At 61.2% G+C, this 56,793-nt stretch carries 49 protein-coding genes, 1 tRNA gene and 4 pseudogenes (2 of these 54 only partly in view); 19 read left to right on the top strand and 35 right to left on the bottom strand.

Annotated features, from left to right (window positions below):
- Together AB4N92_RS27315 and AB4N92_RS27310 are read right to left on the bottom strand one after the other, a co-directional pair.
- Window positions 1-355, bottom strand: partial view of a methyl-accepting chemotaxis protein gene (locus AB4N92_RS27315; RefSeq protein ID WP_412177532.1) — the 5' portion only. 710 nt of this gene lie to the left of the window's left edge; 355 of the gene's 1,065 nt are visible here — the first part of the coding sequence; its start codon is at window positions 353-355; its stop codon lies off the left edge, out of view.
- 228 nt (window positions 356-583) lie between these two features.
- Window positions 584-856 (bottom strand): annotated as a pseudogene (locus AB4N92_RS27310) (PAS domain-containing protein); the annotation flags it as partial.
- Window positions 857-1,018: 162 nt separating this feature from the next.
- Between AB4N92_RS27310 and AB4N92_RS27305 the strand changes: the two are divergent.
- The gene (locus AB4N92_RS27305; RefSeq protein WP_021493020.1) at window positions 1,019-3,217 is read left to right on the top strand and encodes an OsmC domain/YcaO domain-containing protein; all 2,199 of its coding nucleotides are present in this window, start codon (window positions 1,019-1,021) and stop codon (window positions 3,215-3,217) included.
- Window positions 3,218-3,399: 182 nt separating this feature from the next.
- On the opposite strand, the pseudogene dapA reads toward AB4N92_RS27305, so the two are convergent.
- A pseudogene (gene dapA, locus AB4N92_RS27300) lies at window positions 3,400-4,262 on the bottom strand (4-hydroxy-tetrahydrodipicolinate synthase).
- Window positions 4,263-4,647: 385 nt separating this feature from the next.
- Here dapA and AB4N92_RS27295 point away from each other — a divergent pair.
- Window positions 4,648-5,544, top strand: a complete 897-nt coding sequence (locus tag AB4N92_RS27295) for an SGNH/GDSL hydrolase family protein (RefSeq protein ID WP_010210175.1) — start codon at window positions 4,648-4,650, stop codon at window positions 5,542-5,544.
- Here AB4N92_RS27295 and AB4N92_RS27290 read toward each other — a convergent pair.
- Window positions 5,541-6,023, bottom strand: a complete 483-nt coding sequence (locus AB4N92_RS27290; protein WP_106119172.1) for a VOC family protein — start codon at window positions 6,021-6,023, stop codon at window positions 5,541-5,543. The two genes, AB4N92_RS27295 and AB4N92_RS27290, sit on opposite strands and share 4 nt — an antisense overlap.
- A gap of 77 nt (window positions 6,024-6,100) precedes the next feature.
- A pseudogene (locus tag AB4N92_RS27285) lies at window positions 6,101-6,235 on the bottom strand (SDR family NAD(P)-dependent oxidoreductase); the annotation flags it as partial.
- 297 nt (window positions 6,236-6,532) lie between these two features.
- Here AB4N92_RS27285 and AB4N92_RS27280 point away from each other — a divergent pair.
- A complete protein-coding gene (locus tag AB4N92_RS27280) occupies window positions 6,533-6,775 on the top strand; it encodes a hypothetical protein (RefSeq protein WP_205517771.1) in 243 nt (80 codons plus the stop codon).
- A 651-nt stretch (window positions 6,776-7,426) separates the two neighbouring features.
- Here the strand turns inward: AB4N92_RS27280 and AB4N92_RS27275 are convergent.
- From AB4N92_RS27275 to AB4N92_RS27265, 3 genes are all read right to left on the bottom strand, one after another.
- Window positions 7,427-8,047 carry a LysE family translocator gene (locus AB4N92_RS27275; protein WP_010210180.1) on the bottom strand — a complete coding sequence of 207 codons (621 nt, stop codon included), beginning with the start codon at window positions 8,045-8,047 and terminating at the stop codon, window positions 7,427-7,429.
- 86 nt (window positions 8,048-8,133) lie between these two features.
- On the bottom strand, window positions 8,134-8,676 hold the full coding sequence (locus AB4N92_RS27270; protein ID WP_047541765.1) for an ATP-binding protein: 543 nt from the start codon (window positions 8,674-8,676) through the stop codon (window positions 8,134-8,136).
- A 147-nt stretch (window positions 8,677-8,823) separates the two neighbouring features.
- Window positions 8,824-9,180, bottom strand: coding sequence for a VOC family protein (locus AB4N92_RS27265; RefSeq protein WP_010210182.1), 357 nt, complete (start codon window positions 9,178-9,180; stop codon window positions 8,824-8,826).
- 116 nt (window positions 9,181-9,296) lie between these two features.
- On the opposite strand from AB4N92_RS27265, the gene AB4N92_RS27260 reads away from it, so the two are divergent.
- Entirely contained in the window at window positions 9,297-10,070 is a 774-nt protein-coding gene (locus AB4N92_RS27260) for a pyrroline-5-carboxylate reductase family protein (RefSeq protein ID WP_031291300.1), read from the top strand.
- Here the strand turns inward: AB4N92_RS27260 and AB4N92_RS27255 are convergent.
- Window positions 10,065-10,958 (bottom strand): LysR family transcriptional regulator, encoded by an 894-nt coding sequence (locus tag AB4N92_RS27255; RefSeq protein ID WP_031291303.1) that lies wholly within the window; start codon window positions 10,956-10,958, stop codon window positions 10,065-10,067. The two genes, AB4N92_RS27260 and AB4N92_RS27255, sit on opposite strands and share 6 nt — an antisense overlap.
- A 94-nt stretch (window positions 10,959-11,052) precedes the next feature.
- Between AB4N92_RS27255 and AB4N92_RS27250 the strand changes: the two genes are divergently transcribed.
- Together AB4N92_RS27250 and AB4N92_RS27245 are read left to right on the top strand one after the other, a co-directional pair.
- On the top strand, window positions 11,053-12,219 hold the full coding sequence (locus AB4N92_RS27250; protein ID WP_460128777.1) for an MFS transporter: 1,167 nt from the start codon (window positions 11,053-11,055) through the stop codon (window positions 12,217-12,219).
- A gap of 80 nt (window positions 12,220-12,299) precedes the next feature.
- Window positions 12,300-13,430, top strand: coding sequence for a saccharopine dehydrogenase family protein (locus AB4N92_RS27245; protein WP_106119269.1), 1,131 nt, complete (start codon window positions 12,300-12,302; stop codon window positions 13,428-13,430).
- Here the strand turns inward: AB4N92_RS27245 and AB4N92_RS27240 are convergent.
- A complete protein-coding gene (locus AB4N92_RS27240) occupies window positions 13,427-14,764 on the bottom strand; it encodes an MFS transporter (RefSeq protein ID WP_047541772.1) in 1,338 nt (445 codons plus the stop codon). The genes AB4N92_RS27245 and AB4N92_RS27240 overlap by 4 nt on opposite strands.
- A 234-nt stretch (window positions 14,765-14,998) precedes the next feature.
- Between AB4N92_RS27240 and AB4N92_RS27235 the strand changes: the two are divergent.
- A pseudogene (locus AB4N92_RS27235) lies at window positions 14,999-15,187 on the top strand (putative 2OG-Fe(II) oxygenase); the annotation flags it as partial.
- 13 nt (window positions 15,188-15,200) lie between these two features.
- Here AB4N92_RS27235 and AB4N92_RS27230 read toward each other — a convergent pair.
- The 3 genes from AB4N92_RS27230 to AB4N92_RS27220 form a co-directional block, all read right to left on the bottom strand.
- Complete coding sequence (locus AB4N92_RS27230) at window positions 15,201-16,694, bottom strand: methyl-accepting chemotaxis protein (protein WP_329605904.1); 1,494 nt, start codon at window positions 16,692-16,694, stop codon at window positions 15,201-15,203.
- 169 nt (window positions 16,695-16,863) lie between these two features.
- Complete coding sequence (locus AB4N92_RS27225; protein ID WP_045792058.1) at window positions 16,864-19,017, bottom strand: TonB-dependent siderophore receptor; 2,154 nt, start codon at window positions 19,015-19,017, stop codon at window positions 16,864-16,866.
- Window positions 19,018-19,201: 184 nt separating this feature from the next.
- Window positions 19,202-19,693: an Lrp/AsnC family transcriptional regulator gene (locus tag AB4N92_RS27220; protein WP_021493034.1), complete on the bottom strand. Its 492-nt coding sequence runs from the start codon at window positions 19,691-19,693 to the stop codon at window positions 19,202-19,204.
- 121 nt (window positions 19,694-19,814) lie between these two features.
- Between AB4N92_RS27220 and AB4N92_RS27215 the strand changes: the two genes are divergently transcribed.
- Together AB4N92_RS27215 and AB4N92_RS27210 are read left to right on the top strand one after the other, a co-directional pair.
- Window positions 19,815-20,849, top strand: coding sequence for a histone deacetylase family protein (locus AB4N92_RS27215; RefSeq protein ID WP_154973463.1), 1,035 nt, complete (start codon window positions 19,815-19,817; stop codon window positions 20,847-20,849).
- Between the two features lie 58 nt (window positions 20,850-20,907).
- The gene (locus tag AB4N92_RS27210; RefSeq protein WP_236267066.1) at window positions 20,908-22,305 is read left to right on the top strand and encodes an amino acid permease; all 1,398 of its coding nucleotides are present in this window, start codon (window positions 20,908-20,910) and stop codon (window positions 22,303-22,305) included.
- Here the strand turns inward: AB4N92_RS27210 and AB4N92_RS27205 are convergent.
- The 20 genes from AB4N92_RS27205 to AB4N92_RS27110 form a co-directional block, all read right to left on the bottom strand.
- The gene (locus tag AB4N92_RS27205) at window positions 22,278-22,757 is read right to left on the bottom strand and encodes a cytochrome P460 family protein (RefSeq protein ID WP_010210198.1); all 480 of its coding nucleotides are present in this window, start codon (window positions 22,755-22,757) and stop codon (window positions 22,278-22,280) included. The two genes, AB4N92_RS27210 and AB4N92_RS27205, sit on opposite strands and share 28 nt — an antisense overlap.
- Window positions 22,757-23,791 carry an alpha/beta fold hydrolase gene (locus AB4N92_RS27200; protein WP_069673011.1) on the bottom strand — a complete coding sequence of 345 codons (1,035 nt, stop codon included), beginning with the start codon at window positions 23,789-23,791 and terminating at the stop codon, window positions 22,757-22,759. The genes AB4N92_RS27205 and AB4N92_RS27200 overlap by 1 nt, the downstream gene beginning before the upstream one ends.
- A gap of 138 nt (window positions 23,792-23,929) precedes the next feature.
- Entirely contained in the window at window positions 23,930-24,691 is a 762-nt protein-coding gene (locus AB4N92_RS27195) for a PIG-L deacetylase family protein (RefSeq protein ID WP_010210200.1), read from the bottom strand.
- A 178-nt stretch (window positions 24,692-24,869) separates the two neighbouring features.
- Window positions 24,870-25,529 (bottom strand): glycosyltransferase family 2 protein, encoded by a 660-nt coding sequence (locus AB4N92_RS27190; RefSeq protein ID WP_042572290.1) that lies wholly within the window; start codon window positions 25,527-25,529, stop codon window positions 24,870-24,872.
- Window positions 25,526-26,125, bottom strand: a complete 600-nt coding sequence (locus AB4N92_RS27185; protein WP_010210204.1) for an SAM-dependent methyltransferase — start codon at window positions 26,123-26,125, stop codon at window positions 25,526-25,528. Before AB4N92_RS27185 ends, AB4N92_RS27190 begins: the two co-directional genes overlap by 4 nt.
- Entirely contained in the window at window positions 26,122-26,880 is a 759-nt protein-coding gene (locus tag AB4N92_RS27180) for a PIG-L deacetylase family protein (protein WP_137206010.1), read from the bottom strand. The genes AB4N92_RS27185 and AB4N92_RS27180 overlap by 4 nt, the downstream gene beginning before the upstream one ends.
- Window positions 26,877-27,875 carry an acyl-CoA dehydrogenase family protein gene (locus tag AB4N92_RS27175; RefSeq protein WP_042572292.1) on the bottom strand — a complete coding sequence of 333 codons (999 nt, stop codon included), beginning with the start codon at window positions 27,873-27,875 and terminating at the stop codon, window positions 26,877-26,879. Before AB4N92_RS27175 ends, AB4N92_RS27180 begins: the two co-directional genes overlap by 4 nt.
- A gap of 1 nt (window position 27,876) precedes the next feature.
- Window positions 27,877-30,036, bottom strand: coding sequence for a glycogen debranching protein GlgX (gene glgX, locus AB4N92_RS27170; RefSeq protein WP_010210210.1), 2,160 nt, complete (start codon window positions 30,034-30,036; stop codon window positions 27,877-27,879).
- A gap of 119 nt (window positions 30,037-30,155) precedes the next feature.
- Window positions 30,156-30,428, bottom strand: a complete 273-nt coding sequence (locus tag AB4N92_RS27165; RefSeq protein WP_010210212.1) for a DUF2934 domain-containing protein — start codon at window positions 30,426-30,428, stop codon at window positions 30,156-30,158.
- Between the two features lie 24 nt (window positions 30,429-30,452).
- The gene (locus AB4N92_RS27160; RefSeq protein WP_236267067.1) at window positions 30,453-33,191 is read right to left on the bottom strand and encodes a malto-oligosyltrehalose synthase; all 2,739 of its coding nucleotides are present in this window, start codon (window positions 33,189-33,191) and stop codon (window positions 30,453-30,455) included.
- Window positions 33,188-35,272 (bottom strand): 4-alpha-glucanotransferase, encoded by a 2,085-nt coding sequence (gene malQ / locus AB4N92_RS27155; RefSeq protein WP_010210215.1) that lies wholly within the window; start codon window positions 35,270-35,272, stop codon window positions 33,188-33,190. The genes AB4N92_RS27160 and malQ overlap by 4 nt, the downstream gene beginning before the upstream one ends.
- A complete protein-coding gene (gene treZ, locus AB4N92_RS27150) occupies window positions 35,269-37,014 on the bottom strand; it encodes a malto-oligosyltrehalose trehalohydrolase (RefSeq protein ID WP_460128768.1) in 1,746 nt (581 codons plus the stop codon). The genes malQ and treZ overlap by 4 nt, the downstream gene beginning before the upstream one ends.
- Before the next feature lie 20 nt (window positions 37,015-37,034).
- On the bottom strand, window positions 37,035-38,588 hold the full coding sequence (gene glgA / locus AB4N92_RS27145; RefSeq protein ID WP_010210217.1) for a glycogen synthase GlgA: 1,554 nt from the start codon (window positions 38,586-38,588) through the stop codon (window positions 37,035-37,037).
- Window positions 38,589-39,091: 503 nt separating this feature from the next.
- Window positions 39,092-40,045, bottom strand: a complete 954-nt coding sequence (locus AB4N92_RS27140; RefSeq protein WP_021493041.1) for a D-2-hydroxyacid dehydrogenase family protein — start codon at window positions 40,043-40,045, stop codon at window positions 39,092-39,094.
- A 26-nt stretch (window positions 40,046-40,071) separates the two neighbouring features.
- The gene (locus AB4N92_RS27135; RefSeq protein WP_198729573.1) at window positions 40,072-41,073 is read right to left on the bottom strand and encodes an alpha/beta fold hydrolase; all 1,002 of its coding nucleotides are present in this window, start codon (window positions 41,071-41,073) and stop codon (window positions 40,072-40,074) included.
- Between the two features lie 44 nt (window positions 41,074-41,117).
- A complete protein-coding gene (locus AB4N92_RS27130; protein WP_010210225.1) occupies window positions 41,118-41,561 on the bottom strand; it encodes a YqaA family protein in 444 nt (147 codons plus the stop codon).
- Window positions 41,558-42,004 carry a DUF411 domain-containing protein gene (locus AB4N92_RS27125; protein WP_236267069.1) on the bottom strand — a complete coding sequence of 149 codons (447 nt, stop codon included), beginning with the start codon at window positions 42,002-42,004 and terminating at the stop codon, window positions 41,558-41,560. Before AB4N92_RS27125 ends, AB4N92_RS27130 begins: the two co-directional genes overlap by 4 nt.
- Window positions 42,005-42,101: 97 nt before the next feature.
- Complete coding sequence (locus AB4N92_RS27120; protein ID WP_236267070.1) at window positions 42,102-42,560, bottom strand: SRPBCC family protein; 459 nt, start codon at window positions 42,558-42,560, stop codon at window positions 42,102-42,104.
- A gap of 81 nt (window positions 42,561-42,641) precedes the next feature.
- Complete coding sequence (locus AB4N92_RS27115; RefSeq protein ID WP_236267071.1) at window positions 42,642-44,636, bottom strand: methyl-accepting chemotaxis protein; 1,995 nt, start codon at window positions 44,634-44,636, stop codon at window positions 42,642-42,644.
- A gap of 133 nt (window positions 44,637-44,769) precedes the next feature.
- The gene (locus AB4N92_RS27110) at window positions 44,770-45,765 is read right to left on the bottom strand and encodes an aldo/keto reductase (RefSeq protein WP_044287246.1); all 996 of its coding nucleotides are present in this window, start codon (window positions 45,763-45,765) and stop codon (window positions 44,770-44,772) included.
- 117 nt (window positions 45,766-45,882) lie between these two features.
- Here AB4N92_RS27110 and AB4N92_RS27105 point away from each other — a divergent pair, with 117 nt between their 5' ends.
- Window positions 45,883-46,794, top strand: a complete 912-nt coding sequence (locus AB4N92_RS27105; protein WP_042572296.1) for a LysR family transcriptional regulator — start codon at window positions 45,883-45,885, stop codon at window positions 46,792-46,794.
- On the opposite strand, the gene AB4N92_RS27100 is transcribed toward AB4N92_RS27105, so the two are convergent.
- The gene (locus tag AB4N92_RS27100; RefSeq protein ID WP_021493047.1) at window positions 46,791-47,696 is read right to left on the bottom strand and encodes an AraC family transcriptional regulator; all 906 of its coding nucleotides are present in this window, start codon (window positions 47,694-47,696) and stop codon (window positions 46,791-46,793) included. The two genes, AB4N92_RS27105 and AB4N92_RS27100, sit on opposite strands and share 4 nt — an antisense overlap.
- Window positions 47,697-47,798: 102 nt before the next feature.
- Here AB4N92_RS27100 and AB4N92_RS27095 point away from each other — a divergent pair, with 102 nt between their 5' ends.
- The 6 genes from AB4N92_RS27095 (at window position 47,799) to AB4N92_RS27070 (ending at window position 52,499) form a co-directional block, all read left to right on the top strand.
- Window positions 47,799-48,359: a carboxymuconolactone decarboxylase family protein gene (locus AB4N92_RS27095; RefSeq protein WP_042572298.1), complete on the top strand. Its 561-nt coding sequence runs from the start codon at window positions 47,799-47,801 to the stop codon at window positions 48,357-48,359.
- Between the two features lie 34 nt (window positions 48,360-48,393).
- Window positions 48,394-49,455: an acyl-CoA dehydrogenase family protein gene (locus AB4N92_RS27090; RefSeq protein WP_198832328.1), complete on the top strand. Its 1,062-nt coding sequence runs from the start codon at window positions 48,394-48,396 to the stop codon at window positions 49,453-49,455.
- On the top strand, window positions 49,452-50,255 hold the full coding sequence (locus AB4N92_RS27085) for an ABC transporter ATP-binding protein (protein ID WP_021493048.1): 804 nt from the start codon (window positions 49,452-49,454) through the stop codon (window positions 50,253-50,255). Before AB4N92_RS27090 ends, AB4N92_RS27085 begins: the two co-directional genes overlap by 4 nt.
- Window positions 50,242-51,441 carry an ABC transporter substrate-binding protein gene (locus AB4N92_RS27080; protein ID WP_236267072.1) on the top strand — a complete coding sequence of 400 codons (1,200 nt, stop codon included), beginning with the start codon at window positions 50,242-50,244 and terminating at the stop codon, window positions 51,439-51,441. Before AB4N92_RS27085 ends, AB4N92_RS27080 begins: the two co-directional genes overlap by 14 nt.
- Window positions 51,438-52,199, top strand: coding sequence for an ABC transporter permease (locus AB4N92_RS27075; protein WP_010210249.1), 762 nt, complete (start codon window positions 51,438-51,440; stop codon window positions 52,197-52,199). Before AB4N92_RS27080 ends, AB4N92_RS27075 begins: the two co-directional genes overlap by 4 nt.
- Window positions 52,200-52,310: 111 nt before the next feature.
- A complete protein-coding gene (locus AB4N92_RS27070; RefSeq protein WP_010210250.1) occupies window positions 52,311-52,499 on the top strand; it encodes a hypothetical protein in 189 nt (62 codons plus the stop codon).
- 6 nt (window positions 52,500-52,505) lie between these two features.
- Here AB4N92_RS27070 and AB4N92_RS27065 read toward each other — a convergent pair whose 3' ends face one another.
- Window positions 52,506-52,886 (bottom strand): fe2+ zn2+ uptake regulation protein, encoded by a 381-nt coding sequence (locus AB4N92_RS27065; protein WP_236267073.1) that lies wholly within the window; start codon window positions 52,884-52,886, stop codon window positions 52,506-52,508.
- Window positions 52,887-53,122: 236 nt separating this feature from the next.
- On the opposite strand from AB4N92_RS27065, the gene pvdQ reads away from it, so the two are divergent.
- The 3 genes from pvdQ to AB4N92_RS27050 form a co-directional block, all read left to right on the top strand.
- Window positions 53,123-55,408, top strand: coding sequence for a bifunctional acylase PvdQ (gene pvdQ, locus AB4N92_RS27060; protein ID WP_236267074.1), 2,286 nt, complete (start codon window positions 53,123-53,125; stop codon window positions 55,406-55,408).
- Between the two features lie 212 nt (window positions 55,409-55,620).
- Window positions 55,621-55,694: transfer RNA gene (locus tag AB4N92_RS27055), tRNA-Cys, on the top strand.
- Window positions 55,695-56,160: 466 nt separating this feature from the next.
- Window positions 56,161-56,793, top strand: partial view of an ATP-dependent nuclease gene (locus AB4N92_RS27050; RefSeq protein WP_236267075.1) — the 5' end (the start) only. 1,017 nt of this gene lie beyond the right edge of the window; the window shows 633 of its 1,650 coding nt (coding positions 1-633); it begins with the start codon at window positions 56,161-56,163; the stop codon falls past the right edge of the window.

Raw genomic sequence — 56,793 nt, 5'->3', positions numbered from 1 at the left:
TGACGGCGGCCGAGACCTGTTCGGTTTCAACGCGCTGACGGTCCAGGCCTTTGGAGCTGGCGGAGGCCAACTGATCGGATTGCCCGGCCAGGGCACTCAGTTGCTCGGCGCTGTCCTGCAAGCGGGTGAGGCAGGTCTTCAGGCGCGCGTTCTGGCTGAGGAACGCCGTTTCGAGGCGTGCCTGAGGCCCACGTGCGTCGCTGTACATCTGCGCGATCAAGGCATCCGAGGTCGACGGCTCCACGCCGTGCAACAGCCGCAACGTGCTGCCTTGACGCCAACGCGAACAGAGCACGCCCACCGGTACTGCGACGGCAACGGCCACAGCGATGGCGACGGGCGCACTGAGGAACATGCCGGCGAGGCTGCCGGTAAGCCCAGTTGCCACATACGGGACACAATTGATAGCGGCCGGCAGCCAGGCGTCCTGGCGAGGAACACCCGGTTTGCCCTGGCTTATGCGTCGGTACAGGGCCTGGGCCCGGCGGATCTCATCGGCCGTGGGCTTGACCCGCACGGACTCGAAACCGACGACCTTGCTGCCGTCGAAGATGGGCGTGACGTAGGCATTGACCCAATAATGGTCGCCGTTTTTCGAGCGGTTCTTGACGATACCCATCCAGGGCAGGCCCTGTTTGAGCGCGCCCCACATGTGCGCAAACACGGCGGGGGGCACATCCGGGTGACGGACGATGTTTTGCGGTGCCCCAATCAGATCCGCACGTTCAAAGCCGCTGATATCGACAAAGGCGTCGTTGCAGTAAGTGATGACACCTCGGACATCTGTGGCGGAAATGAGTTTTTGCGAAGGCGCGAGGGAAATCTCACGCTGTGTTACGGGCTGGTTATTGCGCATTCCGACTACTCCATGGTTGCACTCAGTCCATCGGCGCCATCTGCGAAAAGGTTAATTCACATTGGTCAATTCGCCAGCCACTGGTCAAAAGCCTGAAACTTCCCGATGAAACCCCTCATAATGGCGGCCATTTTTGTTTAGCCGTTATTCTGGTGTGCCCCCATGGAAATCAAGGTCAACTTTCTCGACAACCTCCGACTTGAAGCCAAGTTCGACGACTTCACGGTGATTGCCGACCAGCCCATCCGCTATAAAGGCGATGGCTCGGCACCGGGGCCGTTCGATTACTTCCTGGCGTCGTCGGCGTTGTGCGCGGCGTACTTCGTGAAGTTGTACTGCCAGACGCGCAATATCCCCACCGAGAATATTCGCCTGTCGCAGAACAACATTGTCGACCCGGAAAACCGCTATAACCAGATCTTCAAGATCCAGGTCGAGTTGCCCGCGGACCTCTCCGACAAGGACCGCCAAGGCATCCTGCGCTCCATCGACCGTTGCACGGTCAAGAAAGTGGTGCAGGCCGGGCCTGAGTTTGTCATCGAAGAAGTCGAAAACCTGGACGCCGACGCCCAGGCCTTGTTGATGCCCAACTCAACCTCCGAGGGCGGCACCTACATCGCCGGCAAAGACCTGCCGCTGGAGCAGACCATTGCCAACATGTCCGGCATTCTCGCCGGCTTGGGCATGAAGATTGAAATCGCGTCGTGGCGCAATATCGTACCCAACGTGTGGTCGCTGCATATCCGCGATGCGCATTCGCCGATGTGCTTCACCAACGGCAAGGGCGCGACCAAGGAGGGCGCCTTGGCGTCGGCACTGGGCGAGTTCATCGAGCGGCTCAACTGCAACTTCTTCTACAACGATCAGTTCTGGGGTGAAGAACTGGCGAATGCGCCATTCGTGCATTACCCGGATGAGCGCTGGTTCCAGCCGGGGCCCAACGACGAGCTGCCAAGTGAAATCCTCGACACCTATTGCCTGAAGGTCTACAACCGCGAGGGCGAGCTGCGCGGCTCGCACTTGTTCGACACCAACTCCGGCAACGAAGAGCGCGGCATCGTTTCGCTGCCGTTCGTGCGCCAGTCGGACGGCGAGGTGGTGTACTTTCCGTCCAACCTGATCGAAAACCTATACCTGAGCAACGGCATGAGCGCTGGCAACACCCTGGCCGAAGCCCAGGTGCAGTGCCTGTCGGAGATCTTCGAGCGCGCGGTGAAACGTGAAATCATCGAGGGCGAGTTCGCCTTGCCAGACGTGCCGACCGAGGTGCTGGCCAAGTACCCAGGCATTCTCGCCGGTATCCAGGGCCTCGAAGCCCAAGGCTTCCCGGTACTGGTGAAAGACGCGTCCCTGGGTGGTGAGTTCCCGGTGATGTGCGTGACCCTGATGAACCCGCGCACCGGTGGCGTGTTCGCCTCCTTCGGCGCGCATCCGAGCCTGGAAGTGGCGCTGGAACGCAGCCTCACCGAACTGTTGCAAGGTCGCAGTTTCGAAGGCCTGAACGACTTGCCGCAACCGACGTTCGAAGGCCAGGCGGTGACTGAGCCGAACAACTTCGTCGAGCACTTCATCGACTCCAGCGGCGTGGTGTCGTGGCGCTTCTTCAGCGCCCAGTCGGACTACGAATTCGTCGAGTGGGACTTCACGGGCGCAGGCGAAGACTCGAATGCCCAGGAGGCCGCGACCTTGTTCGGCATTCTGGAAGGCATGGGTAAAGAGTCCTATATGGCGGTGTACGAACACCTCGGCGCCACCGCGTGCCGCATCCTGGTGCCGGATTACTCGGAAATCTACCCGGTGGACGATCTGATCTGGGACAACACCAATAAAGCGCTGTTTTTCCGCGAAGACATTCTCAACCTGCATCGCCTCAACGAGGAAGAGCTGCAAGCGTTGGTCGAGCGCCTGATCGAGAGCGAACTGGACGACTACACCGATATCACCACGCTGATCGGCATTGAGTTCGATGACAACACCGCCTGGGGCCAACTGACCATCCTGGAGCTGAAGCTGCTGATCTTCCTGGCCTTGCAGCAGTATGAAGAGGCCAAGGAGTGCGTGGAGATGTTCCTGCAGTACAACGACAACACGGCTGAACGTGGCCTGTTCTATCAGGCGATGAATGCGGTGCTGGAGATGGAGCTGGACGATGACCTGGAACTGGCGGATTACGAAGCCAACTTCCGTCGCATGTTTGGCAATGAGCGGATGGATGCGGTGATTGGCTCGGTGCAGGGCGACGTGCGCTTCTATGGTTTGACGCCGACCAGCATGAAGCTGGAAGGGCTGGACCGGCACCAACGCCTGATTGAGAGTTACAAGAAGCTGCACTCGGCTCGCGCCAACATCACCTCAGCCTGACGCTGATCCCTGTGGGAGCTGGCTTGCCTGCGATGCAGCCACCTCGGTGTTTCAGATGTATCGCGGTGATGCTATCGCAGGCAAGCCAGCTCCCACATTTGGTCGGTTTCGGCTGTTAGATTTTTGCCAGGGCTTGGACTAGGTCCACCCGTACGGGCCGTTGCGTACATCCGCCAGGCACGTTAGCGGGTCGGGTCCAGTACCTGCTGCAAGCGCGCGACAACGGCGGTACTGGCGGCTTGCATCGGCGCACGCAATTCGCTGCCGATCAAGCCTTGCAGGGCCAGCGCGGCTTTTACCGGTGCGGGGTTGGGCTCCATGAACATGGTGTTGATCAATGGCAGCAACTCGAAAAAGTCGCTCGCGCCTCTGCCAGCTGATTGTCCCGCACCAACTGGCACAGCGCCACGAACTGCTCGGTCTGCAGGTGAGCCGAAGCCGCAATGGCACCGGTCGCACCCAGACACAAGGCGTTGAAGATCTGCACGTCTTCACCACACAACACCTCCACATCACCGCTGGCCAGCAGTGCAAGGGTGTTGCCGAGGTTGCCACCACAATCCTTGATCGCCACGATGCGTTCATGGGCGACGATGTTCAGCAAGGTGGCTTGCTCGAAGGTAGCGCCGGTGCGGTAAGGAATGTCGTAGAGAATGATTGGCACGCTGGAGGCATCGGCCACGGTGCGGAAGAACGCCTCCAAACCCGCTTGGGACGGGCGGATGTAACTCGGTGCCGGCACCAAAAGCCCCGCCACCGGGCGTTGCAGGATTTCGCGCTGGAACTGCAGCAGCTCAATCTGGTTATAGCTCGCCAGACCCATAACCACGCGGTGCGCCGGTACCCATTGCAACACCGCATCGAGCACCGCCAGTTGTTCCTGGCGACTCAGCGCCGCCGCTTCCCCAGTGGTGGTGCACACCATGATCCCGGCCACGTGTTTCTCCAGCAAGTGGCTAACCAGACGGTGCAGGCCGGTGAAGTCGATGGCGCCGTCATGGAACGGCGTGACCACGGGAACCCAGATACCTTGAAACGATGACATGCACTTTCTCCTGATGATTGACCGCTGGAGTCACCGTCAGAAGGGCAGAGGGGAATTGTGCGAATCGGGCTCAATGTCCTGTCAGCTCATCTGACGGGACAGCGCGCCCCGGTCACATGAGCGACTGTTTCTTCGATTTGAGGGCGTGCGCAACGCAACCTTGCGCCTTGGCAAGAGAGCCAATGGCGAAAAGGTTGACGGAAGACGTTGCAGACATGGGATGGCACACCCTGAATAAGGCCCCCATCTTCATGGAATATTACGAAGCGTGTCAACGGGGCGCGTTTGAGTTTATGCAGCCGTCGCCGGATATGTGCGGGTCGCAATTATGCGGCCGTGCTTTCAACCAGCCGGTAGTCTATCCACACACTCCGGGAGAACCTCGATGATCCGACGCGCGTGTTTGGCCGCTTTGCTGACCCTGTCTGTCTCGACCGCCTTTGGCGCCTCGACCTATGATCATCTGTATGCCTTTGGCGACAGCTACTCCGACAATGGCGCGGGCGAAGCGCTCACCACCCGGCTTACCGCGCAAAAGGTCAAAGACGCCCAGGCACTGCCCGGCCCACTGTACTGGAAAGGACGCTGGAGCAATGGCCCGACCGCCGTTGAAGGTTTGGCCCAGGCATTGACAACACCGTTGACCGACTACGCGGTGGGCGGCGCCAAAAGCGGCCACGGCAATTACTACACGTGGATGATGCCAACCCAGGACACAGGCTTGCTCGGCCAAGTCGCCGAGCATTTGCAGGCCGCCAAGTCCCACAAGGCCGACCCCAAGGCGCTGTATTTCATCTTTATCTCGGCCAACGATTTTTTCGAATGGGCCGACTTCTCCCATCCTGAAAGCATTGAAGCCCTGAGCGAATCGAGCCTGGCCAACATCCGCAGTGCCACCGAGCAACTGGTGGCGGCGGGGGCCAGGCATGTGATGGTGGTGGGTACTACGGACCTCAGCCACGTGCCCGCCGTGGTGCAGGGCAACCACGTCGACAACGCGAAGAAGTACCAGCAATTGCTCGCGCAGAAATTACCGTCCGTGTTGGCGCAGATCGGCGTGGCGAAGGTCACTTACTTCGACCACTTGGCGTTCAGCGACGCGCTACGTGCCAATCCGCAAGCCAATGGGTTCACGGACCTGGACGCGCCGTGTCAGCCCACCTACCCGGAAGTAAAACCGGTGTGTGCCAATGCCGATGCGCATTACTATTGGGACGAATGGCACCCGACCCGCGAGGTCCACGCCCTGGCGGCCAAGGCCATGCTCAAGGCGTTGCCTTAGCCCGCGGCCACCGCCGCTTCAATCGCGGCGATGTCGATCTTCTTCATGGTCATCATCGCATCGAATGCGCGCTTGGCCGTTGCACGATCCGGGTGGGTCACGGCGTCCGTCAACACGCGCGGTGAGATCTGCCACGACAAGCCCCACTTGTCCTTGCACCAGCCACAGGCGCTTTCCTGGCCGCCGTTGCCGACGATGGCGTTCCAGTAACGGTCGGTCTCGGCCTGGTCATCGGTGGCAATCTGAAATGAAAACGCCTCGGTATGGGGAAAGATCGGGCCGCCGTTAAGGCCGATGCACGGGATGCCCAGCACCGTAAAATCCACGGTCAATACGTCGCCCTGTTTACCCGACGGGTAATCGCCGGGGGCCAGGTGCACGGCGTTGACCCTGCTGTCTGGGAAGGTCTCGGCGTAGAAGGTTGCCGCCTCCAGGGCGTTGCCGTTGTACCAGAGGCAGAGGGTATTTTTGCGGGCCATGGTCGGTCTCCATGAAGAATCGGTGTGTGAAGTTTAGACGACGCGTTCGTCTCTGCTCACACCGTGATCCGCCGGGCGGCCACGCCGTCCTTGTAATCCAACTGCTCGGGGCGGCTGCGGGACACGCCGATCAGCGTGTCCCCAGGCTCGCCGCGACCTTCGATCAGGGCTTTGCCCAGTCCTTTGCTGGTGCCTACTACCAGGGTTTTCATCGAATCTCTCCTTGATCTGGCTGATTGTTATGGGGGGCAGTCATGCGAGCAGACGATGCTTTGGTCGGCAATCGAGAGGCTGTTTCCAGATGTTATTAAAGGGGGGCAACTCAGTCTTGGCGTTGGCCGGTTGGCAGGTCTAGCCTGCGTAGATGAAGCGGACTTTATTGCGTTTTTGAGGTGGTTATTTATGCCGACTCGGTATAAGAAACTGTCAGTTCTTACAGGTTACACCGTGTGTATTTGGTCCCAATGTTCAGTAAACCTTCGCGCTAACAACTAAGGACGATACGGGTCATGAGCACATCGAACGGTAAAACCTCGTTTATCTATGCCGCTATCGTCATCAGTGCCTTCATCTCTACACTCGCCCCTGCAGACGAGGTTTACAACAAGGCGGGTCAGTATAAATATACCGCTCCCAAGTGGGGAGATATTAGAAGCATTCGGGTCACTTTGATTGGGGGGGAGGTGGTGGTGCTGGCGGTGGTTCCAATACTGGTAATTTTGTGGAGACGTATGTGTCTAATTTGGGCATAAATGGAATCTCCGGTGGTGGTGGCGGAAGTGGTGCAACTACAGTCTGCAACTTTTATCCTCCTTCAAAGGACCTTAATGTCCAGGCCATCACTATTAATGTTGGCGCTGGAGGTAAGGGGGGCATGGGAGGTGCTACCGACGATTCTGGAGGACATAAAGGGGGGGATGGAGGATCTAGCAGTATTACGACGGTTAATACAAACGTAGCGGCGTATACCCCGGTATATGGGAGTCAGAGTGGTGTGATCGCTGCTGGAGGCTCAGGTGCTACTGGTGCTTTTGAACGTTCAAGCGTCACTGACAACGGTGCGGGTGGTGCGGGAGGGGGGCTGAGTGTGGAGTGTCGCAAGCCCGACGCTGTTCCTGAGTCAGCCACGCCAGGCCGTGCCGGTGAAAGCGGAAAAAGGGATGTACCAGGTGCTGGAGCATCGGGAAGCTCCTTGGAGGCTTGTAAAGGGGCTGGCGCAGGAGGCAAAGGAGGTCTAAATGGTAGCGTCGCTGCTGCTTCAACGCCCGGACTTCCTGGGGAGAGCGGCTCAGATGGTTGCGTCATTCTAGAGCTCGTAAAATTTTGAAGGTGTTTGATTAAAACCAAATGGCCAGAAGGTAGCTGACCTCAAGAGCGGTCGGGCTTTGCAAACAATGCATTGCTCAAGCCCGGCGCGCCATCAACAACACCGTCGCCGCCGCCGACAGCAACCCCGCGCAGCACCGATTGAAGATCCGCTTGCCCCGAGGCTCGGCAAACCAACGCCGCATGTGCAGGCCCATATAGGCGTAGGCGCTGATGGCGATCCACTCCAGCACCAGGAACATCGCGCCGAGCAGCGCGAATTGTGGGGTGACTGGCTCGCCGGGGACCACGAATTGAGGCAGGAAGGCGGTGAAGATCAAAATCGCCTTCGGATTGCCCGCCGCCACTAAGAACTCCTGCCGCGCCAACGCCCACAGTCCCACCCTGGCCGTGGCCGATTGCGCCTCTGCTTCCGGATTGGCGCGCCACAACTGAAGCGCCAGATAAAACAGGTACGCCGCGCCGAGTATCTTGATCCCATAGAACAACAACTCCGACGTTTGCAACACCACGGCCAAGCCGGCCGAAGCGAGGGCGATCATCCCGGCAAAGGCGAGCAAGCGACCGATGCCGGCCAGGCATGACGTGCGGTAGCCGTAGCGCGTGGAATTGCTCACCGACAGCAGGTTGTTCGGGCCGGGCGCCATGTTCAGGGCAAAGCAGGCGGGGAGGAAAAGGGCGAGGGTGGCGAGGTCCATGGCGGCTCCGGGTTCGCGTGGGCGGGGAGCTGTGAGGATAAGGGCAGTGGACGTCGTTGGACAGCCTCAGCCGTTCATGTTTCCAGCTATTGCGCAATGTTCGACACCGTATGAACGACCGCCGTCACCATTGTTTCAACACTGTTAGCCCCGTCGACCCGTAAGATCGGGGCCGTCAGTTGTGATAGCCACGCCTCGTGCAACGCCCGGTTGCGCCCCGAGAAATTCGGGTCGTCATACTGCGAAGCCCATTCCCGAAAGGCCAAGTGGATCTGATGCATATCACCTTCGGGTGCGATTCGATCTCCATAGCGCGCCTTTTCGCGGGCAGCCAGTCGTTCCAGGCGTAGGGGCGTTGGCGTGACGACGAACACAATCACGTCTGCATCAGCAATCAACGCGTCTCCCCAGACCATGCAAGAGCCGGTCAGCACCCAACCGTCGTCACCGAGTGCCTGTTGCATCAGTGACACGCGTTCGCTGGGTGGCCGCTTGGTCGTGAACGGAGGGTCGGTGGGCATCCAGTAGAAATCATCGACATCGACCTGGCGCAGACCGAGCCGAGTGGCGAGGTGTTGTCCCAGTGTGGTCACGCCGGCGCATGAAGCACCTGTAATGTAGATCCGCATGTGTCCTCCATTCATGCACGACAAGCTGTTCCAGCCCCGTTTATGTAGATGAGGGCTTGTCAGATGACCATTGGCTACAGTGTAAAGAGTAGGGCCATGGGCATCCGTTCACTCTGCTGTTGGGTGTCGCGCTCGTATCCCAGGCGCCTAGGTTTGCGCAGTCCAGACTGCTAGTTCGTACCCATCCGGATCCATGAAGTGGAACCGGCTTCCACCAGGAAACGTAAATGTCTCGCGGGTAATGAGCGCATCCAGGGCTTTGAGCCGCTGCTGCGTCCCATGGAGATCATCGGCGTACAAGATGACCAAAGGCCCACCCGGCCGCACCGGCTCCCCCGTTGTGAATCCCCCAGTCAGACGGCCATCGCTGAACTCGGTATAGGTGGGGCCGTAATCGACGAAGGTCCAGCCGAACGCACCGCCGTAGAAGGCTTTGCTCCGGGCAATATCGCTGACATTGAATTCGATGTTGTCGATTTGTCGGTCTTTACCTTGAGTGCCCATGCTTGCCTTCCTGGCTGATCTTCAGAGCAGCGAGTGTAGCGTGAACCCATGCCTGCATGAATACGGGAATCGTGCCTATGATGGCCTCGACTACAGAATTGATCGGAGTAGACAGCGTGTTGAAGATTGGAATCCTGGGCGTCGGCGAGTTGACGGAGAAGGTCGTGATCGGCCTGCGTCGCAGCGGGTTTGAGGGGCGGGTGTTGCTGTCGCCGCGCAACCAGGAACGTGCGCAGCAACTCGCTAAACAGTGGAACTGCGAGGTGAGGGCCGACAATCAACAGGTCGTCGATGGCGCCGATCTATTGGTGCTGGGTGTGCGCCCGGAGGTGGTTCAACAGCTTTCTGATGAAGTGCAGCTTAGACCTGAGCAAACGCTGGTGTCGTTGGTGGCTGGATTGAAGCTTGTGGAATTGCAGCGCCGTTTCCCGCGGGCGCGTGTGGTCCGTGCCATGCTGTCCTATGCCGCCCAGATCAACCAGACCACGGTGGTGGTCACGCCCGGCGGTGAACCCCATGCAACGCTGCTGGGCGCGCTGGGGTCATTGGTTGTTTTGGACGAGGAGGAGGCGTTCGAGTTGGCCACTGTCGCGGCCTGCATGAACGGCTGGTTCTATTTCTTCCTGAGCGATCTTCAGCAGTGGTTTACCGACAAAGGCCTGTCCAGAGAGCAGGCCGTCCAACTGGTGATGGGCAACCTGCAAGACTGCCTGGCCAGCGCCCGCCACCAGCCGTCGACCAGCCTGGAGGCGTTGGGTCGCGCCATTGCCACACCTGGCACCTTCACGGCGGCGGGGCTGGAGGTGCTCAGAGATAAAGGCGCGACGCAGGCATGGCGAGAGGCCGCTGATGAGGTGCTTGAGCGCCTGCACAAGCCTGCGCGTTTATAGCCGGTGATGTTCGAGCAAGAAGTCCACAAACACGCGGATCCGCGCCGGCATGCTCGCACCGCCCACAAACACCACGTGGATCGGCTCCCTGTCGCCAGGGTTCCAGGGCTCCAGCAGCGGCACCAGGTGACCGCGTTGCAGGTCCTCTGCAACCGTGAACGTGCCGATGCGCGCGATACCGGCGCCTAGTCGCGCCAGTTGAGCAAGTGCTTCGCCACTGCTGCATTCGATATTGCCGTTTATCTTCAGCGAAAACGTCTTGCCGTTCTGCGCGAAGGGCCAATCGGGTTGGGCCCGGCGGAAGTTGAAACGCAGGCAGTTGTGCCGCAACAGATCGTTCGGCTCCAGAGGCGTGCCGTGTTGCTGAAGGTAGTCAGGCGACGCCACCACGACCTGGCCGGTGTCGCCGATGCGGCGCGCCGTCAGCGGGCTGTCTGGCAGGTCGCCAAAGCGTATCGCGACGTCGGCTTGGCCGCCGAGGATGTCGACTATTTCGTCGCCCAAGGTCAGGTCCACCACAATGTTCGGATAGCGGGCGCTGAACGCTGCCACCAGGGGCACGATGGCCATGCGGCCGTGGCCCAGGGCCGCACTGACCCGCAACCTGCCTTTGGGGGCACCCTGGTCGGCGATGGCGTCCTCGACTTCGGCCATGTCGGCCAGGATGCGCCGAGCGCCGCGAAGGTAAACCTCGCCTTCGGCGGTGAAGGCGATGGCCCGGGTCGTGCGAATGAGTAGGCGGCTGCCCAGGCGCTGTTCCGTGCGCGCGATGACCCGGCTGACGGCTGAAGGTGTCAGTCCCAGTGCCCGTGCCGCGGCCGAAAGGCTGCCTTCCTGCGCCACCATCGCGAATACAGCCATCTCACCCGACCTGCCGTTGAAATCCATTTTTGCCTCGCGCGCAAAGGTGATTGCCAATTAAACGGTCTAGTGCCGTTAAAGCGTAGATCGTAGCATTTGCGGCATAAATGAGGAGTCTTCCATGCGTATCAATCCACCCCTTGTAGCCCTTGCTGTCGGTGCCTTTGGCATTGGCGTCACTGAGTTCGCGCCCATGGGCATGTTGCCCACTATTGCCAATGACCTTGGCGTTTCGATTCCCACTGCGGGGCTGTTGGTCAGCGCCTACGCCCTGGGGGTATTGCTCGGCGCGCCCCTGATGATCTTGACCACCGGCAAGATTCCCCGTCGTCACTTGCTGGTCGGCCTTATGGCCATTTTCACCCTGGGTAACGTGATGTCGGCGCTTGCAACCGGCTATTACGACCTGTTGATCGCCCGCGTCATCACTTCGCTCAACCATGGCGCGTTTTTTGGCGTCGGTTCCATCGTCGCCGCCAGTGTGGTCGCGCCGGACAAGCGCGCCGGAGCCGTCGCGGCGATGTTCATGGGCCTGACCCTCGCGACCATTGGTGGCGTGCCACTGGCGACCTGGTTTGGTGAACTGCTTGGCTGGCGTACGGCGTTCTGGGGCATTGGCGGACTGGGCCTGGTGACCATGGTCGCGCTGTGGTTCGCGCTGCCAAACCTGCCGCTGCCGAAAAGCGACGGTGTGCTGGCCGAAATCAAGGTGTTGGGGCGCGGTTCGGTACTGGCGGCACTGGCCCTGACCGTGGTGGGTTCCAGTGCTATGTTCACCGTGTTTACCTATATCGCGCCGATCCTGAGCAACGAGACCCATGCGTCTACCCCCTTTATCACGGCCATGCTGGTGTTGTTCGGTGTCGGGTTGACGCTGGGCAATATATGGGGCGGCAAGGCGGCAGACCGCTCGATCGACCGGACCCTGATCGTTTCGCTGAGCGCCCTGATCCTGGTCCTGCTGGCCTTCGCATTCCTGATGCGTTGGCCGATACCCGCAGCGGTGAGCATCCTTATCTGGGGGATCGCCAGCTTCGCAGTCGTGCCGCCTTTGCAGATGCGCGTAATAGAAGCGGCCAAAGACGCGCCGAATCTGGCTTCGGCCGTGAATATCGGCGCCTTTAACTTCGGTAACGCGATTGGCGCCGCAGTGGGTGGCGCGGTGATCAACGCAGGGCTGGGCTATCCGGCGATCTCCCTGGCCGGTGCCGCGATGGCGGGCTTGGGGCTGTTGATGGTCGTGACGTTCGCCTGGGGCGCCAGAGGCCGCATGGCTGCGGCGGTCTAGGAAATCGAGTATCGTTGGCCGCCTCAGCTGCCAGCCTGGTGCAGGCGCAGCGCATGATCGATGGTTCAGGGAAGACTGGAATGGCACTCAGGGTGATGGTGATCGGCGGCTACGGCAATTTCGGCAGCATCGTGTGCCGACATTTGGCCGCAGCGCCGGGCATTGAGCTGGTGATCTCGGGCCGTGATCCACACAAGCTGCAGCGCAAACTCGACGAGTTGAATGCGCAGCCCGGCACTGTCTGCGAAGGCTGGTGTGGCGACGCGATGGGGGCCGGATTCGCGGGTGTTTTACTGTCGAAGCACATGCAGTTAGTGATTCATACCGGCGGGCCGTTCCAAGGGCAGTCCTATGCAGTTGCCCTGAGCTGCATCGAAGCCGGGGTGAACTACTGCGACCTGTCCGACTGCCGCACCTTCGTCAATGGCGTGGGCGTGCTGGACGTGCACGCCAAACAGGCGGGCGTGGCCATTCTCAGTGGTTGCAGCTCAGTGCCGACGCTGTCGTCTGCGCTCATCGATCAGTACCGGTCTCGCTTCTCGCGCATCGACTCGATCGAACATGGCATTTCCTCGTCGGCCAAGATGCCAGGCCTGTCGACAATCGAAGGTGTGCTGGCCTACGCGGGCAAACCGATCAAGCAACTCAGGAATGGCCAGGTACACGAAGTGCTGGGTTGGCAGGACCTGACGCTGCGCAAAATGCCGGTGTTGGGCACGCGAGTGCTGGCCAATGTGGATGTGCCGGACATGGACATCTTCGCCGGTCGGTATGGCGCCCATACCTTGCGCTTCAAAGCTGGCGCGGGGCTCAAATTGGGGGGTGTCGCCAACTGGGTGCTGGCTCAGGCACTGAAGCTGGGAGTGGTACGGGATCATGTGGCCTGGGCGGCGCGGCTGCACCGCCTGGGCACCTGGTTCGAGCGATTTGGCGACGGTAAAAGCGCGATGTACATCGATGTGCAGGGCTTGGGGACCGACGGCAGACCTTTGTCATTGACCGTGCAATTGACAGCCTTGAATGACAAAGGCCCGGAGATCCCCAGCTGCGCTGCCGTGGCCCTGGCCATCAAAATCGCTCAAGGTTACGTACCCATGCCTGGCGCGCGACCGTGCGTAGGTGAGATCACCGTGGATGAATACATGGCCGCGATCAACGATCCGGCGAACCTGAGTCTGGCCGTGCGGTTCTCTGACGAGCAGGGCGTTTAACGCGAAAGCACGGGCGCGCTGCTTTTGCCCTCGGGCCCCACGTCGTGCAAGGAAATCCGCGAAGTCTCCGGCAACGCCAACCCACCGGCCAACGCCAGCAACGCCACCGCGATCAAGTAGAACGCCGGTGACAGATTGCTGCCCGTGGTGCTGATCAACCAGGTCGCCATCAACGGCGCGGTGCCGCCGAAGATCGTATAGGCCAGGTTGTAGGTGATCGCCGAGGCGGTGTAGCGCGTACGGGTCGGAAACGTCTCCGACAGCAAGGCTGCCGTGACCACGCCACACAATACCGCCCCCACCGCCAGCAACATCACGCCGACAATGGATGCCGCGAACGAACCGGAGCTGGCCATCAGGAACGACGGATACACCACGACCATCAACAACACACAGGCCGTCATCACGGTGGCGCGCCGCCCGACTCGATCGGAGTACAACCCCGCCAAAGGGCAAATTGCCGCGGCGAAAATCAATGCAATCAGCGACACCAGCAACGCCATCGCCCGACTCAAGCCTCCTGCCACCTGCAGATACGTCGCGAAATACGTGGTGAACATATAGAACGACAGCGCCGTCAGTGACACAAAAGCGCCCAGGCAGCAGATCGCCGCACCATGGTTGCGCAGGGTTTCCTTGAGCGGGGAGTGGGCGACGGTGTGTTCTTCCTTAACGGCCTGGAAGGCGGGCGTCTCGTCCAGCTTCCAGCGCAGGTAAAGCCCCACCAGGCCGAGCGGCGCGGCGATCAGGAACGGCAAGCGCCAGCCCCAACTGCCCATGGCCTCGGCTGACAACGACGCTTCCAGTGCATACGCCACCACCGCGGCGGCGGCGAAAGCGGAAAACGTCGACACCGGCACGAAGCTGCCATACCAGGCGCGCTTATCGCTGGGCGCGTGCTCCATCAGATAGGCACAGGCCCCGGCGTATTCGCCCCCGGCGGAGAACCCTTGGGCGCAGCGAATCAGCGACAAGAGGATCGGCGCCGCTACGCCGATGGCGGCGTAGGTCGGCAGCAGGCCTATTAAGGTAGTGGCGCCGGCCATCAGCAGGATCGTCATGGCCAGGGTACGCTTGCGGCCGATGCGGTCGCCGAGCATGCCGAAGAAAATCCCGCCCAGTGGCCGGAAGGCAAACGCCACGGCAAACACGGCGAAGGTTTTGAGCAATGCCGCGCTGGCGTCGCCGCTGGGGAAGAACTGCTGGGCGATGGTCGTGGCGAGGAAGCCGTAGACGGCGAAGTCAAACCACTCGACAAAGTTACCGATGCCGGCGGCGATGATGACCTTTCGCAGAGTCTGGGGGCTGACCTGTTCGGTGGAGGGGCTCGTCATGGGGGAAGGCCTCGGGATAGCGGTGGGGATGACTGATTATCGGGGCAGGCTGTTGGGCGGCGGGGCCCAAAGAGTCGTCCGCGTAGTCAGCAGCGACTTGCGGGTATTGGGGGGAGGCAGGAATTGGGCCAGGTGAGGCAAGGAGCCTGTGCGCAACTGTGATTAAGACTTTAACAATGGTTTACATCGCTGAACCTTTGATGCCGGTATGGTTTGTGGCTACTGGCAAACATCATGGTCGCCTCGACCTACAATCCCGCCTTGCGCATGCGGGTCGAGGATTGCCTGACGGCCGGGTTCAGCAGCACCTGTGTCGCCAGTAGCGGGACATTGATTATGTTTCCATCCTGGTTGATGCACTCGGTACGACGCTTTAAGGGAACGCGGCCACGGATCTCGATCGCGTTCAACTTCGGTACATGACGCCCCTTAGGTTTCACTGATGGAAGCGTCTGCCCAACGCATCCAACCGCACCGCAATCGGCGGCAGCTGCTCACTGCTGCGAGCCAGGGTTTCCACATCGTTGGCGGTGCTTTGCGCAATGCTCTGCACCGACTGCAACCGCCCGACAATCTCCAAGTTCGCCTCGGTCTGCTCGCGGGTGGTGGTCACGATTCGCCCGTTCAGGTCGTCGATCTGTGCGATGTCGCTGCCCACCGCGCGGAGCATATCGACGGCGACCTGGCTGTCTTCCACGCAGCGGTCCACGCCTTGGCGGCTGTCGTGCATGGCTTCCACGGCCTGGCGGCTGCCGTGTTGCAGGCTCTCGATGATGGTCTTGATTTCCTGGGTGGACACTGCCGTGCGCTGCGCCAGGTTGCGTACTTCGTCCGCGACCACGGCAAAGCCACGGCCTTGCTCGCCGGCGCGGGCGGCTTCGATGGCTGCGTTGAGGGCGAGCAGGTTGGTCTGGTTGGCGATGCTGCTGATCACATCGAGCACGGTGCCGATCTGCTCGGCCTGTACGGCCAGGCCTTGCACCGTTTCATGGGTGCCGTTGAGGCGTGAGGCCAACTGGGTGATTTCCTGCTGGGCGCGGCCGACACTTTCCTGGCCACGCAAAATCTGTTGGCTGGCCTTGCCAGCGTGATCCACCGCCTGTTCGACATGCACGGCGATGTGGCCCATGGCGTCTTCCATACGCTGCATGGAACCGGTCATCTGGGTGATTTCCGCCAATTGGTGCCGCGCGCCTTTTTCCAGGGTGCCGCTGGCGCTGGCCAGTTCCTGGCCGAGTTGGCCAAGGCCGTGGGAGTCGCGCGCAACGCCGTCTATCAGGTGGGTGATCTGTTGCAAGAAGTGATCGAAACGCTTGGCCAGGGACATGTGCACCTTGCCTTCGCCCTGGGCGGTTTGCGCCGAGATCTGTGTGGTGACGGAGAGCATCTTCTCGAGCATTTCCTGGCTCTCGACCGCTTCGGCCTGGCTGTGCACGGCCAGGTACAGCAGGGCGACGGTCTCCATCACCACGTAGAAGGCATGCACGAACACCATGGTCCAGCCGCCGTGATGCTCCATCACAAACACCGGAACGCCTCGATGTTGCAGGGCATGGAATACCACATGGTGCACGGCGATGGTGGCGGCGGCGACCAGGATCGGCAGCCAGTCGCGATAAAACGTCAGCACCGCCAGCAACGCGAAGATCCCGAAGTGCGATTCGATCACGCCCTGCGCCTGGTTAATGTGCAGCGCCGCCATGACCATCAAACCTGCGCCGAGGGCGCAACGCATCACGCGGCTGCCGCCTATCGCACGGTAGAGCAGTGTGAGCACCACGCTGGTACTGCCGCCAACAATGATGGCTTGCATCAAGGTGTCGTGCCAGAACGCCAGGCCCAGGGAGAACAGGAACATCAGCCAGACCAGCGCCAGCATGATGCGGTCGGCTTTGCGGTAGTGCTCGAAAAAACGCGTGCGAGTGGGCATTCACACTTACTCCAGGTGGTCTGGCCGAATCAAAGTGAGGGGCAGGGTGGAGCGAATCAGATATTTTTTTGGTTTTTATTGGATTCAGTGATGCCAACCGTATATCGGCATCAGGAGGCGGGACTTTAGGCGCGGCTACCCGGACGGGTAGCCGCTTATCGGGCGATGGTCAGAAGCTGTATTTGGCCGTGACGCCAAAGCTGCGCGGGTTACCGTAGGTGTCGTTAGGACCCCAGATCGGGCTGTTGCCGATGGCCGAGTAGTAGGTGCGGTCGAAGATGTTGTTCACGTTCAGCTGCAGGTCCAGGTGCTTGTTCACCTGGTAACCGGCCATCACGTCTGCCACGGCATAGCTGCCTTGTTCCAGGCGATAGGTATTGCTGTTGGCGAGTACCACATCGTTGTACATGCGGCTCTGCCAGTAGACATTGCCTCCGACGCGCAGTTTTTCCAGTGGGCCCTGGAAGCGATAGGAAGTGGTCAGCTTGAACAAACGTTCCGGGGTGTCGGTGTCGAAACGCTGGTTGTTGTTGGACGCGTTAGTGTCCTTGATGTAATGCGCACGGGTGTACGTAAACCCGCCGCCGACTTGCCAGTTTTCGGTGAGTGCGCCTTGCAGTTCTAGGTCGATACCTTGGCTGCGTACCATACCGGACGCCTCATAGCAGGTCATGATCGGGCAGCCCGCTTGGCTCTCGGGCAGGGTAGCGCGGTTTTTCTGGTCAATCTGGAACACGGCGAGGCTGGCGTTGAGTGCGCCGTTGAAGTACTCGCCCTTGATACCGACTTCGTAGTTTTCGCCGACGATAGGTTCAAGTGGTTTGTCCGAAAAGTCCCGGTCTGTCTGTGGTGTGAAGATGTCGGTGTAACTCGCGTAAACGGAGTATTGGTCGTTCAGATCGTAGATCACGCCGGCGTAGCGCGTGAGGTTGCGGGTGACTTTGTAGTCGCCGTCGCCCTGACGGTCATCGTAGTCGTACCAGTCCACGCGGGCACCCAGGATCACCTTGAGCGGGTCGGCCAGGTTCAGGCGGGTGGTCAGGTAAACGCCGTCCTGGGTGGTGATGTTGTGGCCTTTGCCGTTGCGCACGAAGTCCGGTTTTGCCCCATTGAACGGGTAATTGGTGTCGTAGGGGCTGTATTCCTTGGACGTGGCGTCATAGACGCGTTTGCTGGTGCCCACCACCACTTCATGGGTGCGGCCGAAGGCTTCGACCGGGCCACTGAGGAACGTGTCCAGGCCGTACTGTTTGTCGTCCTGGTGCGATTGGTAGGCGGTGCGCGCCAGCGTGGTCTGGTAGCGCGACTGGTAGGTGCCGGTGAACACGCCATCCAACTGTGATGACGAGCCGGCGATGTGGAGCTTCCAGTCATTGGCGAAGCGATGTTCGATATCACCGAATACAGTGTCGATGGTGAGCTTCTTGTTTTCCCAATCGGAGCCGGGGTTGGTGGAGCGGGGCAGGTTCAGGTGATGGCCGTCGGTGCCGATGGGCAAGCCGCCCCAGAAGAAGTTGGTCTGGTCTTCCTGGCGCGAAAAACCCAGGGTGGCAGTGGTGTTTTCGCTGAGGTCGGCTTCACCGATGGCGTAGAACAGGCCGTGGTCGCTTTCTTCTCCTTTGCGAAAGCTGTTGGCGTCGCGGTAGGAACCCACCACGCGGCCGCGCAGGGTGCCGCTGTCATTCAAGGCGCTGGAGGCGTCGAACTCGCCGCGATAATCGTCCCAACTGCCGGCGGCACCGGTGATCGACACCTGCGGCGTGGCGGTTGGACGCTTGCGCACAAAGTTGATCGCCGCCGACGGGTTGCCGGCGCCGGTGACCAGGCCCGTGGCGCCGCGGATCACTTCCACACGGTCGAACATCGCCAGGTTGGGCTGCACACTGTTGGCGTAGCCGGAATAAGAGCTGGGAATGCCGTCGAACATCATGTTGTCGATGTCGAAGCCACGTGAGCTGTACGTATGTCGACCGGGGCCGCTGGACTGGCTGAGGAACAGGCCTGGCGTGTTCTTGACCACGTCGTTGACGCTGGTCATGGCCTGGTCGTCCATGCGCTGGCGGGTGATCACCGTGACGGCTTGGGGCGTCTCGCGCATGGTCAGCGGGAGTTTGGTGGCGGTCGCCATTGCTCCGGTGGTGTAGGACTGGGTGCCTTCGGTGGTCTGGCCCAACTGTTCACTACTGATCTGGGTGGCGCCCAATTCCAGTGGGGCGGCTTTTTCCGCCTCAGCGGCAAACACCGCAGGTGAACTTGCAAGACAGACGGCCAACGCCATCAGACTGGGTGAAAAACCTTTGCCGCCGTGTTGTTGCACAGACATGAAACTGACTCTCCCCGAATGCCTTCCGTGGCGAATAATAAAAGTGTTGATAATTATTCGCATCAGTGTGACATGTTGATCTTTTGGGAAAAAGGCTTCAGAGAGAATTGGTTAACGAATTTTTCACCTCCGTGTGACGGCAAATCGCCATGCCGTCGCCCTGGAAATGCGGCGTGCGCAGCGCTTATTCACGCAAGGGGATCGCCACTCGACTCGTCGCCTTGACCTCCCTCAGCGCCAGGCTCGATTGAATCGACGCAATCCCCAACTGCCGCCGTAACACGCTCTCGACAAACTCGCTGTAGCTGTCCAGATCTTCCGCCAGCACCTGCAACAGATAATCCGCATCACCGGTGATCTTGTGGCAGGACAACACTTGCGGCAGTTCCTTCACCACGGCTTCAAACGCATCCGGCGCATGATCGGTATGGATCGCAAAACGCACATGCACGAACGCCATGATGTCCAGCCCGAGCATCTTGCGGTCGAGGTTGGCCTGGTAGTCCTTGATCACGCCTTCTTCTTCCAGGCGTTTGCGTCGCCGCCAGCAGGGCGTGAGGCTCAGGGATAGACGCTCACTCAACTGGGCGTTGGAAATACTCGCGTCTTCCTGGAGCAGGGCAAGGATGGCGAGATCGGTATCATCAAGCGTGACCTGCTTGGTTTTATTTTTCATAAGTTCGCGCCAGGTAGGAAAAAATTCCCGATAAACCTATCAGCGGCGCAAGTAAAAGCAAAGAAAGCCCACGCCAGCCAGAACAAAATAGACCCTGTCTTTTACTGGCGGATGCCCACCCATGTTGACTGTTTTTAGCGAAACCCACCGTTTGCACCACGGCACCGAACTCAAAGACGGCGTGCTGAAACCTTCATTCGAACAACCGAGCCGCGCCGACACCGTGCGTGACCGCGTCAGGCAGGTTGGCCTGGGCGATATCATCACACCGCGCCGCTTTGATCGGGCCTGTTATGTCAACGCCCACAGCGAGCGCTATGTGACCTTTCTGGAAACCGCTTGGGCCGAATGGAGCGCCATCGGTCGCAGCCATGACGCATTGCCCCTGGTATGGCCGGTCCGTGACCTGGCCAACCAGCAGGTGCCGGAGTTTATCGACGGCAAGCTCGGTTTCTTTGCCATGGACGCAGGCTCGCCGATTACCCGCACCACCTGGGATGCGGTCAAAACCAGCGCGGATATCGCCTTGACCGGCCTGGCGCTGATCGGCGAAGGCCATCAGAGTGCGTTCGCCCTGTGCCGCCCACCGGGCCACCACGCGGCCCGCGAATACATGGGCGGTTATTGCTACCTCAACAACGCAGCGATTGCCGCACAGCACGCCGTGACCCAAGGCGCCAAGCGCGTGGCGGTGCTGGATGTGGATTTCCACCACGGCAACGGCACGCAGAGTATTTTCTACGATCGCCCGGACGTACTGTTCATTTCCCTGCATGGCGACCCGGCGGTGTCTTATCCGTATTTCTCCGGCGCTGCCAACGAACGCGGCGCGGGCGCGGGCGAGGGTTTCAACCTGAATTACCCGCTGCCCAAAAACACCACCTGGGATCACTACCAGACCGCCCTGATCGATGCCTGTCGGCAACTGCGCGACTTTGCCCCCGACGTGCTGGTGATCTCCCTGGGGGTCGACACCTTCAAGGACGACCCCATCAGCCACTTCCTCCTCGACAGCCAGGACTTCCTCGGTATGGGTGAAATCATCGCCAGCGTCGGAGTGCCAACCCTGTTCGTGATGGAAGGCGGCTACATGGTCGATGAAATCGGCATCAACGCCGTCAACGTACTGCACGGTTTCGAAAGCAACACCCGATAACAACAATCCGTCGTATTTTCTTCTGCCAAAACTCAAAAACATAACAAGAGGTTTTGTGATGAAAACAACCACGTCCGGGCTTTATGAGAAGCCTGCGTTGCAACGCACCCTGAGCAACCGCCATATCCAGTTGATGGCCATGGGCGGTGCAATCGGCACCGGTCTGTTCATGGGCTCCGGCAAGATCATTGCGCTGTCCGGCACCTCGATCATCCTGATTTACATGATCATCGGGCTCTTTGTGTATTTCGTCATGCGCGCCATGGGCGAACTGCTGCTGTCGAACCTCAACTTCAAGAGCTTCGCCGATTTTGCCGGCGCCTACCTGGGGCCGCGCGCGGCGTTTTTCCTGGGCTGGTCGTATTGGTTGAGCTGGAGCGTGGCGGTGATCGGGGACGCGGTGGTGGTCGGTGGCTTCTTCCAGTACTGGTTCCCCCATGTGCCGGCCTGGATGCCGGCAGTGGGCATGCTGCTCACGTTGTTTGCGTTGAATGTATTGACGGTCAGGCTGTTTGGCGAAGTGGAGTTCTGGTTCGCGATCATCAAGCTCATTGCCGTGCTGACCTTGATCGGCGTGAGTGGGGTCCTGATCGCCAGTTCGTTTGTCTCGCCGACCGGAGTCACGGCTTCATTCACCCATTTATTGGACCCGCAGGCCGCGTTTCCCAATGGCCTGTTCGGCTTTTTTGCCGGGTTCCAGATGGCGATTTTCTCCTTTGCCGGCACCGAGCTGATCGGCACCGCCGCCGCCGAAACCCGTGCGCCGGAGAAGACGCTGCCCAAGGCAATCAACTCGATCCCGCTGCGCATCATCCTGTTCTACGTGCTGGCCCTGGCATGCATCATCGCGGTGACCTCATGGCAGCACGTCTCGCCGAGCAAGAGCCCGTTCGTGGAGTTGTTCCTGGTGGCGGGGTTTCCGGCAGCGGCGGGCATCGTCAATTTCGCCGTGCTGACCTCGGCGGCATCGTCGGCCAACAGTGGCGTGTTTTCCGCCAGCCGCATGTTGTTCGGCTTGGCAGACCTGGGGGATGCACCGGGGATCTTCCGGCGTTTGTCCAAGAGCAGCGTGCCGTTTATCAGCCTGGCCTTTACCACCTTGCTGATGTTGCTGGGGCTGGTGTTGCTGTTTGTCGTGCCGGAGGTGATGACCGCCTTCACCATCGTGTCAACCGTGTCGGCAATCCTGGTGATCTTTACCTGGTCGACGATCCTGGCGTCCTACATTGCCTACCGCAAAAAACGTCCGGACCTGCATGCCAAATCCCTCTACAAGATGCCTGGTGGGGTGCCGATGGCCTGGTTCTCGCTGGCGTTTCTCGCGTTTGTGCTGGGCCTGCTGGCGTTGCGGCCGGATACACGCCTGGCGCTGTGCGTGATGCCGGCCTGGTTTATCTGGCTGTGGATCGCCTACCCGTTCTCGCGCTTTCAGGGTGCCAGTTTGGTAAAGACATAATCCCGATCCTTCACCAATGCCTGGTGGCACGCAAAGCACGTCTGGTGCTGCGCTTCATCGGCCGGCTTGCCATTGATGAACCGGCCGAACCCCCAGCCTCCGGTGGACGCGTATTTCTTCGAGTCCTTGACCATGAACTGTACCGTGGTCGCCGCGCCGGGGATGGACGCAGTCTTGAACTCCGGCGACTGTTCATGCTTCCACGCCAATTTGGCCAGGACGGTGCCATCCGGGAAAGGCAGCTTGCCCTCTCGGTAAGCCTTGAGCGCGGCACTGTTGCCCAGCACCACGCGCAGCTCGTTCAACGGATCCGCCTCCTGGGCGGGCGCCACCAATTCCCATTGGCGGTAGCCGTCGGGAATGGTCACGCCGTAGATCGGTGACGGAGCGCTGTCGGCCAATGCACAGGCCGAACTCGCCAGGGCCAATGCGGCTATACACAAGCGCTTCATCACAGGTGATCCGCGTCAATGATTGCCTTGGCAAACGCTTCGGGCGCTTCCTGAGGCAGGTTGTGGCCCACACCGCCGTTGATCAGGCGGAACGCGTACTTGCCGGTAAAACGCTTGGCGTAATCTTCAGGTTGAGGGTGCGGGGCGCCGTTGGCATCGCCTTCGAGGGTGATGGTCGGCACGCCAATCGACGGCGCCTGGGCGAGTTTCTGCTCCAAGGGCGCGTACTGCGTTTCCCCCTGCACCAGACCCAGGCGCCAGCGGTAGTTGAACACGGTGATCGCGACATGGTCCGGGTTCTCCAGGCCCTTGGCGCTGCGGTCGAAGGTGGCGTCATCGAACTTCCATTGCGGCGAAGCCAGTTGCCAGATCAGCTTGGCAAAATCGTGGGTGTTCTTCTGATAACCGGCGGCACCGCGCTCGGTCGCAAAGTAGAACTGATACCACCATTGCAGCTCGGCTTTAGGCGGCAAAGGATTCTTGCCCGCCGCCTGGTTGCCGATCAGGTAACCGCTGACCGACACCAGCGCCTTGACCCGCTCCGGCCACAGCGCTGAAACGATGTCCGCCGAACGCGCGCCCCAGTCGTAGCCGCCGAGTACGGCTTGTTTGATCTTCAGCGCGTCCATGAAGTCGATCACATCACTGGCCAGCGCCGCCGGTTGGCCGTTGCGCAGGGTCTTGTCCGAGAGGAAACGGGTGTCACCATAGCCCCGGGCGTAGGGGATCAACACGCGATAACCCTTGGCCGCCAGCAGCGGGGCGACCTGGGCGTAGCTGTCGATATCGTAGGGCCAGCCATGCAGCAAGATCACCGCCGGCCCCGTGGCCGGGCCAACTTCGGCGTAGGCCACATCCAGCAGACCGGCCTTGATGTGCTTGAGGGCACCGAAGGCCGTTTGCGCGCTGGTGACGGCGCGGGTGGGCGCGTCGGGCATTTCGGCATGGGCCACGCCCAGCACACCGAATTGCGACAAGGCCAGGGCCAGGAAAAGGGATCGGTGTGTGAAGCGGCGAGTCAATTGAGCGTGCATGGCGAGCCTCCTGCGGCTGAATGTGTGCCTGCTGCTCAGTTGAACGCCGCGTTGTATCTGTGCTGTTTCAGGAAACCGCTTGAGTTAAAGACGGTGTATCCCAGTGGGCTCTGTACACATTGCGATACAAACCCCGCGCTACGACAGCACGATCTCATAAGGTTCGCGCATTCTCTCCAGCAGCACCTGGGCCAGCATGGGCGCCAGGCCGATCGCCGGATCACCGGCCAACTGGCTGGCATAGGCGTGGGCGGCGTGAAGCTTGCGCGCCACGCTCCAGGTGTCCAGGCGCACCTTGCGTGCGCGTTGCCAGGGGATGATCGCGCCTTCGCGAGCGGGCCAGTGCCAGGCCCAGATCGGCAGTTCATACAGCTGCGCGCCCACCAGGGCGCAGGCCTTGGCGCTGGCGCGGCCGACGCTGTCGTGGTCGTCATTGCCGTCGTTGCGCCAAGTACTGAACACCACATCGCCCGACTGCAGGTAGCGCGCAATGAACTGGCTCAGTTGCGGCTCACGGGAGGCGAGGGCGTTGTCGCAGAAACCGCCGCGAATCCACTTCAGGCTGTGCAAAGGCATGCCGAGGCGCCGCAAGGCTTCAGCACTTTCCTGAGGGCGCACCACACTGAGGCGGCTGGCCGGCCAGACGTTGGAGCCAGGATGGCTGGCACTGCCATCCGTGATGGAGATCAGTTGCAGCGGGTGTTCCAGCGTGCTGAGCAGTTGCAGCAGGCCGCCACAGGCCAGCACTTCGTCGCCGGGATGGGGCGCGACGATGACCACGCGTGCGCCGGGTGGCACCAATGAGGACGGGGAGATAGGAGGAATTTGCGCCAGCTGCGGGGCGCTGTTCCAGATTTGCTCAGGGCCGCGACGGCCGTCGCTTAAGGAAGCAAGCTTCATGGGGTGTCACATCCTTGTCGGTTGATGCTGGGTCGTGGCCCGTTGACGGGACGACGCTCTTTTTCCACCACAGGCTCTGCCGCAGTGGTTGCATGGCACTCCAACCCTGGAACGCTAGCAAGGCGTCATCAGCATAGACAAGGATTGGTCGGTTTTACATTTTGTAATGTCGCTTTTTTCAAGTGGCGAGCATCAGGCTCTTCAAGTAATCCCCGAAACCGCCCTGTGCGCGGGCATCCAGGCGCGCACTGGTGATCACTTGCGGGGAATGGCTCCAGGCGATGGAGGCGCCACACAGCTCCAGGTTACGCACCAACTGCACATCCTCATGGCACGGCAAGGGTTCGAAACCACCGGCGCGGACATAGGCACTGGCGCTCACCCCCAGGTTGGCACCGTGGATATGCCGGTGACCGTCCCGCGCCTCGTAACCCTGGTGATAACGAATCTGTGCGGCAGGGTCAAAATCCTCGCTCCAGGTGTCCACAGTGACCGTGCCACACACGGCATCGGCGCCCAGCGCCAATTGGGCCACCAGCCAATCAGGCGCCACGCGGCTGTCGGCGTCGGTGCACGAAATCCAGCGGGCGCCCTGATTGAGCAGATGCCGCGCACCCACGCCACGCACGTGACCCACATTGCGTGCCTGGACTTCCAGGCATTGCACCGGGTAGGCCTGGGCAATCGCGGTGCTGCCGTCGCTGCAACTGTCCAGCACCACCAGGACCAAGACGGTTTCACCCAGTAAACCCGGATGGCTGGCCGCGATCAGAGCCGCTTTCAGGCAGTCGCCCAGCAGCGCCTCTTCGTTGTGTACCGGGATCAGAATGCCGATCATCGCAAGCCCTCAAGGGTAGCGACCGAAGTGCCGTCGCGGCTCCACAGGTCGAGAAGGAAGTCGTGTTCGTGATGAGTGGCCACGCGGGGCATGTCCAAACGCTCGTGGAGCAGGGCGTGCACCTGTTCGCCAGTGTGCGGGCAGCCTTCGATGACGGGGCGCCAATGGCACGCCAGTAGCTGACCGTCGACGGTCAACGACGCGCGGGCACGATCAATAAGTGCGCACAGGTCATCGGCGTCGAGGTAATAACACAACTCGCTCAATACGATCAGCTCGAACTGGCCCGTGGGCCACTGTTCGGGCAAACGGCTTTGTTGCACCTGGGCATGCGAAAAGCCCAACAAACGACTGCGCGCCAACGCAACGGCCGCCGATGCCGTGTCGCAACACAGCAAGCGGTCACAGCGGGCTGCCAGCTCGAAGCTCAGTTCGCCATTGGCGCAACCGGGCTCGAACACCGAGGTGTAGCGCGCACGCGTGAGCAGTGCCAGGGTCAACGCGCGTTTGCGGCGCTCGTACCAGCGTTGACGGAAGGCCCAGGGGTCATCGTTCCCGGCGAACAGTTGGTCGAAATACGGGGTAGCCACACTCATACGAATACCACTTCAAAAGGTTGCAGCAGGCGCTCCACCACGTAGGGCGCCAGCACGGGCCCCAGACCGATCTGCGGATCGCCCTCCAACTGGCTGGCGAAGGCATGGATGGCGTGGCGTTTGCGAGCTACCGCTTCACAGCTCAACGGGATTTTGCGGGCGCGGTGCCAGGGCACCTGGCTGTCTTCGGGGGTTGCCCAATGCCAGGTCCACACCGGCAGTTCATACAGGGTGGCGCCTACCGCAAGGGAGGCCTTGGCGCTGGCACGGCCGACGGCCTCATGGTCGCAATGACCGTCTTCGCGCCAGGTGGTGAACACCACGTCGGTGGGTTTGAGATAACGCTGAATGAAGGCCGCCAGTTCTTCTTCCCGCGCTGCCACCTTGCTGTCGGTAAACCCTGCGCGCAGCCATTGCAGACTGTGCAGCGGCAAGCCGAGACGATGCAGGGCCTGCGCCGATTCCTGGGGGCGCACGACACTCAAACGCTCAACCGGCCAACGCCGCGAGCCCGGATGACTGGCACTGCCATCGGTGACCGAAATCAGTTGGATCGCTCGGCCCAGCGCCGCCAGACCCTGCATCAGGCCACCACAACCCAGCACCTCGTCATCCGGGTGGGGGGCAACGATCACCGCCCGATGGCCTTCGGGCACCAACTGCTCAACACTGATCCACTGCAGTTCGGCCAGCTTTGACGACGCCTGCCAGCGATGCAGCGGCGTGCCTTGGCCGACGATCGGATTGGGTTTCATAATTGCCACCTCCCTGGGGGTTCACCGGCGACGCATTCGCCGAGGCTGGCCAAGTCGCGTTCGGCGTGACTCTGGCGCACATACACCGGCAAGTCCGCCATCAACTGGGCGAAGTGCGGATCCTTGCAATAAGGCCCGGCTCCGACGGCCCGGCCGACGTGGCGCATGACTTGCTCGACCGTGTCTTCGATGCAGGCCCGCGTCTGTTGGGCCCACATCCTGGCATTGGCCTTTGGGGCGTGGTCGACCCGTTCCGCGCTGGCGCGCAGTACACACGCGGCACTGTTCAGCGCGCTGTCGACCGCGCCAAGGTGGGCGAGGGCATGGGGCTCAGGGCGCTTGCTGCACTGGTCACGCAGGACTTCCGCCAGGCGTTGCGCCGCGCCGTACCAGCAGGCGGCAATGCCAATGCCGCCTTGCCAGAAACCCGGGCGGGCGAGGTAATCCCCCGGTCCGCCCACGGCGATCCCCCAGGCTTCGTCAAACACGACGTCCACACTGCCGGTGGCGGCCATGCCCACGGCGTTCCAACCTTCGTCCGACACGATGATGCCCGGTTGATCCATGGCAACCGCCACCAACTGCTGGCGGTCTTCTTCGTCCCAGGCCGTCAACAACCCATGGCTGACCACCGCGGCGCCGGAGCACCAGGCCTTACGCCCTTGTACCTTAAGGCGATGGCCGTCTTTGAACACGCGCACCTTGGCGGTGGGGGGCTCGGCTGCCCACATGCCCCAGGTGCTACCCAAGGGCGGTGACGGGCTATTGAGTTCAGCCATGATTGCCAGCGCATCGGTGTGGCCTTCGAACAGCTTGCACAAGCGCAGGTCATGGCCTGCCACCTGCGCCAGGCGACTGAACCGTTCGAGCGTCTGACCGCTGCCCGGCAAGGGCAGTTGGTCCAGGCCTTCTTCCTGAAGTGCCTTCAGGGCCGCGCCCAGGGCGTGCGTGTCCGCATAGCCCCGGTAGCCTTGAAGGATTCCATGCGGAGCCATGTCACACCTCGTCTTCACGCTGCAATTCAAACAGGAGCAACGAACGGCCGGTCACCGCGTACTCATGATCGAAATCAAAGCGCTCCTGGCCCCGCACTGCTGGGGAATTGGTATCAAGCATGCAGGTCCAGAACTCGCCTTCGGGCACCGGTGGCAGACGGAAATTGACCATGTCGTGATGGGCGTTGACCACCAGCAGCAAGGTGGCATCCGCGCCGGCACGGCGGATCCCGGTTTCCTGCGCACGGCCATCCATCAGCATCCCCAGGCAACGGCCGTGGCTGTCTTCCCACTGTTCGGTGGTCATTTCATTGCCATCCGGCGCGAGCCAGGTGACGTCCTTCACGCCGATATCTTCGTTGTAGTCGCCCACCAGGAAGCGTCCACGCCGCAGAATCGGGTAGGCCAGGCGCAGTTTGATCAGGCGTTTCACAAACTTGAGCAGGGCCTTGCCATCGTCGTCCAAGTCCCAGTTGACCCAGCCGATCTCGCTGTCCTGGCAGTAGGCGTTGTTGTTGCCGTGCTGGGTACGGGCGAACTCATCACCCGCCACGATCATCGGTGTACCTTGGGCCAGCAGCAGGGTTGCGAAAAAATTGCGCATCTGGCGCAGGCGCAGTTCGTTGATTTCCGGGTCATCGGTCGGTCCTTCGACGCCGTGGTTCCAGGACAGGTTGTTGTTGCTGCCGTCCTGGTTGTTTTCGTCGTTGGCTTCGTTGTGCTTGTCGTTGTAGGACACCAGGTCGTGCAGGGTGAAACCATCATGTGCGGTGATGAAGTTCACCGAGCTGTAGGGGCGGCGGCCCCGATGGTTGAACATCTCGCCCGAAGCGGTCATGCGCCCGGCAAAATCCGCCAACTGGCCGTCATCGCCTTTCCAGAACGCGCGCACGGTGTCGCGGAAACGGTCGTTCCATTCGACCCAGCCCGGTGGGAAGTTACCCACCTGATAGCCGCCTGGGCCGCAGTCCCAGGGCTCGGCGATCAGTTTGAGCTGGCGCAATACCGGGTCCTGGCGACAGGCGACCAGGAAACTGTGGCGCTCATCGAAACCATCGCGGTAACGGCCAAGAATAGTCGCCAGGTCGAAGCGGAAACCGTCGACGTGCATCTCATTGGCCCAGTAACGCAAGGAGTCGGTGACCATCTGCAACACGCACGGATGGCTCAGGTCCAGGGTATTGCCGGTGCCGGAATCGTTGATATAGAAGCGCTTGTCATCGGGCATCAGACGGTAGTACGACGCGTTGTCGATACCGCGCATGGACAGGGTCGGGCCGCGCTCGTTGCCTTCGGCGGTGTGGTTGTAGACCACGTCGAGAATCACTTCCAGCTTCTGCTCATGCAGGTGCGCGACCATTTCCTTGAACTCGGCGATCTTGCCGCTGGCCAGGTAACGCGGGTCAGGGGCGAAAAACGCGATGCTGTTGTAACCCCAATAGTTCGTCATGCCTTTTTGCAGCAGGTGCTGGTCATTGACGAAGGCATGCACGGGCAGCAATTCGACCGACGATACGCCCAACTGGCGAATGTGCTTGAGTACGTCGTCTTCCATCAGCCCGGCGCAGGTGCCGCGCACGGATTCGCCCACGGAAGGGTGGCGCATGCTGATGCCGCGCAGGTGGGTCTCGTAGATGATCGTGCGATCCCATGGCACACGCACGGGTTGGTCATTGCCCCAGGTGTGTGCCGGGTCGATGACCTTGCACTTGGGCACGAAGGGCGCACTGTCGCGTTCGTCGAAACTGAGGTCGTCGTCCGGGTGGCCGATGGTGTAGCCAAACAGTGCTTCGGACCACTTCAGTTCGCCCACCAGTTGCTTGGCATAGGGGTCGATCAGCAATTTGTTGTGGTTGAAACGATGGCCATTGGCCGGGTCATACGCGCCGTACACGCGGTAGCCGTAAATCAGCCCGGGGTGGGCGTCGGGCAGGTAACCGTGGAAGGTTTCGTCGGTGTATTCCGGCAGTTCGATTCGCTCCAGTTCCACTTCGCCGGAATCATCGAAGAGGCACAGCTCGACCTTGGTCGCGTTGGCCGAGAACAAGGCAAAGTTGACGCCCAGGCCGTCCCAAGTGGCGCCAAGGGGGAAGGGCAAACCTTCACGAATTCGCGACGGCTCATTGCCCGGCGTCGAAGGGGTTTTATCGGGTTTGCGCATTGAGTTGCTCCTGCAAGGGTCTTTTTTCAGGCCGAACGCGGCCTTGCTGACGATATTTCAGCTGAGAGTCTGGTAGTTGAAATCACCTCTTGCCGACAGCGTCGGCAAGAGGTGAGGGGTCAAGGCTTGGGCTTTTTCGGCGCGGCTGGCTTTTTAGCGGCCGGTGGCGCCGGCTTGCTGGCCGCGGCCGTCGCGGGCTTGGCTTTTGCCGGCGGCTTGGGGGCGCCAGCCTTGGGTTTGACGGCTGCCTTGGGCTTGCTCGGCGTCAGCGCTTCGGCCTCCGCCAGTTTGCGCGCCATCTCCCAGTGCCGCGCATCTTCACCATGGGGTTTGCCTTCGGACTCCCAGATCTGATGCGCCAGTTCGCGTATGCGTTTGTCTTCAGTACTCATCACAATGCTCCTCACAGAAAATTTTCAGCTTTCTTGATCATCAGGATTGATAAAGACATTGACCGGGAAATCCCCCAGGGCAGCGCTAACCAACAGCTCCTTGTCTGGTGTGACTGCGCCTGTATGAAAAAGTCCCTTCCAGTTTTGAGTTGTCGCGGCGAACGGTAATTTCACCCGTGTATCGCCCCAAACCTGCGCATTGATCTGGGGATGCACACCGTTTTCAAGCAGGTCATGGGGCCAACGTGGCACCACCACCAGCAAGCGTTTGCCCTGGTGTTCGCGACAAAAGGCGACCACCCGCTCGGCGTATTTGCCGACCACTTCCAGCGGTGTGTAGGTGGCGCTGCGGAACAGCTCGGGATGGGCCATGCGCACGGCCAACACCTGAGCAATCAGCGCCTGTTTGATACGCCCGTCACGCCAGTTGAACAACAGTTCGCCGATATCCGCAGGGGTAGCCAGCGCCTCTTGCCGTGCACTGAAATCCACCGGGCGACGGTTGTCCGGGTCTACCAGGCTGAAATCCCAGAACTCAACGCCCTGGTACAGGTCCGGTACACCTGGCACGGTGAGACGAAGCAAGGATTGCGCCAGGCCATTCAGCGCACCGGCAGGGGCGATCGCTTGAGCGGCATTGCCGATGGCGGTCCGTAGAGCGCGGCCGTCCTCGCTTAGCAGCAGCCGTGAAAGGAACGCTTCGACGCCTTGTTCATAGGCCTCGTTGGGCGCGCTCCAGCTGCTTTGCAACTTGGCTTCGCGCAGGGCTTTTTGTTGCCACTGCCACAGGCGCTGCTGGTAGGCTGCAAAGTCAGCGCCCTGATCCAGCGGCCAACTGCCCAGCAGGACCTGATAGAGGATCAATTCGTCGCCGGCCGACGGCGTGCTTGCATCGGTACGCAACGGCGCGGCGAGGGTGCGCCAATGCTCCACCTGTTCGACGTACCACGGCGCGCATTCACTCAACACCGCCAGGCGTGCGCGAGTGTCTTCGCCGCGCTTGTGGTCATGGGTGGCAGTGGCCAGCAGGTTGTCGGGAAAAGTCTGCAGGCGCTGCTGGTTGACCGCATGAAAGTCGCTCAATGGCGCGCTGAACTGTTCCGTGCTGAAGCCCACGTCGTTGCGCGACAGCAGTACCGCCGAGCGATAGAACGCGGTGTCTTCCACGGCCTTGGCGGCAGCGGGAGAAGTCAATTGCTGGAAGCGCACACAAGCATGCTTGAGGATCTTGCGTTCACGGCCCACCGGGCGATTTCGCCAGGGCTCACCGCCCAGCCATTTTTCCAGGTGGTCGAGCACCGGCCAGTCGCCTTCGCCCAGGGTTGTGCGTGCGCCGTCCATGGCTTGCTTGAATAGCGTGTCGTCAGCAGCGCTGCGCCCACGCGCGCTGATGTAGGTGCGGTACACCGGGAAATGCACAATCAGTTCCTGCAAGGCACGGCGGATGGCACCTAGTGTCAGGTCGCGCGTCATCACATCGTCGCGGGCCACTTGCAGCAGGGCTTGTGCCACGCTTTCAAAGTCGCCGCCTAGGGAGCCGTTGAGGATTTGCTGGCGCGCCAGCCGCGCTTCTTCGATGAACGCCGCAGGCCGTTCACTGTGACGGGTCCACAATTGGGCCAAAGGCTCGAAGCCGTCCGGGTGATGTTGCAGCAGGGACAGCTGGTTCATGAACTCGTAACCGGTAGTGCCGTCCACTTGCCAATCGGTGCGCAGGGTTTCGCCTTCGCCGAGGATCTTCTCCACGAAGATCGGCAAATGCCGGTCCGGCGCCAGCGAATCCACCCGGCGGCGCAGTTTGCGGCAATACCCGCGCGGGTCGGCGAGGCCGTCGATATGGTCGATGCGCAGGCCATCCACCAGGCCTTCGCTGATCAGTTCAAAGATCTTGCCATGAGTGGCTTCAAATACCGCGGTGCGCTCTACGCGCAAGCCGCCCAACTCGTTGACATCGAAGAAGCGTCGCCAGTTGATATCGTCGGCTGCGGTGCGCCAGCTGGCGAGGCGATAGGCCTGTTGTTCGAGCAGATTATGCAGGCGGTCGAAGTCGAACGTCGCCAGCTGCGCCTCGATGGCCTGGCGTACGGGTTCTTCAGTGGCCCGTTCGGCCAGTGCCTGTTTGAGCCAGGCGGCTTCGTGGTAAGCATCGTCCTGGTAGGCCAGGGCGCTGAAGCGGTCGGACAACGGCCTGAGTAATTCATCGTTACCCAGGATCGTCGCGTAATCCCGTGGGCATATCGGAAAACGATGTTCGTAATGCTCAACGTAGAACGCGCCGTGGGTCGCATCAAACTGCAGGCTCACGGTGCCGTTCTGCAAGGCTTCGCCGTAATCGCTGCCAAGAAACGGCATCAGTAACTGGCCTTTGAGCAGCGGGTCGGGCGAGTGCCACTGGATATCGAAGAACTCGCTGTAGGGGCTCATGCGCCCCCATTCCAACAGGTCCAGCCACCAGGGATTATCCGCACCACCCACCGCCATATGGTTGGAGACGATATCGAGGATCAGGCCCATCCCGTGTTCACGCAACGCGGCGACCAGACGACGCAAGGCGGCTTCGCCTCCCAATTCCGGGTTCACGCGGGTGGGGTCGACCACGTCGTAGCCATGCATGGAACCGGCGCGGGCGCTGAGCAGCGGTGAAGCGTACAGGTGGCTGATGCCAAGGCGGGCGAAGTAGGGCACCAGCGGCACCGCGTCGTCCAGGGTGAAACCTTTATGGAATTGCAGGCGCTGGGTAGCGCGCAGGGGCAGTGCTTTCATCGGTCACGCTCGTAGGCTTGGTTGCGCGCGACGGCCAGCAGTTCGAGGCGGCGTGCTGCGCCGGCATTGTCGAGCAGGCTTGACGCCTCGCCCGGCAGGCGGCGGCGCCAATTAGGGTGGGTGTCGGTGGTGCCGGGGAGGTTGGCCTGTTCCTCCACGCCGAGGGCGTCCTCCAGTGGCAATAGCACCAGCGGGGCGCGGGTATGGCCGAGGTAACGCACGCTGGCGTCGATCATATGGTCGGTTTCATTGCGGATTTCTTCGACGAAGTTCTGCGGGTCCTGGCTCAAGGCCTGGCGCAGCGCCTGGCGTTCGCGCAGGCGGTGTTCGCTCCATTGCTCCACGGTGGGCGCATCGATCAGGCCAAGCTGGACGTTCCAGTCGATATCACGGCTGTGCCACCAACCGTTGAGGGTCGGCAGGTCATGGGTGCTGGTGGTGGCCAGGGCATTGTCCGGCCAGTCGAGGATCGGCTTGAACTGCCCGTCGTGGTTTTGCTCGAACAACAACACGCGCATACCCAGGATCGAGCGCGCGATAAGCTTTTCGCGCAGGCCGTCCGGTACAGTGCCCAAGTCTTCTCCGAGCACGATCGCGTGGTGGCGGTGGGATTCCAAGGCCAGCAGGCGCAGCAGGTCGTCCACTGGGTAATACAGGTAGGCGCCTTCACGCGGCGAGGCACCCATGGGGATCACCCATAGGCGTTGCAGGCCCATCACATGGTCGATGCGCAAGCCACCGGCATGGGCGAAGTTGGCGCGCAGCATTTCGATAAATGCACGGAAACCATGGCGCTTAAGCCCTTCTGGGGAGAACGCGGAGATGCCCCAGCCTTGGCCGGCACGGTTGAGGATATCGGGTGGCGCGCCCACGGTCAGATTCGCAAGCAATTCGTCCTGGCGACTCCAGGCCTGGCTGCCACCGCCGTCAGCGCCCACGGCCAGGTCTGCAATCAAGCCGACGCCCATGCCACTGCCGCGGGCAGCTTGTTGCGCACGTTCCAGGCAGCGGGCGATCAGCCACTGGCTGAAGGCGAAATAGCCGATCTCATCCGCGTTTGCTGCGGCGAAAGCGACCAGCGCCGGGCTCTGCGGGTTGCGCCAGTCTTCGGGCCAGTGGCGCCAGTCGAGGTCTTCACCTTTGGCGGCACGCGCCGCTTGCACGGCTTCGAAGCGACAGTGGTTTTCCAGCGCTTCACCACCGGCCTGGCGGAAACTCAAGAAGTCGGCGTGTTGTGGATGCTGGCCGTGGCGGAAGTCCTCATACAGCGCCCGCAGCAGGCGTTGCTTGGCCTTGGCGGCCGTGGGCCAGTCGATTAGGGTGTGTTGTTCCAGGTCGTGCAGCTCATCCGTCAGGCCTAAAGCGTCGATGGCATTGCGCACTTCGCGCTCACCCAGGATGCAGCCCGGCGAGGCGTACAAACTGTTGAGGAACAAACGACTCGACGGCGAATACGGGCTGTAGCGCTCGGTGTCGGCGCTGAACATTGCGTGCATTGGGCTGATCGCCAGGGCATCGGCACCGCGCTCGGCGGCCGAACGGGCCAGGTGTTCCAGGGCCAGGGTGTCGCCAAACCCGCCATCGCCCAGGCGGCGCAAGCTATACAGTTGCGCGCTGAGGCCCCAGGCGCGGGCCGGGCGGCTGTCGACGGCCTCGGCCACGCTGTAGCAATGGGTAGGCGCGACGGCCAAGGTGAAGGTCTGTTCGGCGATATGCACCTGGTGATAACCGAGTGCGATGACGCCCGGCAGCACCGCGTCGCCATCGAGGCGCAGATCCAGGGTTTCGCCGTCTTCGAGGCTGACTCGACACAGGGTGTCGGGTTCAAAGTAGCGGGCCAGGTCCAGGCCTTCGCCGCTGTCGATGGTCATCAGCGGCGGCAGGTGTGTGTCTTGTTGCGCTCGTTCCAGTTCGAGCAGGCTGGCGTCGACCTCGGCATCGCTGTCGGCCGGGTGGCCCAGACCTTTGAGAACGGCGCGCAGGGCGTCGGGTTTTACACGTTGCGGGCGGCCGTTTGCGTCGATCCAATCGACGGCCAGTCCCGCTCGGCTGGCGAGGATTTCCAGGTTCGCTTCGCTCAAGGGTGCTCTCCAACAGGGGATAGGGTAACGCGTGCGCTGTACGGCGGCAGGTGGGCACCGAGGTTGGCAGGCGTTTCGAAAAGGACAGGCCCCGCGGCCGGATGATCCAGCGGCGTGGCACTCAGGTTGAGGTCGATCTGCAGCAGACTGCCATTACCCAGGCGCCAGCGCGCGCTGACGGCACCGTCGGCCAGCACCTGCGCGCCCAGCGCGAGGCTGCCCGGCACGTGCGGCACGATGTGGTGGTGGCGCAGGTTCAGCAGTTGGCGGTAGAGCTGGGCGTGTGGATGGTCTGCAAAGGTCGGGGCCGACTGCTGGAAAGTCGCCAGCGCATTGGGATCAGGGATGCGTTCACGTCGCTGCGGGTCATGGAACGCGGCGAAGTCGGCGAACTCGTTACGACGGCCTTCGCGTACGGCTTCCGCCAGTTCGCCATGGTGGTCGGTAAAAAACAGGAAGGGCTCGCTGGCGTTGACTTCGTCGCCCATGAACATCAGCGGGATCATGGGTGAGAGCAGCAGCAGGGCCGTCGCCGCCTCTAACGCCTGGGGCGAGCATAGTTGATGCAGGCGCTCGCCCAGGGCACGGTTGCCGATCTGGTCATGATTCTGCAAAAACGCCACAAACGCGCTCGGCGGCAGGTGCCCGCTGGGTTCGCCGCGTTCATGGCCATGGCGAGTGGTATGGCCCTGGTAGATAAAGCCTTCGCCCAGGCAGCGCGCCAGTTTGGCGGTAGGCGCCTGGGCAAAGTCGCTGTAATAGGCGTCGGTTTCGCCGGTCAGCAGTACGTGTAGGACGTTATGAAAGTCATCATTCCATTGCGCGTCAAAATCGTGCTGCAGGAGGCTGGCTTGATTAAGTTCGTTTTCCAGCATCAGCCAGACGTGTCGGCCCGTGTCGACTTGCTCACGAACGCGGTGAGCCAGTTGTTTGAGAAAGTCCGGGTTATCGATGGCGTGTACGGCGTCCAGGCGCAGGCCGTCGAAACGATATTCGAGCAGCCACATCAAGGCGTTATCCAGGAAGAAGTCCCGTACTTCACGCCGATCGAAGTCGATACCCGCGCCCCAGGGCGTGTGAACGTCTTCCTGGAAGAAGCCTTTGGCGTATTGGCCAAGGTAGTTACCGTCGGGGCCGAAGTGGTTGTAAACGACGTCGAGGATTACCGCCAGGCCATGTTCGTGGGCACTGTCGATCAGGTGCTTGAGTTGGTCGGGCGTGCCGTAGGAGGCTTGGGGCGCGTAGGGCAGGACGCCGTCGTAACCCCAGTTGCGTTCACCGGGAAATTGCGCCAGCGGCATCAATTCAATGGCAGTCACGCCCAGCTCGGCCAAGCGTGGCAGATGTTTCTCGACACCGGCATAGCCGCCCATCGCGCCGACGTGCAGCTCATAAATGACGGCCTCGTGCCAGGGGCGGCCTTGCCACTGGCTGTGACGCCATTGATAGGCGAGGGGATCGACCACCACGCTCCAACCGTGTACATCCGAGGCCTGGGCCCTGGAGGCAGGGTCGGGTACATCCATTTCCCCGTCGATATTGAAGCGGTAGCGCGTGCCCGCCGGGCACGCTACTTCAGTTTCAAACCAGCCTTCTGCCTGGGGCAGCATGGCGACGGACTTGCAGTTTTCCAATTCAACGCTGACATAAAACGCGTCTGGCGCCCACAAGGCAAAACGCGTGTGTTGCGCGTCCAGCATGATTGCGCCGTGGGGCCAGGTTTCCAGAGTCCGTAACGGCATCTATAGAGACCTCCCGTTGGTTATTTAGCGGATTTCCCCAGTGCTTTAGCCACCAGTTGCTCATACAGTTCGGCGTAGGGTTCCACCGCCTGGCTCCAATTGAACGGTTGTGTCATCGCCCGGCAGCGCATGGCATTGAGCAGGCCAGGGTAGGCAAACACCTTGAACGCGCGGCTCAAGGCTTCTTTGTAGCTGTCGACCGTGGATTCATTGAACAGAAAACCGGTCACGCCATTTTCGATGGTGTCAGCCAAGCCACCGGTATTGCGCGCGACGGGCAGCGAACCGAAGCGCTGGGCATACATTTGGCTCAGGCCGCACGGCTCGTAGCGCGACGGCATCAGCAGGAAGTCACTGCCGGCGAACATGCGCCGGGCATCGGTCTCGTTGAAGCCGATGCGCACACCGATCTGGCCGGGAAAGCGCAGCGCCAGTTCACGCATGGCATTCTCTTCTTCCGGTTCGCCGCGACCGATGATCGCGATCTGCCCACCTTGCTCGACAATAAAGCTGGCAACGGCTTCAGTCAGGTCCAGGCCTTTCTGGAACACCAGGCGTGAGACCACGGCGAACAGTGGGCCGGTGGATTCACTCAGGCCAAACAGCTCGCGCACTTGAGCGGCGTTGACCGCTTTGCCCTCCCAGTCGCCTATGTTGAAGTTGTGGGTCAGGTGCGGGTCGGTGGAGGTTTCCCAGCTGTCTTCAATGCCGTTGGGAATGCCGCTGAGCAAGCCTTGCTGGGTCTTGCTGGCCAGAAAGCCATCCAGGCCGCAGCCAAATTCAGGGGTGGTGATTTCCCGGGCGTAGGTGGCGCTCACCGTGGTGATGTGGCTGGAGTACGCCATGCCGGCCTTGAGGTACGACATCTTGCCGTAGAACTCCATGCCCTCCTGCTGCAGGGCGTGGGGCGGAATGCCCAGTTCCGGCGTGGAGGCCAGGCTGATCACGCCTTGGTAGGCCAGGTTATGAATGGTGAACAGCGTCGGCGTGCGTGACCCACGCCAGTGCATATACGCCGGCGCCAGGCCAGCGGGCCAGTCGTGGGCGTGCACCAGGTCCGGGCACCAGTGGATCTGCGCAAGGTTAGCGGCCATGTCGGCGGCGGCCAGGCCCAGGCGGGCGAAACGAATGTGGTTGTCCGGCCAGTCGCGGCCGTTGTTGGCGCCGTAGGGCGTGCCTTCGCGCTCATACAACTCGGGGCAGATCAGTACATAGATGACCAGGCCGTCCTTGAGGTCCATTCGCCCGATCTTGCAGGGTGGCAGCGCGGCGTGGCCACCCAGCTCACCGATGATATGGATCGGGTTATCGCTTTCCATCACCTGCGGGTAGCCCGGAATCAGCACCCGCACATCGTGCAGGTGGGCCATGGCGCGGGGCAGGGCCGCGGACACATCGCCCAGGCCGCCGGTCTTTACCAGGTCGGCGAATTCGGAGGTCACGAACAGGACTTTCTTGCGATTAGGATTCTGACTCACGATCGGCCGCACAGTGGTGGGCAGGTCGACCAGCGAAGGTCCCCCTACCGGCTGACTGACACGCTCTCCCTGAATATTTACAGCGGCACTGATCATATTTCTCTCCCACATGTTGGTCGGCTAATGGCCCGCTGCCACTAGCTCCGATGACCGCATCCTGCGGCCAGGCGCGCAAGCACTGTACAAACTGGCAAGGCGTATGCCAGTTGCACGGTTAGCCAAAAAAGATTGGATGGACGGGCATTTCGCGTGAATCACGCGTGCTCGCCTACCTTAAAACTGGACCTACGGCAGAGTTGGAAAGTTTCGATTTTTTGCGGGGTTTTTGTTTTGGAACGGACCCATCGGTCATCAGTCTAGGACATATCCTAGAGCCCGTAGGGTTTCTACGAAGATTTTGTAGGACAAAATACTTGTAACGATATGCTGCTTTGAATTCGGCCTTTAAGCCGCAGGCGCGAGCGTGCTCGCGAAAACCATCGCGGCGCCACTGCGCATCAGGTAGAACGCGGTGCTCTCGGGCTTTCCGCGAGCACGCTCGCTCCTACAGGGGGCGTTATGGCAATCACACCATGGGGCGCACGCTCCTGATTGGTGCGTCAGCCCAGCACGCGAATGGGCGCGCCGTTCGCCCACGCTTGAATGTCTTCGATCATCTGCGCGTAGAACTGCCGATAATTCTGTTCGCTCACATACCCCACATGGGGCGTGGCCAGTACGTTTGGCAGGCGACGGAACGGGTGGTCCACCGGCAAGGGTTCCTCGGTATACACATCCAGCGCCGCTCCTGCCAGGCGACCGCTTTCCAAGGCCTGCACCAGCGCCGACTCATCCACAATCGGCCCACGGGCGGTGTTAACCAGGCGAGCGCTCGGTTTCATCCACCCCAGCGCCTCGGCATCCACCAGCCCCCGGCTGCGGTCACTGAGCACGAGGTGCACGGTAAGAATATCTGCCTGTTCAAACAGGGCTTGCTTGCTGACCCAGGTCACGCCCGATTCCGCCGCACGTTCTGGCGTAAGGTTTTCGCTCCAGGCAATTACCCGCATGCCGAACACCTGGGCAAACTTCGCCACTTTCTGGCCAATGCTGCCCAGGCCGAGAACCCCCAGGGTTTTGCCGTACAGATCGCCACCCAGGCCAACCTGCCAGTGGCCTGCACGCAAGGCGTTGGCCTCGGCCAGCAGGTTGCGCGTAGAGGCCATGATCAGCGCCCAGGTCAACTCCGGTGCTGCGTGTTTATAGCTGTCGGTGCCGCATACCGTGATGCCCAGCGCCCTGGCAGCCGGTAGGTCAATGGCTGCGTTGCGCATGCCGCCGGTCACCAGCAGCTTGAGCTTCGGCAAACCTTGCAGCAGGGCCTTGTCGAAGGTCGAGCGTTCGCGCATCACGCAAATCACCTCGAAACCCTTCAAACGCTCGATCATGGTGGCGGTGTCCGTCGGGTAGTCGTGCAGGAAATGCACCTGGCCCACGGCCTCTAGCACCGACCAATTCACCACGTCACTGGCCACATGCTGCCAATCATCAATGACTGCGATCTGTACCGACATTCACGAGTGCCTCGTTAAAGGTTGGATTAAAGCGCGTTCAAGCCCTGCAACAGCGCCGTGTGAAACCGGGCCGGTTCCTCCATCTGCGGTGCATGCCCCAGGCCCGGGAATTCCACCAGGGTTGCATGAGGAATCAATTGGGCCACTTGTTTGCCCAGCACGGCATAGTCACCAAGCTTGGCCTTGACCGCCGGCGGCGCGACGTCTTTGCCAATGGCAGTGTTGTCCGACGTGCCGATCAGCAGCAGCGTGGGCATCTGCAGGTTCTTGAACTCGTAGTACACCGGCTGGGTGAAGATCATGTCGTAAATCAACGCTGAGTTCCATGCGACCCGCGTATGCCCCGGACCGTTGCTCAGACCGGCGTACATGTCCACCCAACGCTCGTACTCGGGCTTCCAGCGCCCGACGTAGTAGGTGTTGAGCTGGTAGTTTCGAATGCCGTCGGCATTGACTTTCAGCTCACGCGCATACCATTGGTCGACGGTGAGGGAGGGCACCCCCAGTGCCTTCCAGTCTTCCAGGCCGATGGGGTTTACCAAGCCAAGCTGCTCGGTCTGCTCGGGAAACATCAGCGCGTAACGCGTGGCGAGCATGCCACCGGTTGAATGGCCGATGACGGTGGCCTTTTGAATGCCGAGCTTTTCCAGCAGCTGATGGGTGTTGGTCGCCAACTGTTGGAAGCTGTATTGATAATGGTCGGGCTTGCTGGAACTGCAGAAGCCGATCTGGTCCGGCGCGATCACCCGGTAACCGGCGTCGCTGAGGGCCTTGATCGAGCTTTCCCAGGTGGCGCCGCAGAAGTTCTTGCCATGCATCAGCACCACGCTGCGGCCGTTGGCCTGCCCTTTGGCGGGCACATCCATATAACCCATCTGCAGGGACGCGCCTTGGGATTGAAATTCGAAATGCTGAAGCGGGTAGGGGTATTCAAAGCCTTGCAGCTCGGGACCGTACGTAGCGGCGAATGCCGGGGCGGCGGTGGCGGCGAGCAGGCTGGCGATGCAAAAAGCGCGGGTCAGGGGCATTGGCAGGGCTCCGAGAAGGGTGCTCGGATGCTGTTGCGAGACGATTAAGTGGGGATTAACACCCATTGCAACGCCACGGCAGCCAGGACGCCATAACGCACGCTTTTGGCCAGGGTCACCAGCAATAGGAATCGCCATAACGGCTCGCGCATCACCCCAGCCACCAGGGTCAGCGGGTCGCCAATGATCGGCACCCAACTGAGCAACAGCGTCCAATGCCCCCAGCGCTCGTAATGATTGCGAGCCTTGTCCAACTGTTTGTCGCTGACGGGAAACCAGCGTCGTGTCTTGAAGTGCTCAACCCAGCGCCCCAGCCACCAGTTCACCACCGAGCCCAGCACATTGCCCAGCGTGGCAATGCCCAGCAACAGCCACAGGCTGTAATGCCCGCTGAGCAGCAAGCCCACCAGCACGGCTTCCGATTGCAGTGGCAGCAGTGTCGCGGCGCCAAAGGCGGCGAAGAATAACCCCAGATAGCCCGCGATCATTGCGCCGGGTATTCAGCCGCCACCACGTCTTTGCCCTCGCGGGTCAGGCCGATGACTTGATAGGCCTCGCTGCGGCCTTCGACTTCCATGCCGGGTGAGCCCATGGGCATGCCCGGCGCGGCGACGCCCAGCAGGTCGTCACGTTTGCGCAAGGCCAGCACCTGTTCGGCAGGCACATGGCCTTCGACGAACTTGCCGTCGATCACGGCCGTGTGGCACGAACCCAGGCGCGGCGCCACGCCCAGGCGTTGCTTGACGGCGCTCATGTCGGCTTCGACGTGGTCATTGACCTTAAAGCCATTGCTTTGCAGGTGGCTGATCCATTTTTTGCAGCAACCGCAGTTGGCGTCGCGGTGCACGTCGATGGGGATCAGCTCGGCAGCTTGGGCCAGGGTAGTGGTGAAGAGGGCTGACAGCAGGGCCAGGCGCAATGTGGTTTTCATAGAAACTCGCGTGTAGGAGATGGCCGTTGGGATGGCGGCGATCATGACGCTGTCATCGCAGGCAAGCCAGCGCCTGGCCGGTGGGAATGTTTCCAAATTATACGAAGGGTGGGTTTTCCAACCGGTGTTTGAGCTGATCGAGGGCGACGGCCGACAACTCGATCATGCGCTCATGCAAGGTGGCCAATTGCAGCTCGGTCTCGTAGGTCAGCACCCGCTTGAACAGCGTGCCGCCCTGATGGGGCAGCAGGAAGTAGTGGATGGAACCATCAACGGCCAGGGAGGTGAACACCGTCTTGAATTCGCGAGGGCGCCGGGCGATCTGCACACGGTAACTCATGGGGACGCGGATCCCCAGCAAGTCGATGAACTCGGTGAAGCGCGCACCCGCAGGCAGTGAGCCGGTGGTGCCGGTATCGGCACTGAGGGATGTGGGATGCCATTCGTGCCAGCGATCCGGTTGGGTCACATAGTCATAGACAGCATCGATGGGGGCCTTGATAAAGCGTTCCTGACTGATCCGCTCCAAACGGACCGCCTGCTCGGCAGCTCGCATGGCACACCTCCTGTGTTGCGACTAGGAGCTGTCAGAATAGTCCCACTCCCGCACATTGCACGGGAGTGTTTCAGCCGTTTATCAGCGCACTTTGAATCGACCCATCAGCGCGATTACCCGACCATTCGCATCCAACAGGCTTTGCGTGTTGGTTTCGGTGGCATGGCCGCTCTGCACCAGCTCTTCGACCATTTGTCGGATCTGCACCATGCTTCGGTTGATCTCCTCGGTTACCGCGCTTTGCTGCTCGGCCGCCGTGGCGATCTGGGTGCTGAGGTTGTTGATGTGGCTGACAGAGCCGGCCATTTCATCCAGGCCGGTGTTCACCCGCGCCGTGGCATCCGCCGCCGACTGGCAGCTGGCCTGGGTGTTTTCCATGGCCGCTACCGAGGAGCTGACGCCGGCAGTCAGGCGCGTGAGCATTTCGTTGATCTGCGAGGTGCTGGCCTGAGTGCGTGCGGCGAGCGCGCGGACCTCGTCGGCCACTACTGCAAATCCACGACCCTGCTCGCCTGCGCGCGCAGCTTCGATGGCGGCGTTAAGGGCGAGCAGGTTGGTCTGGCCGGCGATCGCACCGATTACGCCAAGGGTTTCGGTAATGCGCGCCGCGTCCTGGCGCATGTTTTCCACGCTGTGGGTGGCGCTGGACACTTCGCCAATCAAGGCGCTGACGCTGTTGGACGCTTCACCCACGACGACGCGGGAACGGTCGGCATGCTCATTGGCACGCTGGGTGAACGCGGCGGTTTCGGCGGCGTTTTGCGCGACGGTGTCAGCGGTGGAGCTCATCTCGGTGATGGCGGTGACCGTCTGGTCGGTTTCCGAGGCATGCCGCACCAGGATCTGGTTGGTGTGCGCCGAGGTCCGCTGCAGTTGCTCAAGGCTCGACGACATGGCGCCGGTTGCTTGGGTGACTTCGCCAATCATGTTCTGCAGGTAGACGATAAAGCGGTTTACCGAGTGGCCGATGGCACCCAGTTCGTCTTCAGCGCGAATGGTGATGCGTCGCGTAAGGTCGGCATCGCCGGTGGACAGTGCGTCGATATTGGTTTTCAGCGACTTCATGCGCTGCACCAGTTGACGGATCGCATACGCGGCGAGCAGCACCAGCAACAGCACCATGGGGATTTGCAACAGGGCCAGGGTGCCGAGAACGTCATCGCGCTGGGCGGTAATCAACGCGGTAGGCAGGGCGGTGGCAAGGAACCACGGTGTGCCTGCGATCGGGCGCATATAAAAGGTGCTGGCCACGCCCTGGTTGTCGAACTCGCTGCGTTGCAGCGCCTGGTCGCGTTGGGCCAGGGCTTTGCTGACCTGGGCGGCGAACGCGGAGGTGCCGGTGAGTTCGCTGATGTTCTTGAGCACCACCGGGCTGCTGATACGCGTGCTGTTGCTGATGATCTTGCCGTCGCCTTCGACGATCAGCATTTGCCCGCCGATGTCTTTCTCTTTGCTGGCCACCAGGTCATTGAAAAAGCCCAGGGTCACGTCGATGGTGGCGACGCCATAGGGCACGCCGTCGCGCTGGATGGCCATGGCGCAGTTGGTGCGCGGCTCCTGGCTGGCGTCGTCCTTGTAGGCGGCGGCCCAGGCGCACTGGCCGCGTGGCGAGGCCAGGCCGCCTTTGTACCAGCTCTGGTCGTAGTAGTTGGGGGCGGGGTCGCTGTTCCAGAAGGTATTCACCGCCAATTTGCCCGAGGCGTCGCGGTGCCAGAAGGTGCTGTGTTTGTTGCGCCCCGGTGTGCGCTGGTTAGGCAGCGGCCAGATCCCGCCACCGAAGACTTTAAGCTCGCCATACTGGTCGACCAGGCCAGGCAGGACCTTGTCGATGGCATCGCTGTCGAGCAACGGGACGGTCTGGGTAATGCTGCGTTGCTGGGACTGAACCTTGTTCAGCTCGCCCTGGATCTGTTCAGCCACCTCGGCGATGCGGTTGAGCACCACCTGCTCTTCGGTGTGACGCAGCGTGGGGGCGACCAACTGGCCGATGCCCACGACGGTCAACACAAATAACACCAGGACGAACAGCACCAGGAACAGGGTATAGCGGGCTTGGATGGAGCGCAGTGGGGGCATGGGGTCGTCCTTACGAAGCGTTTATTATCGACGCGGCTTTGTTAGAGCTTCGTAGGGCTATCGGCCTGGGTGGAAAGAGCTTGAGGTACGATCGTGCAAGAAAAGCGAGCGCCTGTTGAGGGCGCTCCCTCGTTCAGATATCCAGCATGGCCATCACCGCTTCCGGGTAGCGCAAGCCGGCGGTCGCTTCAACGGGGAAGATCGCCTCCAGCGTTGCCAATTCGGCCGGGCTGAGGCTGATCGCGAGGGCTGCCACATTCTCTTCCAGATACTTACGCTGCTTGGTGCCGGGAATCGGAATGATGTAGTCGCCCTGGGCCAATACCCAGGCCAGTGCCAGTTGCCCGGCGCTGACACCTTTGTCGGCTGCCAAGGCCTGTACCTGCTTCACCAACTGCAGGTTTTTGCCGAAGTTTTCGCCCTGGAAGCGCGGGCTGAAGCGACGGTAGTCATCGGCGCCGAAGTCGTCCGGGCTTTGCAGTGCGCCGGTCAGAAAACCACGGCCCAGCGGGCTGTAGGGCACAAACGCAATGCCTAAGCGTTGGCAGGCGGCGAGGCAGCCGTTGTGTTCCTGGTCGCGGCTCCACAGCGAATACTCGCTTTGCAGGGCGCTGATCGGGTGCACCTTGTGGGCGCGCTCCAGGGTGGCGGCCGAGGCTTCGCTCAAGCCCAGGTAGCGCACTTTGCCCTGTTGCACCAGCTCGGCCATGGCACCAACGGTTTCTTCGATAGCAACCTGTGGGTCGATACGGTGTTGGTAGTACAAATCCAGCGTCTCCACACCGAGCCGCTGCAGGGTGCCGTTGATGGCTTCGCGGATGTACTCCGGCCGGCCATCCACGCCACGCGCTGCCGGGTGTGCCGGGTCGCGCACGATGCCGAACTTGCTGGCCAGGAACACTTGGTCACGCTTGCCGGCGATGGCTTTGCCGATTAATTGTTCATTGGTGTGAGGGCCGTACATATCGGCGGTATCGAGAAAGCTGACGCCCAGTTCCAAGGCGCGGTGCAGCGTTGCAGTGGCTTCCCGCGTGTCGCTGCCGGGGGTATAGAAATCGCTCATGCCCATGCAGCCGAGGCCGATGGCGGAGACGAGGGGACCGTTGTTACCGAGTTGGCGAGTGTGCATGGGGGAACTCCTTGTTGAGAAGGCCTGCATTGTCACGCTGGACAAAATCGGGATAAACCGGCTAAAAGCGCTAACACTGTTCGTAATTTCTAAATAATCAGCTCAAGGAGCCGGCGTTTGGACCGTTTCAACGCGATGCGCGTGTTCACCCGGATCGTCGAACTGCGTGGCTTTGCCAAGGCTGCCGACAGCCTGCAACTGCCCCGCGCCTCGGTGACGGTGCTGATCAAGCAATTGGAGGCGCACCTTGGCGTACAGCTGTTGCAACGCACCACGCGGCAGGTCAGCCCTACACTGGATGGGGCCGCGTATTACCAGCGCTGCGTGCAATTGCTGTCGGACCTTGAGGAAACTGAAGCGGTGTTTTCCACCAGCCGCCAGAGTCCACGTGGGACTTTGAGCGTGGATATGCCCTCGGGCATCGGCCGTTTGATCGTGATCCCGGCATTGCCGGACTTCACCGCGCGGTATCCGCAGATCGAGTTGGAGATTGGCCTCAATGACCGCCCCGTGGACCTGATCCGCGAGGGTGTGGACTGCGTGCTGCGCGGTGGCCTGGCCCTGGATGAATCGCTGGTGGCGCGGCCTCTGGCAATGATGGATCAACTGACCCTGGCAAGTCCCTGCTACCTGCAGCGCAGGGGTGTTCCCACGTCTTTTGAAGACCTGGCCAACCATCAGATGGTCGAGTACGTCTCCAGCGCCAGTGGCAAACGGTTTGGCCTGGAGTTCGAGGTGGGTGGCGAATGGCAGACCGTCAACCTGCCAAAGGGCCTGGCGGTGAACAGTTCCGATGGCTACTTCGCGGCCTGCGAGGCTGGGTTCGGCTTGATCCAGGCGCCGCATTATCACGCCATGCGCCAACTGGCCGCGGGGACGTTAGTGGAGGTGTTGCCACGGTTGGCGGTACCGAAAATGGCGCTCTCGGCCCTCTACCCGCCGCATCGTCAACTGTCCCTGCGCGTACGGGTGTTCGTGGACTGGCTGGTCGAACTCTGCGCCACGCCCGGCACCGGGTTGCGGCGCTAAGCCTGTGCCTTGCGATAAGCGCCAGGCTGTTGCCCAGTCACTTTGTGAAACGCCCGGGTAAACGCCGCCACCGACTGATAACCCACCGCCACTGCAACATCCGCCACCGTCTGGTTCTGCTTGAACAACTGGCAGGCATGGCGCATGCGCATCATCAACAGCACCTGCCCCGGCGATTGTCCGCACAGTTCATTGAAGCGCTTGAAAAACGCCGAGCGCGACAACCCGGTGCAGGCGGCCATGCTTTCCAGGGTCCAGGCATCGGCCGGGCGGGCGATCAACTGTTCCAGCAGGTCGGCAAACGCCGGCTGCCGCGCCAGCGCGGCCAGGCCACCCAGTGCGCTGTTGTCCAGCACCTGTTGGCGCAGGACGTACAGAAACAGCAGGTGGCAAAGCCGTTCAAGCAACGCGGAAGAGGGCGCAGGCAAGCGCTCGCATTCTTGCAGGATCAGTTCGAACAGGTTGCGTGCGGCGGTCAGTGAGGGATCGCCCGCACGCAAGATGATCCACGCGGGCAGGGTGTCGACGATCATCGCTGACAAACCGGACTGGAAGTGAAAAAAACCACACACCAGGCCGACGCCATCGCTGGCGGCGCTGTCCAGGGGCACCATTGGCACGCGGGGACATTCCTGCGCGCCCGCCGCCGTGGGTTCGCCGGAGAGGCGATATTCCAAGTCGCGCAACAGGAACACCGCATCGCCGTTGTCCAGCCGATGGGCTGTGGTGTCGCCGTCGATATGCAGCCAGCACCGGCCCTGTACGATCAGGTGGAAACTCGCGCTCGCCAGGCCATGGGTGCTCGCATGCCAATCGCCGCAGTAGCGACCCACATGGAACAGGCTGGTGTCGAGTTCAAGGCTGTCTAATAACCAATCGACAAGTGCACTGGACGAATTCATCTAAGGGAAAGACTCAAGAGCAAGTAATCGCTACTTTAGACTATTGAGGCGATTTTTTATAACCAACAGACTTAGTACACGAACCCATCAGGAGACACCTCCATGTCCCGTGTACCCTTGCTCACCCTTGAAACTGCGCCTGAAGCGGCCAAGCCTTTTCTGGAAAATGCACTGAAGGGCTCCGGCTTCATTCCTAATCTGCTTGCGGTGTTGGCCAATGCCCCGGCTGCATTGGAAACCTACATTACCGTTTCCGGCTTGAACGCCAAGGCCGAATTGAGCCTGGCCGATCGCGAAGTGGTGCAACTGATTGCCGCCACCACCCACGGCTGCGATTTCTGCGTGGCCGGCCACACTGCGGTGGCGCGTAACAAAGCCAAACTGCCTGAAGAGGTCATCGACGCCCTGCGCCAGCGCGGCGAACTGCCCAACGCCCGCTATGAGACACTCGCCGCGTTCACCCGTGAAGTGATCGCCACCCGTGGCGATGTCAGTGACGCAGGCTTCGAAGCGTTCCGCGCCGCCGGTTACACCGAAGGCCAGGCCCTGGAGGTTATCCTGGGTGTGAGCCTGGCCACCCTGTGCAACTTCGCTAACGTGTTTGCGCGTACCCCGTTGAACCCGGAGCTGGCGCAATACCGTTGGGAAAAACCGGCAAGCTGAAGTGGGTCCACCTGCTGCAAAAGGAGAAACAGGAATGCTTGACCCAATCTTGAGCCGTTGGCTCGATGTCCAGGCGCAAGCCTTGGACGTGGGCAGTTGCGATCCACAGGAAGTGCTGCCACGGCTGGCAGAGGCCAACGTATTGCGCATCGGCGTACCGACTCAACTGGGCGGCCTGGGCGGCGATGTGGCGGGGGCGGTGGAAGCCATTGCCAACGTTGCCAGTCATTCCCTGGCGGCGGCATTCGTGTGCTGGGGCCAGCGCTCGTTTATCGAATATTTGCTCCACAGTCCGAATGCGCGGCTGCGTGAACAGCTGCTGCCGGATTTGCTCAGCGGCAAGCTGGCGGGGGCGACGGGGCTATCCAATGCGATGAAGTTCTTGTCGGGCATCGAGACCTTGCAGATCAGCGCCGAACCGTCCAACGATGGCTGGACCCTCAACGGCCGCCTGCATTGGGTGACCAACCTGCGCAGGAGCGGTTTTGTCGCGGCGGCCGCCGTCGAGCTGGCGGAGGGTGGCGCGCCGTTTATCCTGGCGATCCCTGACTCGGTGGCGGGCTTGCAGCGTTCTGGCGACCTGGATCTGCTCGGCTTGCAGTCAAGCAACACGGCCGCACTGGATCTGGAAGGCGTGGAGCTGAGCCGCGACTGGTTGCTGCATGAAGACGCACGCAAATTCCTGCCAGCGGTGCGTCCGGCGTTTCTGGGCTTGCAGTGCGGGATGTCCATCGGATTGACGCGTCGTTCCCTGGCGGAAGTCGCCAACCATTTGGGCGCGACTCGCACGGTGCTTCGCGAAGAGCTGGAAACCCTGCGCGCGACCCTGGATCAGTTGGTCAGCGATTTGAAAAGCGGTCTGCGCGCCGGACGTTTTGCCGCCGAACCGGTGCCGTTGTTCAAGCTGCGCATCGCCCTGGCGGAGACCGCCGCCAGCGCCGTGCAATTGGAGTTGCAAGCCAGCGGCGGCAAGGCCTACCTCACGGCGCACGGCAGTGGTTTTGCGCGGCGGTGGCGCGAGTCGGCGTTTGTGCCGATCGTGACCCCAAGCCTGGTGCAATTGCGTACTGAGCTGCAGCGTCAGGCCAACCTATGACACATGCCGTATTAAGCGCCCAGGGGATTTGCCTGGGGTATGCCAGTGGGCCGGTGTTGCAGGGCTTTGACCTGCACTTGCAGCCAGGCGAAGTGGTGTCGATCCTCGGCCCCAGCGGTGTGGGCAAGTCCAGCCTGTTGCGGGTACTTGCCGGTCTGCAGGCACCCCAGGGCGGCAGTGTGCGCGTGTTGGGCGAGCCCTTGAATGGCCCTCATCCGCGCGTAGCGGTAGCGTTCCAGGACCCGAGCCTGCTGCCCTGGCTGAACCTGGAAAAGAACGTCGCCTTCGGCCTGGATTTCGCCCGTCAGCCGCATCTGGATCATGACGAGCGCCGCCGCCGAATCGACCATGCCATCGCGGCTGTCGGCCTGGAACACGCGCGCCAGCAGTTCCCGGCGCAACTGTCCGGCGGCATGGCCCAGCGCACTGCATTGGCCCGTTGCCTGGCGCGCCAGCCCCAGGTGCTGTTGCTGGATGAGCCCTTTGGCGCCCTGGACGAAGTGACCCGCGCCGACATGCAGCATCTGTTGCTCAAGGTCAACCGCGAGCAAGGCTCGGCGGCCGTACTGATCACCCATGACATTGACGAAGCGCTGCTACTGTCCGATCGCATCCTGCTACTGGGTAACCGCCCGGCGCGGACGTTAGGCGAGTGGCTGATCGACCTGCCGCAACCACGGGAAGAACAGGTGGAGGCCATTGGCGCGCTGCGTATCGACATCCTTAAAACCTTACGGCAGGCGAGCCGCCCTCAATCCAACCCCCTTGATCTGCTGGAGCCTGCCCATGTGCCTGGATGACCTGACCCACTCGCGCCGCGATTTTCTCAAACTCTCCGCCGTGCTCAGCGCAGCCGGCGCCTTACCGCTGCTCAGCAGCTTGCAAGCCCGCGCAGCCAATGAGCCGGACGCGCCGGTACGCATCGGCTACCTGCCGATCACCGACGCCACGCCGCTGCTGGTGGCGCACAACAACGGCCTGTTCGAAGCCGAGGGCATCAAGGCCGAGCGCCCGGTGCTGCTGCGCAGTTGGGCGCAGGTGATCGAGGCGTTCATCTCGGGCCAGGTCAATGTGATTCACCTGCTGTCGCCGATGACCGTGTGGGCGCGCTACGGCAGCAAGGTTCCGGCCAAGGTCGTGGCGTGGAATCACGTGGGTGGTTCAGGTTTGACCGTGGCGTCGGGCATTACCGACGTGAAACAACTGGGCGGCAAATCGGTGGCGATTCCGTTCTGGTATTCGATCCATAACGTGGTGGTGCAGCAGCTGTTCCGCGACAACGGCCTCACGCCCGTGGCGCGGGCAGCGGGCAGTGTGATTGCGGCCAATGAGGTCAACCTGATTGTGTTGCCCCCTTCGGACATGCCCCCGGCCCTGGCCAGCCAGCGTATCGACGGCTATATCGTCGCCGAGCCGTTCAATGCCCTGGCGGAAAACCTCAAGGTCGGCCGCGTGCAGCGCTTTACCGGCGATGTGTGGCGCAACCATGCGTGCTGCGTGGTGTTCATGCACGAACACGACTTGGCCAATCGTCCGCAGTGGTCGCAGAAAGTCGTGAACGCCATCGTCAAGGCGCAGGTCTGGACCCGCGACAACCGCGAAGAGGCGGTGAAGCTGCTGTCCAAGGACGGCCCGAACCGCTACACCCCGCATGCCGAGCCGGTATTGAGCAAGGTGCTGGCGCCGTCCGCCGGCGACCGCGCAGCTTACCTGGCCGACGGTGCTATCCAGCACGGGAATTGGGATGAACACCGCATCGATTTCCAACCTTACCCATTCCCCAGCTACACCGAGGAGCTGGTACGTCGCCTGAAGGACACGCTGATCGAGGGCGACAAGAAATTCCTCGCTGACCTGGACCCGGCGTTCGTCGCCAAGGACTTGGTGGACGACCGCTTCGTGCGTAACGCTATCGAGGCTGTGGGCGGCATGAAGACCTTTGGTTTGCCGGACGGCTACGAGCGGCATGAGGAGATCGGCGCTTGAACAACCGTGAACTCCCGGGCTGGTTGCTCGGGCTGAGTGGCCTGGCGGGGTTGTTGTTGCTCTGGTGGCTGGGGGTGAAGGTGTTTGGCGCGACTGACGGGTTGTCTGCGCGTTTTTCCGTGGCCGCGACCTTCACGAGCTTGTGGGAATTGCTGGGGCGCGGTGAGCTGTATCTGCACATAGCGGTGAGCCTCAAGCGTATCTTCGTCGGGCTGTTCCTGGCGTTGCTGGTGGGTGTTCCTCTGGGGTTGGTGGTCGGCAGTTCGCGCAAGCTGGAAGCGGCGACCACGCCGGCCTTTCAATTCCTGCGCATGATTTCGCCGCTGTCATGGATGCCCATCGTGGTGATGCTGATGGGGGTAGGGGACCAGCCGATCTATTTCCTGCTGGCGTTTGCCGCCGTCTGGCCGATCATGCTCAACACCGCTGCCGGCGTGCGCCAGTTGGACCCGCGTTGGCTGCAACTGAGCAGCAGCTTGAGTGCGACGCGCTGGGAAACCTTGCGCCGGGTGATCATTCCCGGTGTGGTCGGGCACGTGCTGACCGGCGTACGCCTGGCCATCGGCATTTTGTGGATCGTGCTGGTGCCCTGCGAAATGCTTGGGGTCAGTGCCGGGCTGGGCTATTACATTCTCGATACCCGTGATCGGCTGGCTTACTCGGAGCTGATGGCGATGGTGTTGCTGATCGGGCTGTTGGGTTTTGCGCTGGATGCCTTGGCGCGCTGGCTGCACCAGCGTTGGGTGCACACTGGCTGATTGGCCGAGCCAAAGTTTTTCATCGCCTGTAACATGAGCGCCTGTCGGACCTGTTTACCCTGGGGTGCAGGGCAGGTTCGGCGCTTCATTTTTCAGGTTCAGGAACCCGTCATGACACAAAAGCAACGTTTGAAATATTCGATTCTGATTGCCCTGGCCGTATTGGCGACGATGTTTGGCCTGTCCTATTTGCAGAACACCGGGGTCATCAGTGAGAAGACGTTCCAGACTATCGCCATTGCCGTTGCAGTGGTCGTGGTGGTGATCAACGGCATCATGCGCCGCAAGGTCAAGCTCTAAAGGGGGTCAGGCCCGGCCTTCGAGCACCTTGGCAGCCTCTTCATGGAGCGTGTAGGTTTTATCCGCATTGAGGGTGATCACGCCCTCGCTGCACAGGCGCTTGAGCACCTCGCGCACGCTGAGAAACGACAACGGGATGCCTAGCTCAAGCAGATGGTTGTGCACACCGCGTACCCCAAGGGTGCGCTGGTTGTCGGCGGCGGTGAGCAGGGCGTCGATGACCTTCAGCCGGATCAGGCTGGTGCGCAAGCCAAAACACTTGAGCAGGTGGCGGATACGCTGGTTGCCTTGCTGTTCGGGCGATTTGTCGAATGCTTGTGCGCCGTTGCCAAAACGGGTCTCGGCAGCCGGTGAATGTCCATCCGTGGGCACTTGCGGGTTATACATGCAAAAACTCCTTATCAGAGCCTGATCAGGAAAAAATGAGCGCTCTTGGTTAATAAGACGAACGAGCGAGCAAAATCATGAAGTCCCGAATGTAGAAATTTTGTCGGTATCGGTTTTGTCACATTCGCGCCGCCTTAAATAAACGCCCCTCGCGCTAAATTATCCCTGCTGGTTTGCGTTCTTACGGTGGGGTTATTACCCCTTGTGAGACGGTTAAATCTGACGGTGGAGTCTGCGTGATTATTTCCAATGGGTTGTCCAGGGTAGGTATGGTCGGAGTGTTGCTGGGGTTGAGCCTGGCTGCTTCGGCGCGGGAACAGGTGACGCAAGCCTCGGCGGATATCCGTCGCACCAGTTACGGCGTGCCGCATATCCGCGCCAACGATGAGCGTGGCCTGGGCTTCGGCATTGGCTACGCCTACGCCCAGGACAACCTGTGCCTGCTGGCCAATGAAGTGGTCACGGTAAATGGCGAGCGCGCCACGTTCTTCGGCGCCGAGCAGGTGACCCTCGAAGCGCGCAACAACCTGGCCAGTGACGTCTTCTTCACGTGGCTGAATACGCCGGAATCGGTCGCCGCGTTCTGGAAGGCGCAGAGCCCGCAGATCCAGCAGCGCATCGAAGGTTACGTGGCCGGCTACAACCGCTACCTGAAAGAGCAGGGCGCTCCGGCACAGTGCCAGGCCGCGTGGGTGCGGCCACTGGTGCCTGAAGACTTGGTCAAGCTGACCCGTAGGCTATTGGTGGAAGGTGGTGTCGGCCAATTCGCTGAAGCCCTGGTCGGCGCGACGCCGCCCCAAACCACCACCGGTGTAGCGACCAACGCCCAGGCCTTTGAACTGGCCGCCGCCAATCAGCAACGCTTCGCCTTCGATCGCGGCAGTAACGCCGTGGCGGTAGGCCGTGATCGCTCGTTCAATGGACGCGGCATGCTGCTGGCCAACCCGCACTTCCCGTGGGTGGGCGGCATGCGCTTTTATGAAATGCACCTGACCATCCCCGGCCAACTGGATGTTATGGGCGCCGCGCTGCCGGGTTTGCCGGTGATCAATATCGGCTTCAATCAGCATGTGGCGTGGACCCACACCGTGGACACGTCCAAACACTTCACCTTGTATCGACTGACCCTGGACCCGAAGGATTCCACGCGCTATATGCTCGATGGCAAATCCGTTGCCATGGATAAAACCACGGTGACGGTGCAGGTCAAACAAGCTGATGGCAGCCTCAAGGGGCAGTCGCACACCGTCTATAGCTCGCAATTCGGCCCGGTGGTGCAATGGCCGGGCAAACTCGACTGGGACAACCGCTACGCCTTCAGCCTGCGTGACGCCAACCTCGGCAACGACCGCGTGCTGCAACAGTGGTACGCGATGAACCGCGCCGGCAGCCTCGACCAATTGAAAACCTCGGTGCACACCCTGCAAGGCATTCCATGGGTCAACACCGTGGCCGCCGACGACCAGGGCCAGAGCCTGTACATGAACCAGTCGGTGGTGCCCAACGTCAGCGCGGCCAAGCTCGCGCAATGCAGCGACCCACGTGCCGGCCTGCAGATGATCATGCTCGACGGCGCCCACAGCGCCTGCGCCTGGGACGTCGACCCGCGCGCGGCGCAGGCCGGCATCTTCCCGGCCGACCAGCTGCCGCAGCTGCAACGCACCGACTTCGTGCAGCACTCCAACGACTCGGCCTGGCTGGCCAACCCCAAGGCGCCGCTCACCGGGTTCTCCCCAGTGATCAGCCAGGACCACATCGGCCTCGGCCCGCGTGCGCGTTTTGCCCTGCAGCGCCTGCAGTCCCTGGATAAACCGATCAGCGTCACCGACCTGCAAAACATGGTGATGGACAACGAGGTGTACCTGGCCGGCCAAGTCATGCCGGACCTGCTCGCCTTCTGCGCCACACACCTCGATGCCGACGCCACCACCCTGCAGCCCTTGTGCGCCCGCCTGAAAAACTGGGACCAACGCGCCAACCTCGACAGCGGCATCGGTCTGGTGCACTTCATTAACCTGGTGGAGCATCTGCAGCAGATCCCCGACGCCTGGCGTGTCGCCTTCGACCCGGCTCAGCCCCTCACCACCCCACGCGGCCTCGCCATCGACCGCACGGATGTCGCCAAAGCCCTGCGCGAAGCCATGCTGGCGTCCACCGCCGACGTCGCCAAACTCGGCCTGACTGCCAACAGCACTTGGGGCGACCTCCAAGTCTCCGGCCAAACCCCGATCCACGGCGGGCCGCAGGAACTGGGGATCTACAACGCCATGCAAACCGTACCCCGCGACGACGGCAAGCGCGAAGTCGTCAGCGGCACCAGCTACCTGCAAATCGTCACCTTCGACGACCAGGGGCCCCATGCCCAAGGCGTACTCGCGTTCTCCGAGTCGAGCAACCCAGCATCCAAACACGCCAAGGACCAGACCCAAGCCTTTTCCCAGAAAAAACTCAGCCCGCTGCCCTTCACCGAAGCCCAAATCAAGGCCGACCCGCAGTACCAACACCTGCACATCAAAGAGTAGGGCAGCCACGCAACCCCTTGATGCCAATACGAAATATTTTTGAAATCAAGGGGTTGCACGCATTGGCAAATACGTACATAATGGCGCCCATCGAACGCATCGAAGCATTAAAAACTTCAATGTATTCAATGAGTTAGAGTAGAGGCAGGGCTTTACCGTCCACTCAAGTTTTTACGCGGTGAGTGTCAGCAGTCAGGACATTGATCGTTTGAGGCCGAGTAGCAAAATGGTTATGCAGCGGATTGCAAATCCGCCTACGCCGGTTCGATTCCGACCTCGGCCTCCACTCTTAGAAACCCCGTAGATTAACGTCTACGGGGTTTTTTATTGCCTGCGATTTGGGCATCGCTTCCGCAATTTTTCGGATCGCTTCCGTAGCCCTACCTTTTTGTCGGGAAATCTGAGACGCGCTATCGGTATGCCTCTCCTCGATTGGACGTGGGATTGTGCTTGAGACTAAAGAACCTGAGCGTCCACTAACGGCCAGAAGCGGACTATTCGGTCTGAAGCACTGGCGCTAGTATACGCTTTCATGTTCGCCTTTAAGTGGGTCTGCGAAATTTTCGAAAGCTGCCGGTTTTTTTACGCAATTGCGATATCCATGAAGGGTTGTGGAGCTAACGGTCTCCTATTTGGACGAACCACCGCGGTAGATATACAGCACCTTGCGGCCAAACGCGTGGCATGCAAGGGTGTCGGTACGGGTGGTCAGCTTCCTATGTGTAACAATCATGATTTTAAAGGAGATATTGGTGCTCATTGAGGAAGCAAGGTTTTACTTTGGCGCTGCCCAAGGGGCAGACCCACTGGTGTTGGACGAGCCTGCCGTTACCATCTTCGTCGGGCCAAACAACTCGGGGAAGAGTATGGTTCTGCGCGAAATTGCCGAATTCTGCAGCAGCGGAAATACACGTCGTGCAATTCTCGGTGGGCTCAAATTCCGCAAACACACTACTGAAGAGATCGACGCGCTCCTTGAAGCCTGGACGGACCACAAGCGCAATCAGGGAGAAATGGATCACGCTGATCACGTGTACCTCAAGTTTGGAGCCTGGCGGACGCAAGTCTACGTCCCAGCTTTCCGCGGCGCTTTGCAGAATCCTGATGAGAACATAAATGAGTTTGCTCGAACGTACGCGGCCCGACATATGCTCACTCTCGATGGACCAAGCAGGATTGGCCTGACCGCGGGACAGAACAGAGGCGATCTGAAGGACCCGAAAAACACTTTTGCTAGGCTTATAACTGACGATGCTCGCCGAAAGGCGCTACGAGATGTTCTTTTCGATGCCTTCGGCCTTTATCTTGGCATGGACATTTCCGAGGGGGCATCAATCCAATTGCGATATGGGAATACGCCACCACCAAATGAGCGCACCGTAGAG

The sequence above is a fragment of the Pseudomonas sp. S3_A09 genome (assembly GCF_054668065.1).
This window is presented reverse-complemented; position numbering and strand designations above follow the sequence as displayed.

Excerpts from the sequence above, each read along its gene's own strand:
- AB4N92_RS27270 (WP_047541765.1), bottom strand. The coding sequence starts at position 8,676 with ATGCGGATCTACATTACAGGTGCTTCATGCGCCGGCGTGACCACACTG.
- AB4N92_RS27200 (WP_069673011.1), bottom strand. The coding sequence starts at position 23,791 with ATGCACGCTCAATTGACTCGCCGCTTCACACACCGATCCCTTTTCCTG.
- AB4N92_RS27120 (WP_236267070.1), bottom strand. The coding sequence starts at position 42,560 with ATGCGAGCTGCCGAGCAGGCGGTCCGTTTGGAGCGGATCAGTCAGGAA.
- AB4N92_RS27275 (WP_010210180.1), bottom strand. The coding sequence starts at position 8,047 with ATGGACCTCGCCACCCTCGCCCTTTTCCTCCCCGCCTGCTTTGCCCTG.
- AB4N92_RS27080 (WP_236267072.1), top strand. The coding sequence starts at position 50,242 with ATGTGCCTGGATGACCTGACCCACTCGCGCCGCGATTTTCTCAAACTC.
- AB4N92_RS27130 (WP_010210225.1), bottom strand. The coding sequence starts at position 41,561 with ATGATCGCGGGCTATCTGGGGTTATTCTTCGCCGCCTTTGGCGCCGCG.
- glgX (WP_010210210.1), bottom strand. The coding sequence starts at position 30,036 with ATGCGCAAACCCGATAAAACCCCTTCGACGCCGGGCAATGAGCCGTCG.
- AB4N92_RS27140 (WP_021493041.1), bottom strand. The coding sequence starts at position 40,045 with ATGTCGGTACAGATCGCAGTCATTGATGATTGGCAGCATGTGGCCAGT.
- AB4N92_RS27160 (WP_236267067.1), bottom strand. The coding sequence starts at position 33,191 with ATGAAAGCACTGCCCCTGCGCGCTACCCAGCGCCTGCAATTCCATAAA.
- AB4N92_RS27265 (WP_010210182.1), bottom strand. The coding sequence starts at position 9,180 with ATGGGCACTCAAGGTAAAGACCGACAAATCGACAACATCGAATTCAAT.
- glgA (WP_010210217.1), bottom strand. The coding sequence starts at position 38,588 with ATGATCAGTGCCGCTGTAAATATTCAGGGAGAGCGTGTCAGTCAGCCG.
- AB4N92_RS27220 (WP_021493034.1), bottom strand. The coding sequence starts at position 19,693 with ATGAAAAATAAAACCAAGCAGGTCACGCTTGATGATACCGATCTCGCC.
- AB4N92_RS27185 (WP_010210204.1), bottom strand. The coding sequence starts at position 26,125 with ATGAGTGTGGCTACCCCGTATTTCGACCAACTGTTCGCCGGGAACGAT.
- AB4N92_RS27165 (WP_010210212.1), bottom strand. The coding sequence starts at position 30,428 with ATGAGTACTGAAGACAAACGCATACGCGAACTGGCGCATCAGATCTGG.
- AB4N92_RS27230 (WP_329605904.1), bottom strand. The coding sequence starts at position 16,694 with ATGCCCACTCGCACGCGTTTTTTCGAGCACTACCGCAAAGCCGACCGC.
- AB4N92_RS27240 (WP_047541772.1), bottom strand. The coding sequence starts at position 14,764 with ATGACGAGCCCCTCCACCGAACAGGTCAGCCCCCAGACTCTGCGAAAG.
- AB4N92_RS27125 (WP_236267069.1), bottom strand. The coding sequence starts at position 42,004 with ATGAAAACCACATTGCGCCTGGCCCTGCTGTCAGCCCTCTTCACCACT.
- AB4N92_RS27095 (WP_042572298.1), top strand. The coding sequence starts at position 47,799 with ATGTCCCGTGTACCCTTGCTCACCCTTGAAACTGCGCCTGAAGCGGCC.
- AB4N92_RS27290 (WP_106119172.1), bottom strand. The coding sequence starts at position 6,023 with ATGGCCCGCAAAAATACCCTCTGCCTCTGGTACAACGGCAACGCCCTG.
- AB4N92_RS27180 (WP_137206010.1), bottom strand. The coding sequence starts at position 26,880 with ATGAAACCCAATCCGATCGTCGGCCAAGGCACGCCGCTGCATCGCTGG.
- AB4N92_RS27100 (WP_021493047.1), bottom strand. The coding sequence starts at position 47,696 with ATGAATTCGTCCAGTGCACTTGTCGATTGGTTATTAGACAGCCTTGAA.
- AB4N92_RS27135 (WP_198729573.1), bottom strand. The coding sequence starts at position 41,073 with ATGCCCCTGACCCGCGCTTTTTGCATCGCCAGCCTGCTCGCCGCCACC.
- AB4N92_RS27210 (WP_236267066.1), top strand. The coding sequence starts at position 20,908 with ATGAAAACAACCACGTCCGGGCTTTATGAGAAGCCTGCGTTGCAACGC.
- AB4N92_RS27295 (WP_010210175.1), top strand. The coding sequence starts at position 4,648 with ATGATCCGACGCGCGTGTTTGGCCGCTTTGCTGACCCTGTCTGTCTCG.
- AB4N92_RS27175 (WP_042572292.1), bottom strand. The coding sequence starts at position 27,875 with ATGGCTCCGCATGGAATCCTTCAAGGCTACCGGGGCTATGCGGACACG.
- AB4N92_RS27215 (WP_154973463.1), top strand. The coding sequence starts at position 19,815 with ATGTTGACTGTTTTTAGCGAAACCCACCGTTTGCACCACGGCACCGAA.
- AB4N92_RS27280 (WP_205517771.1), top strand. The coding sequence starts at position 6,533 with ATGAGCACATCGAACGGTAAAACCTCGTTTATCTATGCCGCTATCGTC.
- AB4N92_RS27065 (WP_236267073.1), bottom strand. The coding sequence starts at position 52,886 with ATGTATAACCCGCAAGTGCCCACGGATGGACATTCACCGGCTGCCGAG.
- AB4N92_RS27070 (WP_010210250.1), top strand. The coding sequence starts at position 52,311 with ATGACACAAAAGCAACGTTTGAAATATTCGATTCTGATTGCCCTGGCC.
- treZ (WP_460128768.1), bottom strand. The coding sequence starts at position 37,014 with ATGCCGTTACGGACTCTGGAAACCTGGCCCCACGGCGCAATCATGCTG.
- AB4N92_RS27245 (WP_106119269.1), top strand. The coding sequence starts at position 12,300 with ATGGCACTCAGGGTGATGGTGATCGGCGGCTACGGCAATTTCGGCAGC.
- AB4N92_RS27195 (WP_010210200.1), bottom strand. The coding sequence starts at position 24,691 with ATGAAGCTTGCTTCCTTAAGCGACGGCCGTCGCGGCCCTGAGCAAATC.
- AB4N92_RS27190 (WP_042572290.1), bottom strand. The coding sequence starts at position 25,529 with ATGATCGGCATTCTGATCCCGGTACACAACGAAGAGGCGCTGCTGGGC.
- AB4N92_RS27110 (WP_044287246.1), bottom strand. The coding sequence starts at position 45,765 with ATGCACACTCGCCAACTCGGTAACAACGGTCCCCTCGTCTCCGCCATC.
- AB4N92_RS27115 (WP_236267071.1), bottom strand. The coding sequence starts at position 44,636 with ATGCCCCCACTGCGCTCCATCCAAGCCCGCTATACCCTGTTCCTGGTG.
- AB4N92_RS27205 (WP_010210198.1), bottom strand. The coding sequence starts at position 22,757 with ATGAAGCGCTTGTGTATAGCCGCATTGGCCCTGGCGAGTTCGGCCTGT.
- AB4N92_RS27255 (WP_031291303.1), bottom strand. The coding sequence starts at position 10,958 with ATGGATTTCAACGGCAGGTCGGGTGAGATGGCTGTATTCGCGATGGTG.
- AB4N92_RS27090 (WP_198832328.1), top strand. The coding sequence starts at position 48,394 with ATGCTTGACCCAATCTTGAGCCGTTGGCTCGATGTCCAGGCGCAAGCC.
- AB4N92_RS27305 (WP_021493020.1), top strand. The coding sequence starts at position 1,019 with ATGGAAATCAAGGTCAACTTTCTCGACAACCTCCGACTTGAAGCCAAG.
- AB4N92_RS27225 (WP_045792058.1), bottom strand. The coding sequence starts at position 19,017 with ATGTCTGTGCAACAACACGGCGGCAAAGGTTTTTCACCCAGTCTGATG.
- AB4N92_RS27085 (WP_021493048.1), top strand. The coding sequence starts at position 49,452 with ATGACACATGCCGTATTAAGCGCCCAGGGGATTTGCCTGGGGTATGCC.
- AB4N92_RS27250 (WP_460128777.1), top strand. The coding sequence starts at position 11,053 with ATGCGTATCAATCCACCCCTTGTAGCCCTTGCTGTCGGTGCCTTTGGC.